The organism is Rhodospirillaceae bacterium (assembly GCA_040219235.1).
GTDB lineage: Bacteria > Pseudomonadota > Alphaproteobacteria > Rhodospirillales > Rhodospirillaceae > WLXB01.
Genome location: JAVJSV010000011.1, coordinates 864,409 through 922,079, shown reverse-complemented (window position 1 = coordinate 922,079; position 57,671 = coordinate 864,409). Strand labels below are relative to the sequence as shown.

Annotated in this window: 54 protein-coding genes and 1 tRNA gene (2 of these 55 only partly in view); 20 read left to right on the top strand and 35 right to left on the bottom strand. The window is 54.3% G+C overall.

Features of this window, described 5'->3' with window-relative positions:
• The 11 genes from RIC29_08300 to RIC29_08250 all read right to left on the bottom strand — a co-directional run.
• A protein-coding gene (locus tag RIC29_08300; GenBank protein ID MEQ8734911.1) for a ribonuclease E/G crosses the window boundary here: on the bottom strand, positions 1–1,094 show its 5' portion. Its footprint begins 46 nt before the window's first position; only the first 1,094 of its 1,140 coding nucleotides appear in the window; it begins with the start codon at positions 1,092–1,094; its stop codon lies beyond the left edge, outside the window.
• A 16-nt stretch (positions 1,095–1,110) separates the two neighbouring features.
• Positions 1,111–1,692, bottom strand: coding sequence for a Maf family protein (locus RIC29_08295; protein ID MEQ8734910.1), 582 nt, complete (start codon positions 1,690–1,692; stop codon positions 1,111–1,113).
• Between the two features lie 46 nt (positions 1,693–1,738).
• The gene (infA, locus tag RIC29_08290; protein MEQ8734909.1) at positions 1,739–1,957 is read right to left on the bottom strand and encodes a translation initiation factor IF-1; all 219 of its coding nucleotides are present in this window, start codon (positions 1,955–1,957) and stop codon (positions 1,739–1,741) included.
• A gap of 127 nt (positions 1,958–2,084) precedes the next feature.
• Positions 2,085–2,528 carry an arsenate reductase ArsC gene (locus RIC29_08285; GenBank protein ID MEQ8734908.1) on the bottom strand — a complete coding sequence of 148 codons (444 nt, stop codon included), beginning with the start codon at positions 2,526–2,528 and terminating at the stop codon, positions 2,085–2,087.
• A 4-nt stretch (positions 2,529–2,532) separates the two neighbouring features.
• Positions 2,533–3,060, bottom strand: a complete 528-nt coding sequence (locus RIC29_08280; GenBank protein MEQ8734907.1) for a UPF0262 family protein — start codon at positions 3,058–3,060, stop codon at positions 2,533–2,535.
• 12 nt (positions 3,061–3,072) lie between these two features.
• Positions 3,073–4,368 (bottom strand): histidinol dehydrogenase, encoded by a 1,296-nt coding sequence (gene hisD, locus RIC29_08275; GenBank protein ID MEQ8734906.1) that lies wholly within the window; start codon positions 4,366–4,368, stop codon positions 3,073–3,075.
• A complete protein-coding gene (gene hisG, locus RIC29_08270) occupies positions 4,352–5,017 on the bottom strand; it encodes an ATP phosphoribosyltransferase (protein ID MEQ8734905.1) in 666 nt (221 codons plus the stop codon). Before hisG ends, hisD begins: the two co-directional genes overlap by 17 nt.
• Positions 5,018–5,119: 102 nt before the next feature.
• A complete protein-coding gene (locus tag RIC29_08265; protein ID MEQ8734904.1) occupies positions 5,120–5,863 on the bottom strand; it encodes an NAD(P)H-dependent oxidoreductase in 744 nt (247 codons plus the stop codon).
• 108 nt (positions 5,864–5,971) lie between these two features.
• Positions 5,972–7,246, bottom strand: a complete 1,275-nt coding sequence (murA, locus tag RIC29_08260) for a UDP-N-acetylglucosamine 1-carboxyvinyltransferase (protein MEQ8734903.1) — start codon at positions 7,244–7,246, stop codon at positions 5,972–5,974.
• 68 nt (positions 7,247–7,314) lie between these two features.
• On the bottom strand, positions 7,315–7,869 hold the full coding sequence (gene dcd, locus RIC29_08255; protein ID MEQ8734902.1) for a dCTP deaminase: 555 nt from the start codon (positions 7,867–7,869) through the stop codon (positions 7,315–7,317).
• A gap of 81 nt (positions 7,870–7,950) precedes the next feature.
• Entirely contained in the window at positions 7,951–8,121 is a 171-nt protein-coding gene (locus RIC29_08250; protein ID MEQ8734901.1) for a hypothetical protein, read from the bottom strand.
• A gap of 197 nt (positions 8,122–8,318) precedes the next feature.
• Here RIC29_08250 and RIC29_08245 point away from each other — a divergent pair.
• Positions 8,319–8,393 (top strand) — tRNA-Thr (locus RIC29_08245).
• A 36-nt stretch (positions 8,394–8,429) separates the two neighbouring features.
• On the opposite strand, the gene RIC29_08240 is transcribed toward RIC29_08245, so the two are convergent.
• Entirely contained in the window at positions 8,430–8,837 is a 408-nt protein-coding gene (locus tag RIC29_08240) for a hypothetical protein (protein ID MEQ8734900.1), read from the bottom strand.
• On the bottom strand, positions 8,837–9,460 hold the full coding sequence (locus RIC29_08235) for a cytochrome b/b6 domain-containing protein (GenBank protein ID MEQ8734899.1): 624 nt from the start codon (positions 9,458–9,460) through the stop codon (positions 8,837–8,839). Before RIC29_08235 ends, RIC29_08240 begins: the two co-directional genes overlap by 1 nt.
• Before the next feature lie 254 nt (positions 9,461–9,714).
• On the opposite strand from RIC29_08235, the gene RIC29_08230 reads away from it, so the two are divergent.
• The 4 genes from RIC29_08230 to RIC29_08215 are packed head-to-tail and all read left to right on the top strand — an operon-like array spanning position 9,715 to position 13,955.
• Positions 9,715–10,377, top strand: a complete 663-nt coding sequence (locus tag RIC29_08230; protein ID MEQ8734898.1) for a (2Fe-2S)-binding protein — start codon at positions 9,715–9,717, stop codon at positions 10,375–10,377.
• A gap of 1 nt (position 10,378) precedes the next feature.
• Positions 10,379–12,784, top strand: coding sequence for a xanthine dehydrogenase family protein molybdopterin-binding subunit (locus tag RIC29_08225; GenBank protein ID MEQ8734897.1), 2,406 nt, complete (start codon positions 10,379–10,381; stop codon positions 12,782–12,784).
• Positions 12,785–12,797: 13 nt separating this feature from the next.
• Positions 12,798–13,790, top strand: a complete 993-nt coding sequence (locus RIC29_08220; protein MEQ8734896.1) for a xanthine dehydrogenase family protein subunit M — start codon at positions 12,798–12,800, stop codon at positions 13,788–13,790.
• Positions 13,791–13,955, top strand: a complete 165-nt coding sequence (locus RIC29_08215) for a hypothetical protein (GenBank protein MEQ8734895.1) — start codon at positions 13,791–13,793, stop codon at positions 13,953–13,955.
• Between the two features lie 56 nt (positions 13,956–14,011).
• Here RIC29_08215 and RIC29_08210 read toward each other — a convergent pair whose 3' ends face one another.
• Genes RIC29_08210 through RIC29_08195 form a run of 4 tightly spaced genes read right to left on the bottom strand, consistent with a single transcriptional unit; the run spans position 14,012 to position 19,565 of the window.
• A complete protein-coding gene (locus RIC29_08210; GenBank protein MEQ8734894.1) occupies positions 14,012–14,917 on the bottom strand; it encodes a hypothetical protein in 906 nt (301 codons plus the stop codon).
• Between the two features lie 30 nt (positions 14,918–14,947).
• Entirely contained in the window at positions 14,948–15,898 is a 951-nt protein-coding gene (locus RIC29_08205) for an alpha/beta hydrolase (GenBank protein ID MEQ8734893.1), read from the bottom strand.
• Positions 15,895–17,439, bottom strand: coding sequence for an ABC transporter substrate-binding protein (locus RIC29_08200; protein MEQ8734892.1), 1,545 nt, complete (start codon positions 17,437–17,439; stop codon positions 15,895–15,897). The genes RIC29_08205 and RIC29_08200 overlap by 4 nt, the downstream gene beginning before the upstream one ends.
• 35 nt (positions 17,440–17,474) lie before the next feature.
• Positions 17,475–19,565 carry a nitrilase-related carbon-nitrogen hydrolase gene (locus tag RIC29_08195; protein ID MEQ8734891.1) on the bottom strand — a complete coding sequence of 697 codons (2,091 nt, stop codon included), beginning with the start codon at positions 19,563–19,565 and terminating at the stop codon, positions 17,475–17,477.
• Between the two features lie 246 nt (positions 19,566–19,811).
• On the opposite strand from RIC29_08195, the gene RIC29_08190 reads away from it, so the two are divergent.
• Both RIC29_08190 and RIC29_08185 read left to right on the top strand, forming a co-directional pair.
• Positions 19,812–20,687: a pirin family protein gene (locus RIC29_08190; GenBank protein ID MEQ8734890.1), complete on the top strand. Its 876-nt coding sequence runs from the start codon at positions 19,812–19,814 to the stop codon at positions 20,685–20,687.
• A gap of 112 nt (positions 20,688–20,799) precedes the next feature.
• Entirely contained in the window at positions 20,800–21,747 is a 948-nt protein-coding gene (locus RIC29_08185) for a TRAP transporter substrate-binding protein (protein MEQ8734889.1), read from the top strand.
• On the opposite strand, the gene RIC29_08180 is transcribed toward RIC29_08185, so the two are convergent.
• The 4 genes from RIC29_08180 to RIC29_08165 form a co-directional block, all read right to left on the bottom strand.
• On the bottom strand, positions 21,733–22,437 hold the full coding sequence (locus tag RIC29_08180) for an SDR family oxidoreductase (protein MEQ8734888.1): 705 nt from the start codon (positions 22,435–22,437) through the stop codon (positions 21,733–21,735). The genes RIC29_08185 and RIC29_08180 overlap by 15 nt on opposite strands.
• A 6-nt stretch (positions 22,438–22,443) precedes the next feature.
• Entirely contained in the window at positions 22,444–24,426 is a 1,983-nt protein-coding gene (locus RIC29_08175) for a nitrilase-related carbon-nitrogen hydrolase (protein ID MEQ8734887.1), read from the bottom strand.
• Positions 24,427–24,459: 33 nt separating this feature from the next.
• Positions 24,460–25,173 carry an NAD(P)H-binding protein gene (locus RIC29_08170; protein MEQ8734886.1) on the bottom strand — a complete coding sequence of 238 codons (714 nt, stop codon included), beginning with the start codon at positions 25,171–25,173 and terminating at the stop codon, positions 24,460–24,462.
• Between the two features lie 86 nt (positions 25,174–25,259).
• Positions 25,260–27,257, bottom strand: coding sequence for a nitrilase-related carbon-nitrogen hydrolase (locus tag RIC29_08165; GenBank protein ID MEQ8734885.1), 1,998 nt, complete (start codon positions 27,255–27,257; stop codon positions 25,260–25,262).
• A gap of 132 nt (positions 27,258–27,389) precedes the next feature.
• On the opposite strand from RIC29_08165, the gene RIC29_08160 reads away from it, so the two are divergent.
• Positions 27,390–28,463 carry a lysine-2,3-aminomutase-like protein gene (locus RIC29_08160; GenBank protein ID MEQ8734884.1) on the top strand — a complete coding sequence of 358 codons (1,074 nt, stop codon included), beginning with the start codon at positions 27,390–27,392 and terminating at the stop codon, positions 28,461–28,463.
• 139 nt (positions 28,464–28,602) lie between these two features.
• Complete coding sequence (locus RIC29_08155; GenBank protein MEQ8734883.1) at positions 28,603–29,982, top strand: sodium:alanine symporter family protein; 1,380 nt, start codon at positions 28,603–28,605, stop codon at positions 29,980–29,982.
• Between the two features lie 4 nt (positions 29,983–29,986).
• On the opposite strand, the gene RIC29_08150 is transcribed toward RIC29_08155, so the two are convergent.
• A complete protein-coding gene (locus RIC29_08150) occupies positions 29,987–30,637 on the bottom strand; it encodes a chromophore lyase CpcT/CpeT (GenBank protein MEQ8734882.1) in 651 nt (216 codons plus the stop codon).
• 125 nt (positions 30,638–30,762) lie between these two features.
• Between RIC29_08150 and RIC29_08145 the strand changes: the two genes are divergently transcribed.
• Positions 30,763–32,022, top strand: coding sequence for an FAD/NAD(P)-binding oxidoreductase (locus tag RIC29_08145; protein ID MEQ8734881.1), 1,260 nt, complete (start codon positions 30,763–30,765; stop codon positions 32,020–32,022).
• On the opposite strand, the gene RIC29_08140 is transcribed toward RIC29_08145, so the two are convergent.
• The gene (locus RIC29_08140; GenBank protein MEQ8734880.1) at positions 32,023–32,472 is read right to left on the bottom strand and encodes a hypothetical protein; all 450 of its coding nucleotides are present in this window, start codon (positions 32,470–32,472) and stop codon (positions 32,023–32,025) included.
• A gap of 93 nt (positions 32,473–32,565) precedes the next feature.
• Here RIC29_08140 and RIC29_08135 point away from each other — a divergent pair, with 93 nt between their 5' ends.
• Entirely contained in the window at positions 32,566–33,411 is an 846-nt protein-coding gene (locus RIC29_08135; GenBank protein ID MEQ8734879.1) for an alpha/beta hydrolase, read from the top strand.
• A gap of 281 nt (positions 33,412–33,692) precedes the next feature.
• Positions 33,693–34,472, top strand: coding sequence for an alpha/beta hydrolase (locus RIC29_08130; GenBank protein ID MEQ8734878.1), 780 nt, complete (start codon positions 33,693–33,695; stop codon positions 34,470–34,472).
• A gap of 62 nt (positions 34,473–34,534) precedes the next feature.
• On the opposite strand, the gene RIC29_08125 is transcribed toward RIC29_08130, so the two are convergent.
• The 5 genes from RIC29_08125 to RIC29_08105 form a co-directional block, all read right to left on the bottom strand.
• Positions 34,535–35,068, bottom strand: coding sequence for a GNAT family N-acetyltransferase (locus tag RIC29_08125; GenBank protein ID MEQ8734877.1), 534 nt, complete (start codon positions 35,066–35,068; stop codon positions 34,535–34,537).
• A gap of 143 nt (positions 35,069–35,211) precedes the next feature.
• On the bottom strand, positions 35,212–35,697 hold the full coding sequence (locus tag RIC29_08120; protein MEQ8734876.1) for a DUF427 domain-containing protein: 486 nt from the start codon (positions 35,695–35,697) through the stop codon (positions 35,212–35,214).
• 363 nt (positions 35,698–36,060) lie between these two features.
• Positions 36,061–36,474 carry a peptide-methionine (R)-S-oxide reductase MsrB gene (msrB, locus tag RIC29_08115; GenBank protein ID MEQ8734875.1) on the bottom strand — a complete coding sequence of 138 codons (414 nt, stop codon included), beginning with the start codon at positions 36,472–36,474 and terminating at the stop codon, positions 36,061–36,063.
• Between the two features lie 96 nt (positions 36,475–36,570).
• Entirely contained in the window at positions 36,571–37,635 is a 1,065-nt protein-coding gene (locus tag RIC29_08110; protein ID MEQ8734874.1) for a DUF2333 family protein, read from the bottom strand.
• A gap of 49 nt (positions 37,636–37,684) precedes the next feature.
• Positions 37,685–38,473, bottom strand: a complete 789-nt coding sequence (locus tag RIC29_08105; protein ID MEQ8734873.1) for a hypothetical protein — start codon at positions 38,471–38,473, stop codon at positions 37,685–37,687.
• Positions 38,474–38,604: 131 nt separating this feature from the next.
• On the opposite strand from RIC29_08105, the gene RIC29_08100 reads away from it, so the two are divergent.
• Complete coding sequence (locus RIC29_08100) at positions 38,605–39,498, top strand: EamA family transporter (protein MEQ8734872.1); 894 nt, start codon at positions 38,605–38,607, stop codon at positions 39,496–39,498.
• On the opposite strand, the gene RIC29_08095 is transcribed toward RIC29_08100, so the two are convergent.
• The gene (locus RIC29_08095; protein ID MEQ8734871.1) at positions 39,481–41,604 is read right to left on the bottom strand and encodes a tetratricopeptide repeat protein; all 2,124 of its coding nucleotides are present in this window, start codon (positions 41,602–41,604) and stop codon (positions 39,481–39,483) included. The genes RIC29_08100 and RIC29_08095 overlap by 18 nt on opposite strands.
• 133 nt (positions 41,605–41,737) lie before the next feature.
• Between RIC29_08095 and RIC29_08090 the strand changes: the two genes are divergently transcribed.
• Positions 41,738–42,592 carry an SDR family oxidoreductase gene (locus RIC29_08090; GenBank protein ID MEQ8734870.1) on the top strand — a complete coding sequence of 285 codons (855 nt, stop codon included), beginning with the start codon at positions 41,738–41,740 and terminating at the stop codon, positions 42,590–42,592.
• A 1-nt stretch (position 42,593) separates the two neighbouring features.
• Here RIC29_08090 and RIC29_08085 read toward each other — a convergent pair whose 3' ends face one another.
• From RIC29_08085 to RIC29_08060, 6 genes are all read right to left on the bottom strand, one after another.
• Complete coding sequence (locus RIC29_08085; GenBank protein ID MEQ8734869.1) at positions 42,594–43,016, bottom strand: DUF1489 domain-containing protein; 423 nt, start codon at positions 43,014–43,016, stop codon at positions 42,594–42,596.
• The gene (locus tag RIC29_08080; GenBank protein MEQ8734868.1) at positions 43,013–45,232 is read right to left on the bottom strand and encodes a SpoIIE family protein phosphatase; all 2,220 of its coding nucleotides are present in this window, start codon (positions 45,230–45,232) and stop codon (positions 43,013–43,015) included. The genes RIC29_08085 and RIC29_08080 overlap by 4 nt, the downstream gene beginning before the upstream one ends.
• Before the next feature lie 86 nt (positions 45,233–45,318).
• Positions 45,319–46,557: a hypothetical protein gene (locus RIC29_08075; protein ID MEQ8734867.1), complete on the bottom strand. Its 1,239-nt coding sequence runs from the start codon at positions 46,555–46,557 to the stop codon at positions 45,319–45,321.
• 200 nt (positions 46,558–46,757) lie between these two features.
• Positions 46,758–47,990, bottom strand: coding sequence for a serine hydrolase (locus tag RIC29_08070; GenBank protein ID MEQ8734866.1), 1,233 nt, complete (start codon positions 47,988–47,990; stop codon positions 46,758–46,760).
• Between the two features lie 46 nt (positions 47,991–48,036).
• Positions 48,037–49,257: a serine hydrolase gene (locus RIC29_08065; protein MEQ8734865.1), complete on the bottom strand. Its 1,221-nt coding sequence runs from the start codon at positions 49,255–49,257 to the stop codon at positions 48,037–48,039.
• 14 nt (positions 49,258–49,271) lie between these two features.
• A complete protein-coding gene (locus tag RIC29_08060) occupies positions 49,272–49,988 on the bottom strand; it encodes an SDR family oxidoreductase (protein MEQ8734864.1) in 717 nt (238 codons plus the stop codon).
• Between the two features lie 103 nt (positions 49,989–50,091).
• Here RIC29_08060 and RIC29_08055 point away from each other — a divergent pair, with 103 nt between their 5' ends.
• From RIC29_08055 to RIC29_08030, 6 genes are all read left to right on the top strand, one after another.
• Positions 50,092–50,400 (top strand): SCP2 sterol-binding domain-containing protein, encoded by a 309-nt coding sequence (locus tag RIC29_08055; protein MEQ8734863.1) that lies wholly within the window; start codon positions 50,092–50,094, stop codon positions 50,398–50,400.
• A gap of 176 nt (positions 50,401–50,576) precedes the next feature.
• Positions 50,577–52,301 (top strand): long-chain fatty acid--CoA ligase, encoded by a 1,725-nt coding sequence (locus RIC29_08050; GenBank protein MEQ8734862.1) that lies wholly within the window; start codon positions 50,577–50,579, stop codon positions 52,299–52,301.
• Positions 52,298–52,786 (top strand): MerR family DNA-binding transcriptional regulator, encoded by a 489-nt coding sequence (locus RIC29_08045; protein ID MEQ8734861.1) that lies wholly within the window; start codon positions 52,298–52,300, stop codon positions 52,784–52,786. Before RIC29_08050 ends, RIC29_08045 begins: the two co-directional genes overlap by 4 nt.
• A complete protein-coding gene (locus RIC29_08040; protein MEQ8734860.1) occupies positions 52,783–53,931 on the top strand; it encodes a thiolase family protein in 1,149 nt (382 codons plus the stop codon). The genes RIC29_08045 and RIC29_08040 overlap by 4 nt, the downstream gene beginning before the upstream one ends.
• Positions 53,931–56,267: a 3-hydroxyacyl-CoA dehydrogenase NAD-binding domain-containing protein gene (locus tag RIC29_08035; protein MEQ8734859.1), complete on the top strand. Its 2,337-nt coding sequence runs from the start codon at positions 53,931–53,933 to the stop codon at positions 56,265–56,267. The genes RIC29_08040 and RIC29_08035 overlap by 1 nt, the downstream gene beginning before the upstream one ends.
• A gap of 10 nt (positions 56,268–56,277) precedes the next feature.
• On the top strand, positions 56,278–57,671 hold the 5' portion of the coding sequence (locus RIC29_08030; GenBank protein MEQ8734858.1) for an acyl-CoA dehydrogenase C-terminal domain-containing protein. 409 nt of this gene lie beyond the right edge of the window; only the first 1,394 of its 1,803 coding nucleotides appear in the window; the start codon lies at positions 56,278–56,280; its stop codon lies off the right edge, out of view.

Below are 57,671 nucleotides of genomic sequence, written 5' to 3'. Positions count from 1 at the left end.
ACTTGCAACACCACCGCGCTCTTTAGATTAAATTCGGCCTCGTCCAGGGCCGGCCTCAGGTCGCCTCGCAATAACTCTATAATAGTGCTATGCGCCGACAACTGAACACGCGCCGCACCCGACGTTAACCCTGTTCGCACACAGTGTCGCAACGCTTTATAGGCAACGGCCTCAACCGAATGACTTTGAATACCTTTAGGGGATAAGAGCGTCTCTGAGAGCGAGGGGCGCGTCCGCCGACGGTTGAGTTCTAAACGACCTTCAGGGGTAAGCCCTGAGATTCGTGTTGGGACAGGGTCAGAGGCAACAGCTTCTTTCATTCTTTGAACAAGTTTTGAGCGCCCTTTGGCAGGAATGAGATCAACTATGACAGGGCCCGCGAGAGCTCTAAATCGCAACTCGTGCGCCAGTTGATCAATCGCCGCCGTATTCGCCGCCATAGGAGTCATTGGCCCGGCGTCAACATCGACTGCAATTAATGCCGCCGTTGGCTCGATATGAAGCCGCCCTCCTCCTTTAATATCTGCGATAGAGTCAAGGGCAGCTTCAATTGCATCCGTCACGCCATAGTCTGCGAAAAGATCTTCAGAGCAAGACTGAAAAATAATGCCTTCTGCGTTTTTAAGAAGAGAGGCTATTTCTCCGCCAGAGTCATTCGGGGAAACCAATACACGCTTGAGGCTTTTTGCATAAAAATTCAGACATGTTGAGACAGGGTGTTCTGAGGGCAATAAGCATACTGGAGAGTTGGGCTCTTTTTGCAGCCTAGAGATTATTTGACCGACGGTATCTGCGTCAGCAATAGAAACCTTCGCTCCTTTGTCATATCGGGGAGGTTGGACCACGCGAACATCAATACTCTGTCCTTCTGGTGGCGGAGTGCCGCCGCATCGCATTAAAGCCGGACGAGACAATCCTATATCAACGAAAACGGAACCAGAGCCAGCAAGCGGCTTTCCGACTCGCCCCCGGTACAAGGCACCCGCATTGGGTTGGTTATGCCGGTGGTAATAAATCTCCACGATTTGATCACCCGCTAAAGCAGCAACACGAGTCTCACCAGGGCCACGATCAACCAGCACTGTATCAATCATTACTTTTGGCACTTCGTCAGACCTCGGGTTTAGGAACAGGCCCTAGAAGGTGCCCCAGCATTGTCTCCGTCGCATGTAAGCAAAGCCCAACAATGTTGGAATATGATCCATTAATCTGCTTAACAAATGCACCTGCTCGCCCCTGAATGGCATAAGCACCAGCTTTGCCTCGCCATTCCTCGGAGGCCAAGTATGTGTTGACGTCCACGTCTGAGAGCCGCTTAAAACTGACTTGGGTCATAATACACTTCGTGAGCGATACACCGTTGCCAACAACGGAAATACCACCGTAGACACGATGGCGGCGGCCAGACAGTAGCGTTAAAAACTGCTTGGCTTCGGTCTCACTCATCGGCTTTGGTAAAATACGACGACCACAAGCAACGACAGTATCAGCACCAAGCACAACATCGCATGGATGATCTTCGGCAACAGCCATCGCTTTGGCTGCGGCCAAGCGCACAACTAAGTCACGAGGGATTTCATTCGGATGAGGTGTCTCGTCAACATCTGCCGGAAGCAAGAGGTTTGGTGACCGACCTATCTGTTGAAGAAGGTCCAGACGACGAGGTGATTCCGATGCGAGGATAAACGCCATAATAAGGCGTATCTTTAAAGGTCAGACGCGTGGGCGTCCAACTCTCTCACTTGAAGCGGAAAGTAATACGTCCTTTGGTCAAGTCGTATGGGGTCATCTCAACGTTGACCTTATCTCCCGCCAGGACGCGAATACGGTTCTTACGCATCTTACCGGACGTGTGCGCAAGTATTTCGTGGTCATTGTCCAATTTAACGCGGAACATTGCATTCGGAAGAATCTCCGAAACCGTTCCGGAAAACTCCATCATTTCTTCTTTAGCCATCAAGCCTCATCACATGTGTATTTGGACCACGCTGTGTGGTCTTGCAGTCTTAGCCGCACAAAAAGTACAGACAGGGGCTGCGGTCAAGGGTTTTCGTTGAAAAAGGCCGGATTCGGCCATTATGTTGCTAAAATGCCCCGCTCTCAAGCTTTGGGAAAATATCCAAAATCCGTTGCTGTAGGCGGTCTCGCACCGCTCGATATGCTGTAAGTCGGCTTTCGCGGGCTCCATCCGCAAGAGTCGGGTCATATGTGTTCCAGAATAGCACCTCACAGGCCATGAAGCGTGTCAGATCGACAGCCTTATGCTGCGCGTGAGGGGAAAGGGAGATCACGTAGTCAAACGAATCATCAGCGAGTTGATCGAACGTCTTCGGCTGGTGTTTACTCATATCCACGCCGATTTCGTGCATCACCTCTACCACAAAAGGATCCAACTCGCCTACATGAACGCCAACGGAGTCGACAAAAACCAGATCACCATGAAAGCGTTTCATTATGCCTTCTGCCATTGGGGATCTAACGGCATTGTAAGTGCAGCAAAACAGAACAGATGAGGGTAGATAATCCATCGACTTACCCTCTCATATGAAGAACACAGAGAAGCGTGAACAAACGCCGGGACGTTGCATAGTCAAGACGCACTTGCTCGCCCAAGCGGTCCTGGAGCATTGTCGCCCCTTCGTTGTGTAAAGCACGCCGACCCATATCGATGGCCTCAATCTGAGTAGGCGACATTGTTTTAATCGCGTCAAAGTAAGATTCGCAGATCAAAAAGTAGTCTTTGATCAGAGAACGAAAAGACCTGACGGGCAGAGAAATATCTTTTATTTGCTTTTCTTCAGGTGTCGCAACTGCGAATACTAAACGGTCTTCTGCAAGCGCTAAATTGATATGATAGGGCCCAGGTGACGCGTCTTCGCCAATCAGTTCAAATTGATTGCACTCAAGCAGATCAAACAATGCAACGGCGCGTTCATGTTCAACCTCAGGGCGCCTTCGTAAAAACGAATTCTCGTCCAGCGTCATTTTAAGAATTGAGTTCTGCGATGCGGCAGCAGAGCCAGGGCTTTCCCCTTCCTGGTCGCCGTTGGACCCGGACATCACAATACCTCCCTACCCCAGATTCAGCCGAATAGAGACCGAACGCGCATGCGCAGATAAGTTCTCAGCTTCCGCCATATCCAGCGCACCCTTTCCAATTTCTCGCAAACCATTAGGTGTGCAACCAATCAGAGAGGTTCTTTTCAAGAAATCCATGACGCTGAGCCCGGATGAAAACCGTGCCGTGCCCGACGTTGGCAAAACATGACTGGGTCCAGCAATATAATCACCCACAGCCTCAGGTGTGTGACGTCCTAAGAAAATAGCACCCGCATGGCGAATGGCCTGGGAAAAACTTTCAGGATCCTCGACGGCGAGCTCCAGGTGCTCAGGCGCAATGCGATCCACTAACGACGGAGCATCATGCAAGTCATCCACCACAATAATCGCGCCATGGCGGTTCCAACTCTCACGGGCGATAGCTTGACGCCCTAGCACTTTCAACTGCACTTCAACTTCATTCGCGACCGCTGTGGCAAAGTCCTCATCATCTGTTATCAAAATAGATTGTGAGGAGGCGTCATGTTCAGCCTGCGCCAAGAGATCTGCCGCAATCCACGCTGGGTCGTTTTGACCATCTGCGACAACCGTGACCTCAGAGGGACCCGCAACCATGTCTATCCCAACATGACCAAACACTTGCTTCTTGGCAGAAGCCACATATGCGTTTCCAGGACCAACAATAACGTCTACGGGTTGAATCGTATTCGTGCCGTACGCCAGTGCCGCGATGGCCTGGGCTCCACCTATACGATAGACCTCTGTCACTCCTGCAATACTGCACGCGGCCAGCATCGTAGGCGTAACAACACCATCAGGTGTCGGCAGTGTGACCACCAGCCTCTCGACACCAGCGACACGCGCTGGAACAGCATTCATGAGCACCGATGAAAATAGCGGCGCCGTGCCGCCAGGAACATATAGGCCGGCAGCCTGCACCGGTGTCCAGCGGTATCCAAGAGAAACGCCCTCACTAGCCTCGTAGCGCAAGTCCTTAGGAAGTTGGCGTTCGTGATATGCGCGGATACGGTGCGCCGCCTCTTTCATGGTGGTAACAAGAGAGCGCTCACAAGCAGATACAGCGTCAGATATCTCATCTGCTGTAAACCGCAATTGATCGGCGGCAAGATCGAGGCGATCAAATCGAGCCGTATAGTCAAGTACAGCGGCATCACCGCGGGTTTTTACGTCCGCTAAAATATCGGCGACCACACCATCAACGTCCGCCTGCTCGTCGCGGCTGGTCGAGAGCAAAGCCTGAAAAGCTTGCTCAAATCCTTGATCAGAAGCGTTAAGCCGCTTTGGCATCAACCGCACTCCGAAATTTTTCGATCCAATCATTGATTTCGTCAGATCGTACTTTTAACGCTGTTCGATTAACCACCAGTCGTGACGAGACATTGGCAATGGTTGCCACCTCAACCAGCCCGTTCTCTTTCAGGGTTCGACCTGTGGAGACCAAATCGACAATACGCGGGGTTAAACCCAGCTTGGGTGCAAGTTCCATGGCGCCATTAAGCTTAACGCATTCTGCCTGAATACCTCGCGCCGCAAAATAACGGCTTGTCGTTTCAGGATATTTGGTCGCTATTCTGGCGTGGGATAGACGAGAAACGTCAAAGGTGTCACCCAATTCTGCTGACTGAGCAATGCACAGTCGACACCCCCCAATACCAAGATCAATCGGGGCATAAATCTCTGGATAATCGAACTCCATCAACACGTCGTTTCCGGCAATACCCAACTGCGCAGCACCGAATGCGACAAATGTCGCAACATCAAAAGAGCGTACCCTGATGATCGAAACGTGCTCCAGGCTTGTGGCAAATTGCAATTGGCGCGACTCATCGTCATCGAATGCGGCTTCCGGCTTTATGCCGACAGCATCTAACAAGGGTCTGGCCTCATGCATGATCCGGCCTTTCGGCAGGGCGATGATAAGCGGGTCTTTCGCCATGGCTTCTTTTACCAACGAGTTACGTTTCAAATATGACCGGCGTTTAGCATGTGAGGCCCACCAGGGCTAGGGGTATGCTAGAGTCTGAGGCCGTTAGAGCGCCTAACGATGCTCTGGATTATCGGAATCAAAGCGACAACCTGCATCCCATAAAGATCTTTGATTCCCGTGAGCAGGGACACCACCAGCATCCTTTAATAGGCGGGCAAAATGGATCAGATTCCAAGTCATGAACGTCGTATTGCGGTTGGTAAAGTCATTCTCTGGCCCGCCAGAACTGTCATCCATATAAGAAGGGCCGGGCCCAGCCTCACCCAGCCACCCAGCGTCTGCCTGAGGTGGAATAGCGTATCCTAGGTGCTGTAGTGAGTAGAGGATATTCATAGAACAATGCTTGGCCCCATCCTCATTGCCGGTAATCAAGCAGCCTCCAACTTTACCGTAGTACGCATACTGGCCCTGTGCGTTGAGGTCACCCGATGATGCGTAGAGCCGCTCTATGACCTGAGTGCAGACAGACGTTTTTTCACCAAGCCAGATTGCGGAGCCAATAATGAGGATGTCCGCCATTTTGACTTTCTCATACAAACTTGGCCAGCCGTCCTTATCCCAGCCATGTTCTGTCATGTCTGGATAAATGCCGGTTGCAATGTCATGATCCACAGGACGGATGATTTCAATCGCGATGTTATTCGACTCAAAAATCGCCTTGGAGATCCCAAAAAGCCCCTCCGTGTGAGACAACTGTGGAGACTTCTTAAGGGTGCAGTTGAGAAAAAGCGCCTTGAGGTCCGAGTAGTCTGCGGGTTTCTCGTCGCACCATTTTCGTTGCAGGGCATTCAGCATTTTAAGCTCCTGTTGCTAAGCAGTTTCTAACAGTAGCCTGAACGCTTTAACCTCACAGTGAAAGGGCATCCAGATCACGATCACGCGGTGATATTAAGCAAAGCGCGCTTAGACGCCTTGAATACGTTCAATCCGGGCACCACAGGCCGCGAGCTTTTCTTCAAGCCGCTCATACCCACGATCCAGATGATAGACCCGATTCACAATCGTCTCTCCTTGAGCTGCCAAGCCTGTCAGCACCAGAGATACAGAGGCGCGCAAGTCCGTCGCCATGACGGGCGCACCAGATAAATCAGCACGACCGCGCACAATTGCTGACGCGCCATGAACATTTACATCCGCACCGAACCGGCCCAATTCGGGCACGTGCATGAAACGATTCTCAAAGATTGTTTCTGTCACCATCGCAGCGCCGTCGGCCGTCGTCATAAGCGCCATCCATTGCGCTTGCATATCTGTGGGAAATCCTGGATACGGCTCAGTCATGACATCCACACCTTTGAGATGCTCAGACGCCGTGACTGTAATTGTATCCCCCTCGACCACAACATCCACACCGGTCTGGCGCATAGTCTCCAGTACAGAATCTAAAATATCTGCCCGCGTGTTCGTCAGTTTGATACGGCCCCGCGTAATCGCGGCTGCAAGCGCATATGTGCCGGTCTCAATCCGGTCTGGAACAACAGAGTGCTCAGCCGCATGCAAGCGATCCACACCTTGAACCGTCAAAGTGCCAGACCCCAAGCCAGATATACGTGCGCCCATGGCGATCAGACATTTTGCCAAGTCTGTGATTTCTGGCTCACGGGCTGCGTTTTCGATCACGGTCGTACCGTCTGCCAAACACGCTGCCATAAGCATGTTCTCTGTGCCACCAACGGTGACCATAGGAAACGTAAACCCTGTCCCCTTCAGTCGTTTTTGACCTGCCGGAAGGCGCGCTTCTACATATCCGCCGGTCAGTTCAATTTTCGCACCCAGCGCTTCTAACGCTTTTAAATGCAAGTCCACAGGACGCGTGCCAATCGCGCACCCCCCGGGCAAAGACACCCGCGCACGCCCTTCACGCGCCACCAACGGACCTAACACCAAAACCGACGCTCTCATTTTACGGACAAGATCATAGGGTGCTTCCGTGCTGATAATTGATGACACATGCAACGTCACAGTATGATCATCATCCGCACGTTCAATCGACGCACCATGCTGCTTAAGCAGGTCAGCCATGGTCTTGATATCTGCCAAGGCTGGAACATTCGATAGAACCAGAGGCTCGTCGCTCAGCAGACAGGCCGCCATCAAAGGCAGCGCCGCGTTTTTAGCTCCTGAGATGGCAATTTCCCCGTTCAGCGGAACACCGCCGTATATGCGAATAGCGTCCATGAACTAGACCTTAGCCTCAGTGAGTGTCAGCCGTGTGGCATAACCGCGGCAAAATGCGATCATGCAGCTTATAGTTTTGGCAGGGTCACGCCCTGCTGACCCTGATACTTGCCTTTGCGATCTGCGTAGGACACATCGCATTCTTTTTCAGCTTTCAAAAAGATGAACTGGCATGCCCCTTCATTGGCATAAATGCGGGCTGGTAATGGGGTCGTGTTGGAAAACTCCAGCGTGACATGCCCCTCCCACTCGGGTTCCAAAGGAGTCACGTTAACGATAATCCCGCAGCGGGCGTAGGTGGACTTACCCAAACAAATCACCAGCACGTCACGTGGAATGCGAAACATCTCGACAGTCCGCGCCAATGCAAAACTGTTTGGAGGAATGACACACACATCTGTTTTGCGATCCACAAAACTCTGTGTCGAGAAATCTTTGGGATCTACGAGAGCATTATCAACATTGGTGAAAATTTTAAATTCGTCAGACACCCGGGCGTCATAGCCATAAGAAGACAGTCCGTAAGAAATAACGTCCTCACGATTCAACTGATCTGTAAACGGCTCAATCATGCGCCGCTCGGTGGCCATTTCACGGATCCAGCTGTCAGGCAGTACGGACATGACAGAATTTCCCCCAGGAGTTTTACTTAATGAGTGGCATATCTTGTAGCCTACGGGATAGCCAGCCTCAACCTCTTGCGACTAGTCCGTTTCGGAAAGAGCCGCGTCAATGTTTCCAGTAGTCTCATCAGCCTCGGCTTTCGCCCGGGCCTGCATTTTGCGCCGCTTCAAGTTATCTCTAAGCGCTTGTGCTGAGCGAGCTTTCGCATCGTCAGACCTGCTGGGAGGCTTTTGCTGTTTTGAATCTGCCATCTCACTACCATTACGGGGAACCGTTCAGAAATCAAGGCAGCTGACACTGGCGCTTTTCATAGACTTTTTCGTCATAATACAGCTGATGAAGAACACCAAAGGTTACCGCGACCACGCCAAATCCTTGCCTTGCGCCACATAGGGGCTTGTGGCATGTTCCGCGCCGCTTTGAGAGAGACATAATAAATTAAGTTTGTGCTGCCGTAGCTCAGGGGTAGAGCACTCCCTTGGTAAGGGAGAGGTCCAGGGTTCAATTCCCTGCGGCAGCACCATTTTCATCTAAAGGCGAGCGCTAAGATCAGCGCCTCCTAAGGCGCTTTAGATAGCCTCAATGCCTCATCCATCAAAAACATTGATGTCAAACACGCCCGCAAATGGATGGACGCGTTTAAATTATCCACCAGTTGTGACGTAATAACCGGCACAGACAGGACCAGGTCAACAGCCGCTTTAGCGCGGTCTGCATCCTGCCCAAGAACATCATTATAAGCGCCCAGTTGGGCTGCATTATCCGCATTCGTGGCGTCGAACTGAATTTTGGCTGCACCGGTGACTTCGCCCAAAGCAGCGCTCATCCCCTTTAGGAAATTGCGGATTGAAGGACCATCCCCCCCGACGCCCTCCTTATCCCGGCCCTGGGCGGCATAGGCCAACATAAACTCATAGGCAGACTCGATGCTTTCGACGCAGCCTGCAAAACCAATATCTTCGCTCATTATGGCTTGTCTCCGGCGTCTGTCCACAATGCGGGATCGTGATTTTGTTCAAGTTCACTGCGGGTAATCCAGCCCAGAATCATAGACCGTGTGTAAAACAGCTTCTCTGGCCGGAGACCAAAATAAATGTGCAGCATAATCACTGTGACAAAAACCAACGCAGAAAAACCATGAAGAACGTAGACCCACCCCCAGGTGGCCTGAGACAACAGATACGGGTCTCGCTCCCAAAACGGCGTGTCGATGCGAACCAGCATCAACAACCCAGTAGCGAGCGCTGTTAAACAAAACACAGTGACGGTGCTGTGCATCAGGCGTTGCGCGATGGAGTATTTTCCTGGTTTGGTAAACTGACCGTTTCGTGCGGCCGCAACCGCCTTGAGCAGTTCAACGGGACCGATCCAGATTGACAATAGATTATGCCTCTGAATGGCGCGGTAAATGTGCCAGACAATCGTAATCGTGAGAACAACCCCTGCAACCCAATGGATGAACACCCAGTCAAACTCAATACCGAGAATGGGGCATAACCCGGTTGCCATAAGGGTCAACATGCTGGCCGCCATGGCCCAGTGAAAAAGACGATCTGGCAGACGGTGGCGGATGATGCGGTCAGACGACATGGTATTTAAGAAACCCTAAGTTCAATGGTGAAGAGACCCTAATCGTTATTGTGACAGGGAAAAAGGGGCAAGATGGGTGCCAAGAGCAAGGCATCACCGGCCCAATGGTCGCTGAGTGACGCTAAACACGCTTAAAGCCCTGCGTTGACTTGAAATTTACTACATTTACCGATGACTCTGAGGTATTCAGGACCCTCGTTAAATTGTACATTAATTCTTTGACTTCACGCTTACGACAGACAGGAATGATAGACATGGTGGACACTCCACAGCCAGCTGCAAACGCCGCAGAAAATCAGCCCCTTCACTTCGAAGATGCCCGCGATCCAGTCTCACGCCGCGCTTTTATCAAAAGCGTTATCGCAACGGGCGCTGTTGCCTCAGCTGGCGGCTTCATGATGGTTGGGCTGAGCGGCTGTTCTGATGATACTACGCCAGCTGCTGGATCTGTCGAGCGTTTGGTAACGTTGAATGTAAACGGCAAAAGTCGCCCAGTCGATGTGCTGCCGAATGAAACCCTTGCCATGACCTTGCGCTACAAGCTCGGACTCACCGGCACCAAGCTAGCCTGTGACCGTGGTGAGTGTGGGGCCTGCACCGTGCTGATTGACGATGTCACACACAACTCATGCTCCACGCTGACCCACAGTGTCCGTGGACGCGAAGTTACAACAATTGAAGGACTTGAGGCAGAAGACGGAACGCTTCATCCGGTTCAGCAAGCCATGATTGATGAATTAGGTCCGCAGTGCGGCTTCTGCACCCCCGGCCAGATCATGTCTGGGGTTGCTCTGCTGAAAACAAATTCCAATCCGACACGGGAAGATGCGCGGCAGGCGTTGGCAGGCAATCTCTGCCGGTGCGGAGCGTACGACCATTATCTTAACTCAGTGATGCGCGCAGCGAAGGTGAGCTAACATGGCCTTTAAACACATTGGTAAAGACTTCACGCCTCCCGATCTTCACGCAAAGGTCACAGGCAAGGCAAAATACGCGGAAGACTTTCGGGCCGAAGGGATGCTCTTTGTTAAGCTGCTCGTCAGTCCAATGCCGCATGCGCGGGTCCTTAACATTGACTCCTCAGAGGCGCTTAAAATGGAAGGTGTCATCGATATTCTAACGGCCGATGACGTGACCAACCCGCCAACACCGCAAAGCCCGATTTTGACCAATCACCCAAAATACGTCGGTGATCCGATTTTGGCCATTGCGGCAGTTGATGAAACAACGGCGTCCAATGCCTTAGAAAAGATCAAGATTGAGTATGAACCGCTGCCATTCTCGATTGATCCGCTTCAGAGCCTGTTCCCTGGCGGACCAGACGCGCACGACGAAGGCAATATCACAGCCCGCAACGAACCTTTTATTGAGCGCATCAAGTGGACGGCCCGCGATTTTGCAGCCGCTGGCGAAGATGAGTTGCCTAAAGGCAAAGCGCGCGACGAATGGGAATATGGCGACGTCGACAGCAACTTTGAAAAAGCGGATCTGGTCCTAGAAGAAACCTTTGTCATTGCTGGCCACCCTCACCAGAGCATGGAACCACGCAGTGCCTTCGCCTATTGGCAGAACGGCAAGTGCTACCTCCACGCCTCGACACAAAGTCATACCTTTACGGTCCCCGGATATGCCAACTACCTTGGCATTGATCCGAAAGACTTGGTGCTGATTGCTGAATATTGCGGCGGGGGCTTCGGCTCTAAGGGTACCGCTTATCCAATCGCGACAATTCCGGCGCATATGTCTAAAAAAACCGGTCGCCCTTGCATGATGCGGATCTCACGCGCCGAGGAATACTACCTTGGCCAACGCAGAAACGGGTTCCAGGGCAGCGTCAAACTTGGCTTCCGCGAAGATGGACGTTTGATCGCAGCAGACATGTATATCGTTCAGCAGAGCGGTGCCAATGATGGCTTCCCGGACTACATGAACGCGGGCGGCGCCTTATCCTTGGTTTACACGCCTGAAGCCATGCGTTGGAAAGGCATTCCGGTTTCCACCAACACGCCGGGCACGACAGCCCAACGTGGCCCTGGACAAAACCAGCTTGCTTGCATCATGGAACCTTTGATGGATAAAGCCGCCAAAGCCATGGGCGTGGACCGGCTTGCTATCCGTGAAATCAACGCCACCACAAATGAAACCACATACGCCAACCAACCACGTAAGGTCTCCAGCGCTTACCTGAGAGAGGCGATCGCCATGGGTGCTGAGCAGTTTGGCTGGGAAGAAAAGAAGGCCGAAAGTGGAAAGCGCAACGGCACTAAGGTTATTGGCATCGGGATCGGACAAGCTTTCCATCCGGCCGGCGCCAGCGGTTTCGATGGACTCATCCGTTTAGCCCCCGATGGCAAAATCCATATTCATACAGGCGTCGGCAATCTCGGCACGTTCTCTTATGCCAGCACAGCACGCGTCGCGGCTGAAGTTCTTGGATGTTCTTGGGACAATTGTGTCATCGAGCGTGGCGACAGCCGCCGTAACTTGCCCTGGAACCTGGGCCAGTTTGGAAGTAACACGTCGTTCACCATGTCACGCACCAATTATGCTGGTGCTATGGATGCGAAGCAAAAGCTTCTGGAAATCGCCGCAAACGACTTCGGTGGTGCTCCTGAAGACTATGATGTGGGTGACGACAAAGTATTCTCCATCGCCAATCCAGAAACACATTTAACATTCGCGCAAGCCGCGCAACGCGCCATCGACCTTGGTGGCAAATTCAGCGGTCAGGAAATGGCTGACGATATCCACCAAATCACTAAAGACTCCGTGATGGCGATGGCTGGCACTGGCTTGATTGGTGTTGCGAAAGATAAAATTCCGTTTGAGCAACTCCCTCCCGCCTTAGCGGTCGGCTTCATGAAAATTGAGCTCGATGTCGAGACCGGCAAATACGAAATCCTCGAATATTCTGGTACTGCTGACTGCGGCACCGTGATTCACCCGAAAGGGCTGTCGCACCAAATCCGCAGCGGGGCGGTGATGGGTATTGGCATGGCTGGACTGGAGCGGATTGTCTACGATCCTCAAAATGGTCTACCCGCTAACGTCGGTTTCTATCAGAATAAGCCACCATCTTATCTTGATGTACCACCAGAGATGGACACTGGGTTTGTTGATAAACCAGACCCCATGAATCCAGTTGGGGCTCGTGGCATCGGCGAACCACTTATGGGCTGTGCCGCTGCAGCATTGCTGAGCGCAATTTCTGATGCTTTGGGCGGTGTATATTTTAACCGCACGCCGATTGTGCCAGATATGATCATCAATGCTTTGGCTGACCGGCCTCAGTCATACAAAAAACTTCAAATCAGCAACCAGTAAGGAGGGCGTAAACATGACCAAAGATATGATGCCGCAGTTTGCGCTGTTCCAACCCACAGACATTGAGAACGCGCTGGAGCTTCTAGAGAAGTATGGCGAAAAAGGCTGGAAGATTGCCGGTGGCCAGGACAGTTACGATTGGTTTAAGGACCGCGCAAAACGCCCTGAAGCGCTGATTGATCTTGGCGGCATTGCCGAGTTGAACGGTATCCGCGAAACCGCAGATGGTATCGAAATTGGAGCCATGACGACGCTCACCGAGATCGAAAACAATCCAATCACTTCAGGGTCTTATAGCCTTCTAGCACACGCTGCTGGTCGCGTGGCCAGCCCTCAAATCCGCAACGCCGGCACCCTAGGCGGCAACCTCTGTCAGGATGCCCGCTGCTGGTACTACCGCGCAGGACTGGATTGCTATCGTGCAGGCGGCAACACCTGTTATGCAGATACGCCAGAAGGTATGAATCGCGAACACTGCTTGTTTGGGGCTTCCCGCTGCGTTGCTGTGACCCCCTCGGATACGGCGGCGGCTGTCGTCGCCCTTGATGCACAAATGGTTATACGTGGACCTGAAGGCGAGCGGGTGGTTCCAGCAGAAGAATTTTTTATCGGCCCAGCCATCAACATTATGCGTATGACGGTGGTACAACCCAATGAAATTCTGACCGCTATTCGTATTCCTGCAAAATGGGCAAGTGCCGCGTTTTATTTTGAAAAAGTGGCCGACAGAAACACGTGGGATTTCCCTCTGGTCAACGTCGCGTCTGCCATCATCATGTCTGGCGGCGTTGTCGAAGATATTCGTATCGTTTGCGCCGGAGTAGAATGTGTCCCGAAACGCATTCGCAGTGCAGAAGAAATCGTGCGCGGCAGTACACCAGATGCAGAAACAGCTGATCTTGCAGGCGGGACCGCCTCAAGAGGCGCGACCCCACTCAACTATAACCACTTCAAAATTCCGTTGATGGAAAACTTAGTGAAGCGTGCCATTCGGAGTGCTGCCTAAATGGAATTGCTACGTTACAGCCGTGATGCTTGGGGACAAACTACTCTTGAAGGCATGTCTTGGGATCTTTTCTGGGTGTTCCTCGGCATCGGTGTAGCCATTATCGTCGGCCACCTGATCTACAAAGCTGTCACAGGCAAGAAAACCACATCTCCATCCTCATAGCGCGTAACGAAACCGAGCTTGAATTAAGGGGGTGTCCGCGGCGCGCAGACACCCCCTTAGTTTTTGAGATATCCGAGCTTCGCTAAATTCTGCGCCAGCTTAGAGGGCACCGTGTCGTTTATGGGGTTCACGTCAAAATCTTCGCCATGCTCGGCAAGCGCCTTGGTCAGATAATCTGACGGCAGATCATCCCAAGATCTGATCTTATAGAATTCAACGTGCCAAATGACTTGTCCAATATCCGGCGTATCCATGCCGATGTTTGGCATAGACGGCATCAAAATCTGACCAGCCCCATGGGCAGGAATCCAGGATTGTTCTGGATCTTGCAGGTCAACCAGTTTGGTAAAGAACGTATTGTCTTGATTATAAGGATTCCGCACCAAAGGCTCCGGCCAGCGCATCTTGGCATGGAAGGACACCGTGTCATCAATCCGGTTTATTTCAACATCATTAATTGAACTGTTGGCGTAAAAGTCGGGAAACGCTTTATCGACAATGTTTAACGTCACGCCATTCACGGCGATCTTCTGACCTTCAGGAACACGGCTCCAGTTAGGCTTGAACGTCACCTCATTGCCCGTCATCGGATTCACAAACCCGTCGATGATATCGTCCGTCTGAAAATCGCTGTAATAGGTCAGCAGCGAATTGTACTTGATAAATTCAGCATCCGAGACTTTCTTCACCCATTGTTGCTCGCAGCCTTTGAAGCGGACCAGTGGAATTGGCGACTCAGGAGCCCTGAAGCCGTAGATAACGCCGCGGGTGCGCCACATCGCCTTTCCATCATCGACCCGGCCTTGTTGCTTCGCGAGCGCGTACACACGCTGCTCAGGTGTCCAGGCGGCAACATCGTCTGGCAACATCGAACCCGGCGCAGCTTGCACCTGTCCCCCAGCGACTCCTAACGCCCCGGCGCCGACAACAGCAGCCCGGCGTGACAGTCCAAATTCAACCATGTTCGCCTCCATCCCTAAAGTGATGATAAGTTAATCTGCGTTCGCCTTCAAAACGAACGTGCGCAGCTCAGCATTAAACCGGTCAGGTAGCTCAACAAAAGGTGAATGCCCTACACCCGGATATATGTTCACATCAGCATGAGGCAAAGCCTTGCTGTAATTTGCGGCCATTTCGACTGAGTCACGAAATGGATCTAGCTCCCCCAGCACGACCAAGAACGGCAATGACAACTGAGACTGAAGGCCCTCGTATGTTGTTATTTCCGCGCCGTCCGGATCTAAGACAGGACCGCTCATCGCTTGCCGTGCATAAGGTGGAGCCATCATGTTCATAACTTCAAAAGCATCAGCCAGCGGACCAGTCATTGGCTTTGCCGTCATCAATCCTGAAAATACCTCCGCCCCAGCGAGATTCTGCTCTATGTCCAAGCTTTGCAACTGGCGCTGACTGGAGCGTGCGGGCGTTTCCTGAGTGGGCAATCCGGCCTCAACCAAACGTCCACGCGCGGCTACCATTGCAATTCCTGCTAAGTCTTGAATACCTAAACAGCGCACATAGTGCATAACCATCAAACCGCCGCGAGACCAGCCCACAAGGACAGGCTTCTGGAGTCCAGTCTCTCGGATCACAGCGGCGATATCCTCGGCCCAGATGCAGGCGCGATTGTAGGAGTCTGCATCCCATGGTTTCCCCGAATTGCCGTGACCGCGTTGATCGAAAGCCACCACATGAAAGTCTTGAGACAGATCGGACTCTAACTGGTGCTTCCAACTTAAGTATCCCTGGCCGTTACCATGAACAAAAAGGATACCTGGGCTTCCAGGCTTGCCCGTTTCCGCGACATTCAGAGGAACACCGTCATAACCATCAATGAGCCGTAAGCGGGGCGCCTCCTTTGCCCAAGGAGAGGAACCGTATGCCAGTAAACTGGACGCAAAAAATGCACCCGCCATCATCTGTCTGAACCATGAGTGTGTCATGGGCTGCGCCTTCTGATTTGCTCGAGATTCACGCGCTGCCCAGTGATCGGTAGATCATCAAGTTTCGAGCTGTAGGCCAACGTGTCAAAATAGGGAAATAAATATAAAGCAGGCGGATTATGATGCAGCGCCGTCACTAACTCTTGCAGCTTCCGCTCCCGCGCAGCGATATCAAATTCAGCGTTGCTCGCCTCAATCAAAGGCAGCATCGCTTCGTCGCAAAAGAAAGCCCCCGCCTTTAAACAAGACGCGGTCTCAATACTACGGATCGCATCACCGTGGATGGAGTTGTTAAAGCTGGTGTCCAGAATATCTGACCCTTGCCAGTCTCCAGAAAAGTACATGCCGAGCCACCGTGTACCGGGAATTGGACTCAATTCAACATCCACGCCAATCGCCGACAAATTTTGCGCCACGACCTGATAAATCAAAGCGGACTCTGGCACCGAGGGATCGCTCCGGACAGTGGCTTTTAACTTCAGGCCATTGCCATATCCAGCTTCCTTGAGAAGCGCACGCGCCGCCACGGGGTCATAAGGGAAATTTGGGAGTCCCGGAACATAGCCAAACACCTCTGATGTCGCCACTTGAGAGACCGGCGCTGTGACTCCGGATAACACGGACTTGGCAATCGCATCGCGGTCCACAGCCATATTCAAAGCCCTCCGAACCCGGATATCAGAAATCGGAGATGTCTTATCAACCTGATGGAAAGCCCACGCCCCAATCGAATACGTTTCACGTGCTAAAGTTTTAAACCCGGCTGCATTTAAGTCCGTCAACAAATCAAGGCTGAGCTTAAACGAGAGATCAATTTGGTCGCTGAGCATGGATTGCGCCCGGCTAACAACATCGCCAACAGCCGTAAAACTAATCTCGTCAAAATCAGCGGCTTTACGCCAGGAGAGGTTATTACGTTCAAAAACAAACCGCCCCGTCGTTTGCCCCCAATCCTTGAGCTTGAATGGGCCTGAGCCAACGGGCTCTAAGGAAAACCCATCTGAACCAACCTCGTTCCAATAGGTCATCGGGATCATGAAAACGAAACTCATGCGTTTCGGTAGAATGGCATCGGGGCGATTCGTATTTATGCGGACTGTGAGATCGTCCACCACCTCAGCGGACTCAATCATTTGTGTCTCGCCAGAAACCAAATACCCCCCTGCCTCAGGGCTTCTTAAAAACGTGAGGACATCAACGACGGATTGAGCCGTCAGAGGCTCGCCATTGGAAAAAACAACATCAGGGCGTAACTCAAACAGCCACGCAGACTCTCCCTCCGACCGCCAGGATAAAGCCAACGCCGGTAAGACAGCGCCCTTATCTCCGATCAACGTCAGGGCATCAAAAAGCACATAGTTTGAGTTGATGGCCCCGACCGGTAGCGAAGAATATGGGTTTCCAAGACCCGGTGGGCGCGCGGGAACGGCAACACGCAGAACATTCGTAGAGTCTTCAGCTGCAACCAGCGCCGCTCCCAATGGGACAACCAAGACGGCCAAGCCTAGGCTTACCAAAAACGTTCTGAAGGCACGTTTCATTTAAAGATTTCTCCGCCTACTGGATGGTGTTGTCGCTAGACCTGAATGTACTCGCCATCCATTTTTTCTTCGTCGGCCAGGGTTTTAGGTTTCGACGACTCTTTATTAAAATCAGGCTGGGCTTTTCCGGGTACAGATAAGGAGCGCGACGAAGCTTCAACAGGTGCGTGAAAAATTCCACGCTCATAATAACTGGACAGTACTTTGCGCAGTGGCTTCATCCCGCGGTACGGATTATCAAGCGGATCGCCTGTGCCAAGGTTATTTTTCAACCCGACTTCCGCGGCGTAGTTGTCGACGTAGACCTCTGGATCATCCCAGATTGGTAGATTGATATGCGGATTAGCCCGGGCGCGACGCAGCGCCAACAGGTCAACTGTACCAGCCAATGTCGCAGCACCCGGCGTATCAAGTTCACCTTGAATCGAGCCGTCAAAGTTCACCATCTTGGTATAGCCGCGCATTTGATTGGTGTGCTCGTACTTCGAGTCCGGGTTGAAATGCTCGCCGCCGGGCAACGGCGACAAAATATAGGCAACGTTTTCAAACGCCCGCGTTTGCCGGGCAATATCCCAGCCGCGCCGACCAGATCCATGGCCCTCGGATGACGGATGGATAATCACTTCGGCACCATTCTTAACTAGCATGCGGGCGATTTCTGGGTGAGCCTGATCGAAGCAAACCATCGTCCCAAGTTTCCCAATGGGCGTATCGACCACAGGAAACAAAAAATCGTATCCATAGGTTTCTAGATATTTGTCATAGATCGTACTTGGAGTGGTGTCCGGCAGAGATCCCCAGACATCTGCACACTGAATTTTGCGATACCGGTGAATCAAATCACCAGAGTCATTAAGAATGAAAGCAGAGTTAAAGACATACCCAGGCAATTTATCATCGATTTCAAATGTCGAGCCAGCCAAATACACTTTATGCTTAAGCGCAAATTCCGAGAGCAACTCCATCTCAGGGCCGGGATACCGGATGGCCAAACGTTGCAACGTTATAGGCGAACGGTAGCCATGCCCCCCTTGGCCGGTCATGAAAAATTCAGACAACGCGACAAGCCGAATATTTGGATTAGACGCTGTTCGCGAGGGCAACTCCAAAGCGCGTTGCACATTTTCCGTGCTCATAGCCCGTACGTCTGATGTTTTTTGAATCATCGTCTTTACAGATTGAACGAGCAATACGTCGTATTCAGTTTCAGCCCCCGTGCCTTGCAGTTTCTTTGCTGTGTTCAGCCGGCTGCGTGCGTCTGCAATCCACGATTCAGCACCTTTCGGCTCTGCCGGTTTTGTATCTTTTTTATTGATGAGTTTTTTATATCCATCCGCAAAAAGGTTCGCGCGTAGATGTAGAGGCGCAATACCAAAGATCGCGGCGCGCTTGCGACGCAGCTTGTCGACATAAACATCAACTCTGATAAAATCCTCGTCGGCCTTCGCAGTAATTTGTTTACCATTCCAATCCGATAATCCGCTGACCCCAGGATAGGACACAGACGCACCATTGATGCCTCGCGTAAGGGCCGATGACGCCGCCACAAAGGCTGCATTCTCAAAAGCACGGGCAGCTCTTGCCAATTGACGTGCCTCGAACAAATCATCGCCAAGCTCTGCTGTTGGATTCAGAATGATCTCTGCGCCCTGCCAGACGAGACTGCGGGCATAATGTGGAAACAAAATATCCTCTCCAGGAAGGATGCCAACCTGGCCAATGGGTGTTGCCGCAGACGCAAACGTTTTCGGCTTACCAACCGCACTAGTCTGTTCTGCCGCGAGGCCATTGACCAATTCCGGCGATACTTTCTCTGTCTCTAACAAGACCTCACCAGAGGCGCTGATTAAGAAGCCAATCGTTATCGGGCCGCCAGCAACGCTGCACGCAAGCGTCGCTGAGCCAGCCAGGAAAACGCCTTTTTCAGCCGCCAAATCTGCAAGAGCCTTTAAAGCATGGACACGGTCAGCGGCGCCTGCACTTGCTGGGGCATGAGGCAGCAGCACAACTGGCTCGCTCGGTCCAGTCACTTCGAAACGCTGCGCAGTCGCCCGAATCGTTTCAATATGCTCTGCTAGGGTGCTTATGCTGTCTGGAGACCATGATTTCTGGGAGATATAGAGCATCGCAGTTCACTTTCGAAATTATCGGGCTTATCGCCTGAGTGGCTGGAATCTATCCAGAATATTACCACCTACATCATAGGAGCGTTATGATGAGGACGATGCCACTGAGCGCAAACGAAGATCGAAACTTGATCGCCAACCGAGCGCAAACTTGTTCAGTAAAGGACTCGTATTTTGCCGTCAGCCCCCTTTTTTGCTACCAACGGGCAACTCAAAAGCTGATTTTTTCCACGAAAGCGACCGTTTATGACCAACGCCATTGATCTCATCATAGCGCCCCGTAAGAAGGATATTGGCAGTTTTGAAGTGCGCCGGGCCCTGCCCTACGCAAAGCGTCGCTTGGTCGGCCCATTTATCTTTTTTGACCATATGGGGCCTGCCACTTTTGCACCTGGCAAAGGCATCGACGTGCGACCTCACCCCCATATCGGACTGGCGACTGTAACGTTCTTATTTGAGGGCGAAATTCACCACCGCGACAGTCTCGGATTCCACCAACCGATCCGCCCCGGTGATGTGAACTGGATGACCGCAGGCCGCGGCATTGTTCATTCGGAACGCACAGGACCTGAAACACGCGCGGCAGGCCACACGTTGCATGGCATACAAACCTGGATCGCCCTTCCAATAGCGCATGAAGAGACAGCCCCTGCTTTTTATCATCACCCCAAAGACACATTGCCTGTGATCACCCGCGAAGGGGCATCCTTAAGCCTTATCGCAGGAACTGCTTACGGCGAAGAGTCGCCGGTGAAGACGTTCTCCCCGATGTGCTACCTGGGCGGCAGCTTAGAAAGCGGTGCGGACTTAGAAATCCCCGACGCGCATGAAGAACGTGCTGTCTATATTGTTGATGGCGCGGCCTCACTCAACGGCCATGAACTCAGTGAGGGCGAGATGGCCGTTTTGGTTCCGGGCGTATCCTGCCGGATTAAATCAGACGCTGGCGCACGAATCATGCTGGTCGGCGGCGCACCTATGGATGGTGACCGCTTGATTTGGTGGAATCTTGTAGCCAGCGACCAAGCCCTGATCGACCGTGCAAAGGCGGAATGGAAAAATGGCGAATTTGCAAAAGTTGTCGATGATGATGAAGAGTACATTCCACTGCCAGAGAATTAGACCGATCATGATGCGATTCATGCACCTCTCTGTGATCTCAGTCATAATCACCATTAGCATACTACTGGCAATAACTCCCAGTTCAGCGCAAGAAACTAACCAAGAACCAATCGTGCGTTTCATCGGCGGCACCACCGGTATCCCAGAAGGCACGGCCGGTTACAAAAAATGGATGATGTATCGCGACCGCGTGGCAGAATTGTCAGGTGGCGAAGTTCAACTGACCCCAATGGTCAGTGGGGAACTCGGATCAGAGGAGAACATCCTCAACGGTCTACGGCGCGGCCGCATACAGGTGGCGAACCTCTCGGGTTTGGTGATTGGCTCCCTTTTGCCAGAGGCCGCATTATTGCAAGCGCCTTACCTATTCGACAGTACTGCCCAGGCGGATTACGTATACGATACGGTTCTGTCTGATATTTTTTCTGATCTCCTTGCCCCTTATGGATTATCGTTTTTATCTTGGGATGAGGTCGGGTTCCATCATGTTTACGCCAAAGCCCCTGTCATCACGCCTATGGATATGAAAGGCGTTAGATTCCGGGTTTCTTCAGGCATCGCCGCACGGCTCTTTGCCGAGGCCATTTCAGCGGATGTTATTCCGTTATCGTTTAATGAGAATATCATTGGATTGCAGACGGGCTTGGTTGATGCCGGTGCAAATGCAACGATTCTTTACGCTGGAACGGGCATAGCGGAAGAAGCGCCGTACCTGACCCTCACCGGCCATATGCTGGCGATCAATTTCATGGTCACGAGCACGTCTTGGCTCGAAAGCCTGTCACCAGAACATCAGGCTGTGGTACTTGAAGGCTGGCTCCCGATAGACCAGGCCCGCGCGATGTCGCGAGCCGAAGAAGCAGATTTTATGGTCCGTACAGATCAGATAGGATTTACAGTCCAGACGCTAAGCCCAAAACAGCTTGAGTCTTGGGTGAGAACCGCCCAACCAGTCATGCAAACACTGATCAAGTCTATTGGTGGTGAGTCTCAGACCATTTTTGATGCGATCCAGGCCGCAAAAATAAAATTTGCGGCTGAATCTTCAGTCGAAAGATGAGAATGAGCCCATCATATCTGCATCCACAGCATGGTAGATTTTCCCAACCGTCGCTGGATCATCGAGGCACTTCACAATAAGAGCGGCCAACTCACTGCGACTGATACGGCCCATTGTAGTGTGATCTTCTGAAAGAAGTCCGTTGCCGGTTGCAGGACCATCAGGTAATTGACCAGGGCGCAAGATGGTCCACTCTAAACCACTCACTTTCAGAGCATTCTCCGCAATCGTTTTTGCGTCCAAAGATGGTTTTAAGAAGTTGCGGGCGCCTTCCTGAAGCACATTTTCGGTGCCCCCTGCTCCAATGGCAGTGACCATCACCAAGCGTTTGACGCCGGCTTTTTCAGCCGCCGCAAAAACATTGCCATTGCCGATGCTATCCACCTCGGTGTTACGGACGCCTCCACCAAGAGTCGTCACAACCGCGTCAAACGCCTGCCCGGCAAAAGCGGCCTTCACAGAGTCTGCATCCAGAGCATCGCCATAAACCAACGGCACGCCCAAGGCTTGCAGCGCGTCTAAATCTGAATTCTCTCTTACGAAAGCCGTGACATTATCCCCGCGCGCAACCAGAATTTTTGCCGTTTCCAATCCGGTGTTACGGGTTGCGCCAAAAATCAATATGTCTTTTGCAAACGCATCGCTGGTAAATATGACCAAAGACAAAAACACCAAGGTGAGGACTCTCATCGACTTTTACTCCCTTACGCCTACAGCCGTATCATTCGTGTCTGTCGGCGCGACAAATATACCCTGCTCAATATAAGTCTGGATAACCTTCTTAACCTCAACACCCCCCAAATAGGGATTTCCCAGCGGGTCATCGGGCCACAAGTTATTTGGGAGGCCGCGCGAAGCTTTGCCATATTCCGCGGCATAAACAACGGCATCATCCCAGAGCGCCACATTGGCCTGAAGATCGGCGCGGGCCGCGCGCAAAGCGCCAAGATTAATGACTCCCCCGAGCGGCACTTGACCGGCGGTGTCAGCCACCGCTTGCACTGAACCATCAAAATTAATGATCTTCGAATAGCCGCGCGCGCGCGCACTTGGAACGCTGCAACCTGGCAGGAAATATTCGCCGCCATGCCCACACGACAACACATAGGCGACGTTCTCAAACGCGCGCATACGACGGGCAGCATCCCAACCTTTGCGATGTGCGCCATGGGGTTCTGAGGTCGGATGTAGAATGACTTCCGCACCACGCCTGGCTAACGCTCGATAGGTCTCTGGAAAATTATTGTCAAAACAGATGGCTGTGCCAAGCCGCCCGATCGGCGTTTTGGCCACAGGAAAAAGATACTCGTAGCCGTACTTATCGACATACTGGTCAAATACGCTACCGGGTGTTGTATCCGGCAGAAACCCCATGGCATCGCCACAATGTATTTTGCGATACCGGTGAATCAGGTTGCCTGCTGGATCATAAATGAATGCCGTGTTGAAGAAACGGTCTGGCCACTCCGGGTCGTACTCAAACACACCGCCTGAGACGTAAGTACCTGTTTCCTGCGCAAAGGCCGCGATTTGATCCATTTCCGGCCCTGGAAACGTCACACCAATTTTATCTGCTATGTGACCGAGCTTCTGCCCAAGCGGACTGACAGGGCCCGTCAGAAAGAACTCAGGGAACACCACCAGCTTCAAGTTTGGCGCACGTGCACCATAATTTCGCACCAGATCAAACGCATCATCCAAATTAAGTTGGCGTCGCTCAACCAACTCGTCCGGCGTATTTGACTGATACACAACATGCTGGCCCAACAAGGCACCATACGTCGTTGTCTCTTCTGTGAGACAAGACCTGACTTGAGCTGCAGCGCGCGTTTGACCTTGCTCAATCCAAGCCTTTCGAGTACTTGGAGAAAGCTTAGGGTCTGAGGCTTCAGCTTTATATCCCGGCGCATACAAGTTCATGCGAACGATAGCCGCGAAGTTGAGCGGTGGTGCCGCCCGTTTGCGGCGAAGCCCACCAATATCAATGTCGGCGCGCACATAGGATTCTTCGCCCTGCACAGCCAACGGATCACCTTGGGGGGCATAAAGAGCTGTTGCGGGAGGCAACCGCACCGATGCCCCATCTCGTGTGACTGAAGTTGGCGAGGCTGAGGCCAAGTACAATACGTTCTCATAAGCCCGCGCCACACGCGCCACCGTCCGGCTTTCAAATTGCGGGTCTGAGCGCTCGCGCCAAGGATTTAAAATGATCTCCGCGCCCTGCACCATCATCGACCGCACGACATGGGGCGCGAGAACATCTTCGCCACACAGCATTCCCATTTGACCCAAAGATGTCTTAGCAATCTGGAAAACTGCCGGTTGAAAGGTATCTGCAGTGGTGTCCGTAAAGCCTTCAACGATATCGGGTAAAACTTTGGGCGCTCTGATGAGGACTTGGCCCTCTGGGTCAATCAGAAAGCCAACGGTGCGCGTCACAACTTCTCCAGTAGCGACGACATAACTGGATGCGCCCAGATAGACTTGGTGTGCCTTTGCGAGTTCGCTTAAAGCCGCGATCACATCAGCTTCACTCGGCGCCTCATGCTCCCCACCATCGCCATGCGGCAATAACGCCAGATGTGGCCCGGCCTTGGTCTGGGCCCGTATCGCCTGACGGAGCGCCGCGTCTGCTCCGTCTAAGGTGCCAACCGACCAAGGGGTTTGTAGCAAAAACATCCGATCCCGTCGCCGAGCTATCGAAACTCAGATCTATTCTTCTTCAGGCATAGGAAGTGCCGGGTCGATCGCATACAGCACTTTACCAATGGTCGAATCATCGTTGAGCATCTCGACAACCAACCGCCCGAGTTCTTGGCGGTCAATCGACCCCATGCGCTCTTCTTCTTGGTAAATCCCCGTGCCGGTCGCTTCGCCACGACGTAAGCCACCAGGACGGACAATGGTGTAATCAAGACCGCTGTTCATCAGATCATCTTCCGCCAAGGTTTTAAGATAAAACACTTCAGCCATGAAATTTGCGCCTGGACCAGGAGGCTCACGGGTGTCACCGACTCCGATAGAGCTGATTTGAACCACTCGTTTTGCACCGGCAGCTTTTGCGGCAGCTGTGATGTTCTTGTTGCCATCAAGGTCCGGACGCGGTTCGCCGCGCCGCCCACCCAAAGAACTGATGACGGTCTTATAGGACCCTGTTGCGAAGGCTGCAGCCACATCATCAGCAACCAGCGCATCACCGACGACGGTGGTGACACCAAGTGGCTCAAGCGCGGACGTATCAGATGTCGGCCGAATGAACACGGTCACTGGCACGTCCTGCGCCCGCAAAACCTGGACAGCGGCAAGACCTGTGCCGCTTGTGCCTCCAAAAACGAGAACCGGGCCTTCGACGGCGAAAGCCACTGTGCTTGCAACTAAAGAACTGAGCGCCGCAACGAAGGCCAAGCTTAGTTTTCTAACAATCATGTGTCGTCTCCAATATGGCATTGATCTAACGTTAAGTATGACACGTTCGACGCAGGAACAGAGTCTCAATTATTCCTCAGCTTCCGTTAAACAACGGCTTGCATAGACTGGTCTATGGCCACCGTATTGGCGGAATTCTCGGATGGAATGTAAACCTTGTCGCGTTGATAAATGTTGATCATCCGTTTGATTTCGGCTGCATCTTCGTAAGGGTTTACATTGGGATCCCCAGTCCAAACATCATTGGCGATACCTCGTTCAGCGGCATATTTGTGGGCATAAACGATGGGGTTATCCCACGCTGCCAGATTGGATTTGATGTCCGCCCGCGCCCGGCGCAGTGCCAGCATATCGATGGACCCCACCAGAGGAACGGCCCCAGGACCATCAGCAATGCATTGCAATGATCCATCATAGTTAACGACCTTCGAGTAGCCACGCTGCATAGCGCCCGGGAAGGACAACCCGCCCCCGCGGAACTCGCCGCCATGTCCCGCGGTCAGAAGATAAGCTGTGTTTTCGAAGGCTCGGACGTGGCGCGCAATATCCCAGCCACGTCGCCGCACGTTGTGGGGTTCCGATGTGGGATGAATAATCACCTCGGCACCCCGCTTGACCATGGCGCGATGGGTCTCACCAAAGTTCATATCGAAGCAAATGACCGTGCAAAGTTTCCCAAGCGGCGTGTCGGCCACGGGGAACAGATGATCGTAGCCGTAGCGATCTACATATTCGCTATACACACTGCCCGGTGTTGTATCGGGCAAACGTCCAAACACATCGGCACAATGGATTTTGCGATAGAGGTGAACCAGGTTGCCGTTGTCATCGAAAATGAAAGCGGAGTTAAAGAACCGCTCCGGCCATTTTGGATCGTATTCAAATACGCCACCAGAAACGTAGGTGTTGTTATCCTGGGCAAACTTGGCCAGTTGATCGGCTTCTGGCCCCGGGAAGGAGATACCAATCTTGTCGGCAATATGCCCGGACCGGCTGCCCAACTGGCTGACGGCCCCGGTCAGAAAGAATTCCGGGAAGACAACCAGCTTCACTCCTGGGGATTTGGCAAACGGCCCTGCGACATAAAGTGCATTGTCTAGGTTACGCTGGCGGTACTCGATCAAGTTGGATGGATTGGTCGTAACATGCGTGACAGTCTGCCCAAGAAGGACGTCATAGCGATCCATGCGGTCTTTAGCATCTCGGGCAGGATTAGCGGCAGGGGCCACTTTTTCCTGACCTGTGCTGATCCATTCGTTGCGAGACTGAGGTGATGGCGGCGCATTGGAACCCTCTTGCGCATACCCATGTGCATACAAGCGCATGCGAACAATGGCCGGCATGTTGCCCATGGGCTCTTCGCGGCGGCGGCGCAGACTCTGAATATCGATATCTCCTAGGAGGAAGGACTCATCCGAAGTTGCTCGTATCTCTGTGCCCCACATTTCCGCCAACGCCGTAGCGGTCGGCAATTTGGTCGTGGCACCGTCAATCGCAACCGCACTTGGCGAGGCGACGGCGACATAGGCGAGGTTTTCATAGGAGCGCGCTTGCCGGGCTTTCTGCCGAATCTCGAAATGCTTGTCTGTCCGTTCGCGGCTTGGATTGAGGATCACTTCCGCGCCACTTGTGACCAGCGACCGCACAATATGCGGAGAGAGAATATCTTCTCCACAGAGAATGCCAACCTGGCCTTCCGCTGTCATCGCGACAGGAAAGTCTGCCGGATGTGAGGTACCCGCGGTTGTATCCGTAAAACCTTCAACGAGATCAGGCATGATCTTTGGCATACGCAACAGCAACTCGCCGTCAGGGCCTGCCAAATAGCCAATCGTTTGCACGAGGCCCGAATCTGTTTTGACATAGGCCGATCCGCACAGGGAAACACCATGCGCCTTGGCAAGACTAATAAGCGCTGTTTTCACGTCGTCTTCGGCGCAAGCCTCAGCGGCACTGCCATCGGCATGGGGCAGCAGAACCAAGGCGCCCTCTGGTTCAACGAGGGTGGCGAGCGCTTGAGTAATAACCGCAGCCACAGCTTGGTCGAGGGTCGTTGGTGTCCAAGGGGTTTGCACTAAAATCATACTAAAATCGTCCTGCTGCTAGGGGGAACTGCGCGTTGATTGAATATGCTGCAGCCTTGCCGAGGGGCTCTGTAAGAGCCTAGAACAGACCGCGAGTCCATTCCACATGCTAAAAAGTTCCGTCTGCTGACCATGACACATCACACAACAGGCTATCGGCTGCAAACCGCCACTACGATTGATGCCCTTGTCACACAAGGACTTGTAAGCGAGTCGGACCGCACGGACCTGGAGGCTATAGCGGAACGCTATGCCGTCGCCGTGCCTGCCGCTATGGCCGCCTTGATTGAAAGCGCGGCAGAGACGGACCCCATTGCCCTGCAGATCGTCCCATCCAAAAAAGAGTTAACGACAACGCCCGAGGAGCGTGCTGACCCGATTGGCGACTTTGCGCACAATCCAGTGCCCGGCGTCGTTCATCGGTACCCCGACCGCGTGTTGTTGAAGGTGCACAGCGCCTGCGCTGTGTATTGCCGCTTCTGCTTTCGGCGCGAGATGGTCGGGCCGGGTGGCGATTATATGTCAGACACCGACATTAATGCTGCGCTGAGCTACATCCGCGAGCATACGGAAATCTGGGAAGTTATTCTGACCGGCGGCGACCCGCTGGTGTTATCACCCAAGCGACTGGCAAAAATTCTGCATGCCTTGGACGCGATTGACCACGTGCAGATTGTGCGCCTGCATACACGCCTGCCTGTCGCAGCCCCGGAACGCATCACGGATCAACTGGTGAACGTCTTCACGCAGCGCAGGGCAACGGTTTATGTAGCGGTGCACACCAACCATGCCACAGAACTCTCAGCTGCGGCTGTTGCAGCCTGCGAGCGCCTTACAAAGGCCGGTATTCCGCTCGTCGGCCAATCGGTGTTGCTCAGGGGTGTTAATGATAACGCAGACACGTTGGAGGCACTATTTCGGGCGATGGTCAAAGCTCGGATCAAACCCTATTACCTGAACCATCCAGACTTGGCCCCAGGCACGAGCCATTTCCGGGTTTCATTGGAAACAGGCCAGAGACTAATGAAAGACCTGCGTGGCCGGATCTCCGGTCTGTGCCTCCCCACTTACATTCTCGACATCCCAGGCGGGTATGGAAAAGTCCCCGTTGGCCCCACTTACTTGCAGCTCGCAGGCGATGGAACAGCCATGGTGGAAGACATCAACAGCACCCGCCATGCGTATCCACCAGAAAACTCAATCTAAACTCAATCTAAACCCGCGCCAGACCTAAGGTATTATAGACCTTTGTGCCGAAGCGCAGACGTCGCTATGATTGGGTCTGCCCGCTTAGATGTTGGGGAACATGCGGGTGACATGTTGGAAGCACAGGGGACGAGAACACATGGATAATTTTACCGGTGTCTTAGACGTAATCAGCGGATGGGTTTGGTTGATCATGATGTTTCCGCTGCTGGGCATCGGGCTCATGTTAACCATCGGTCTCAAAGGCATGACCTTACGGCGCTTGCCAGAAGCGCTTGGCGTTCTGCTCAGCAAAGATGCCGGTGATAAAGCCGACGGTGACGGCGAAATCTCCCCCTTTAAAGCACTGATGACCGCACTGTCTGCAACAGTCGGAACGGGGAACCTGGCCGGTGTTGCGACTGCGATTTTCCTTGGCGGCCCCGGTGCGATTTTCTGGATGTGGATGACCGCCTTTGTTGGCATGGCGACAAAATATGGCGAAGCGGTCATGGCCGTGCATTTTCGCGAGATCGACGAAGACGGTCGCTATGTCGGCGGACCGATGTATTACATCAAGAACGGCCTCGGCCCGAAATGGACCTGGCTGGGCACGACCTTTGCCCTATTGGCGATTGCCGCTGGTCTGGGGGCCGGCAACACGGTGCAGGCAAATTCCATTGCCGATGTTGTGGAATCGAATCTGGGTATTCCGAACTGGGTCACCGCCCTCGTAATCTTAACTTTGACAGCCCTGGTTTTGATCGGCGGCATCCAGCGCATCGCACAAGTGGCTGGACGCTTGGTGCCTGCCATGGTGGCTTTTTATGTCACCGCCAGCCTAATCATTCTGGCCATCAATATTACAGAGATTCCAGCCGCCTTGGCAATGATCGTCACCGATGCCTTTACCGGCACAGCAGCCACGGGTGGTTTTGCTGGTGCAGCGGTGATGGCGGCCATCCGCTTTGGTGTGGCACGGGGCATTTTCTCTAACGAAGCAGGTTTGGGTTCAGCCCCTATTGCCCATGCCGCCGCGCGTACCAACGACCCGGTTCGTCAGGGCGCGATTGGCATGCTGGGCACATTCATCGATACCATTATCGTTTGCACAATGACGGCCTTGGTCATCATCACAACCGGCGCGTGGACCAGCGGCGAAAATGGCGCAACCATGACAGCCCTGGCGTTTGAATCCGCTCTGCCCTTTGGCAACTACATTGTCATGATTTCCCTGATGATCTTCGCCTTCACGACCATTCTCGGTTGGAGCTATTACGGCGAGCGGTGTGCTGAATTTCTCTTTGGACCAAAAGCCATTACGCCGTTTCGGGTGCTATGGTGCGCAGCAATTCCCGTTGGCGCACTGACCGGACTGCAAGTGATCTGGCTGATGGCCGATATCATGAACGCGCTGATGGCCGTGCCGAATTTGTTGGCGCTGCTGTTGCTCAGCCCGATCATCTTCAAGATCACCAACGAACGCCTCAAGGGTGGCCGTAAGCTGGTTGAGCCGAAAGCAGATCAGCCCGCCGAGTAATCATCTACTTGCGGTCAAAAATGGCCCAATCGTCGGCAAGCACCACATAGACACTGCCGTCTGGATTGAACCAGCCGTCTAGATACTCGAAGGTGTTGGCCGTCAAACGCATTTGCGACCAGGAGTAAATGTCAGCTGTGGTGCCCGGTGCTTGAAAGGCGCAAGCGCCTTTGTCCATGGCCCCAGCGAAGTGATCGCCCTGCCAGGTGAAGTACACATCGCAGCCCGGAAGCGGAATCATATCTGCAGGCTTCAGCCCCGCGACCTTGGAGGGGTCTTCATACGCGCCTTTGGTCTTTGCGACAAAGTCCGGCGCAGGGGGAAAGATGTGCAAATTAAGCCGCAGCGCCTGGCGATCATGATCAATCTCGAAGCCATAAAAGCGTTGCCGCACAATCTTTGACGGGTCGTTAGCGTCCTGCCATTCGCCATAGACCACCTCAGGCCCAAACGCAGGCAGATCGACGGGCTGAAGATACAGATTTACAGGCAACATGGGCGAAGACGATGCGTCAACCTGCGCCCGATTGTCGTACGTCCCAGGCCACCAGGACAGAAAGCGTTCAAACTGCGACTCGAGGTCTTCGGCCTGTGATGTTTGAGAAAAACACGTCGCCAAGAGGGCAGTAACAAAGGACATTTTTCTATGTTTCACGCGCTTTTTACTCCCAAGGGCCTTTTCCACTCATAGCAGAGTGATTTTACAGACTGACCCCTTGTCCGCCTGTCTGAAGCGTTTAAAGATAGGGCATATTGTTAGAGTAACGCAGGAGCCAGATCATGGCCAAGCATCATCAAATTCTCATCATCGGCGGCGGCAGCGCGGGCATTACAGTTGCAGCGTCCCTGACCCAGCATGATCACGACCACAGCCTTGATATCGCGATCATTGAGCCCTCTTCCGATCATTACTATCAACCGGCGTTCACCCTAGTCGGCGCTGGCAGCTACAGCCTGAAAGACACCCGCCGGGATGAAGCGAAACTCATCCCAGACGGTGTGCAGTGGATTAAAGATACCGCAGCCAGCATCGACCCCGAGGCCAAAAAAGTAAGTTTGGCGAAAGGCGGCGAGGTCACCTACGACTTTCTGGTCGTCTGCCCTGGCTTGGTGTGTAACTGGAGCGGCATTGAGGGCCTGGAAGAAAACCTGGGCCGCAACGGGGTCTGCTCGAACTATGCGCCCCAGCATGTGGAATACACCTGGGAGGTATTGCAAAGCTTCCCACGGGGTGGCACAGCCCTGTTTTCGCAACCGGCGATGCCGATCAAATGCCCGGGGGCACCGCAGAAGATCGCCTATCTGGCCGCAGATTACTTGCGCCGGGGTGGTGTTCTGCAGGACTGCCACCTGCACTTCCTGCCCCAGGGCCCATCGATGTTTGGGGTGCCGTTCTTTGCCCGTGAACTGGCAAAAATCGCCGATGGGTACGGCATTCAAAAACACTTCCACCACGACTTGGTAAAGATCGACGGTGCGAACAAGACGGCGACGTTCAAAGTGGTCGGCGGGGACAGCGAAGGCCAGACGGTTGAGATGAGTTTTGACATGCTGCACGCGGTGCCACCACAGGGCGCACCAGAGGTGGTGAAGTCCTCACCCTTGGCCAACGAAGGCGGCTGGGTGGATGTTCATCAGCACACGATGCAATCGACCAACTACCCGAACGTGTTTGGTCTGGGCGATGCGTGCTCCACACCCAATTCCAAAACCGCCGCCGCAATCCGCAAGCAGGCCCCGGTGGTGGTGCGCAACCTGATGGCGCTGATTAACGGCGGCAGCCTGGAAGAAGGTTACGACGGCTACGGCTCCTGCCCGCTGACCACAGGCTACGGCAAGGTTTTGATGGCCGAGTTCACCTATGGCGGCAAAGTCACGCCAACGTTTCCGCTCGATCCGCGTGAAGAGCGGAGGTTGTACTGGTGGATCAAAAAGACCGGTCTGCCGCTGATGTACTGGCACTACATGCTGAAAGGCCGCGAAGCCTTCCCAGGGCACAATACCAATTACAAAGCACCGGAAGCCGCCCTGCGCCAGTAGTCAGTTGCACGTGCTGTTGGCAGCAAGTGTAAGGGCCTTGGCTTCTGGATAATGCCGTAAAGCCATGGCCTTTAAGAGCGCGTATGTGTTTGGTTTTTTTGGGCTGAACGCAACGGCATGACCTTCGTTTAGAGCCTCTTTTGAGCTGTGTGTTTCAGCACCGCACGGGGCGTAAATCTGACCGCTCCACACCGTTGGCAGACGCAGATCGACCGCGCGGCCGTTCAGCGTTCCCATGACATGACAGTGGGTGGGCAGACCGTTGCTGGCCCCGTTCCATTTTGCTGATTGAAGCACCACAGGCGCGCCAATTTCAGCGGTGTAATCCGTCATGACATGGGCGGTACAGGCGGCGCTTTCCAATGCCAGCCAGGGATTGGCCTCGTCTGAGATGGCCAACACCGGCGTGGAGATGAAACATAAAATGAGGCCCAGTATTTTAGCTTTCATGAGGTTCAGTCTAACCACAGACTCTCTGACTGCACAGCACTGGACTCACGCGCCTGCCCCTGCTTTGCTGCGGTCCTGGCAAAAGGGGGACTCATGACGAATACAACTGCTCAGATTCGCCGCCGGTATGTGGATGGCCGTACGGGTCAAATTCACCTGCGAATCGCGGGCGACCCCAACAGCGATAAGCGCCCGCTGCTGTGTTTTCACCTCAGTCCGTCATCGGGCATTGTGTATGAAACCTGGTTGGGCGAAATGGGTAAAGACCGCCTGGTTGTCGCCCCGGATACACCGGGGTATGGCATGTCGGACTTCCCGCCCGACCAGCCGACAATTGCCACCTTCGCCGAGGCCATGACAGATGTGATGGACGCGCTGGACCTCCCCGAAGCTGACATTATGGGCTATCACACGGGCTCTAAAATCTGCGTCGAACTGGCGCTGCAACAGCCCGGTCGGATCAAACATCTGGTGCTGATTTCTACCCCGATTTATACCGCCGCCGATCTGGCAAAACAGAACGAAGAGATGGGTTCTCCGGACACCCCGGTGCCCGATGGCTCGCACCTGCTGCACAGCTGGAAGGGCCTATGGCGCTGGCGCGGCCCGGAGCAAACCCCGGCAGATATTATGCACGCTTACCCGGATCATATTCGCGGCGGGGCGCGCAAACACTGGGGACATGCGGCGGCGTTTTCCTACACCTACCCGGAGAACATTCCCAAGGTGAGTGCGCCAATTTTAGTGCTGAACACCAACGATGATCTGGTTGAGTACACGCGGCGCATTCACCCGCACCTGAACAACGGCAAAGTGCTGGAACTGCCCGACTGGGGGCATGGCTTTTTAGACTATCATCCGGAAGACACAGCGGCTTTTGTGCGGCCCTTTCTCGAGTCGGATCTATGGCCCGAAAAAGCAGAGAAAAATGCTGAATGAGCAGTTTAATGAGGGATTGAGATTCTTATTTGCGACCCGCCCTCGGGTCGAGCCCATGCACGACTGGTTTCGTTCAAACGAGCCTAGGCACGTATGATGGGAGGAACGAGCCCATGGACCCGCTTCGGCCCACCCCCTTGGAACGAGCCCTTGCACGCAAAAAGCACACCGAATGAGCTAAGATAGCCCTTGAGAATTAACAAATTTTCTTGTATTATTCCAACTCATCGCAGGTCAGCTTGCGGCGTGCTGGACACCAAACCCAAGCTGGGAGACTGAGGATGAAACGTGGTTATGTCGATACGGACCTGGGGCAACTGCACTACTGGACCACCGGTAACGGACCCAACCTTGTGCTGCTGCATCAGTCCACCCAGAACGCCGACGAGTACCTGAGCTTTGCCCCACTGCTGGCCGACCGCTACACCCTGACAGCTATTGAATGGCTGGGCCACGGCCGGTCGGCCGATCCGGTGCAGATGCCGACCATGGCCGACTACACCCGCACGCTCATCCAGGCCCTGGATGGATTGGGAATCGACCACACCGCGCTGCTTGGTCATCACGGCGGCGCAGCCATCGCCATTGATGTGGCGGCGACGATCCCTGAACGGGTCACCAAAGTGGTGGCCTCGGGCACCGGCTATCGCAGCCCCGAAGAGGTGGCCGAGATGCTGGCCCATCGCACCGCCACGGAACAACCGCTCACGGAAGACGGTGCGTTTCTAAACAAGATGTGGGGCGTGTATGCCAAGCTGGGCAGCCCCGGCACGCCCATGGCCACGCTGCACAAGATTTTCCTCAACAACATGCAAGAGCGCCTGAAACCCTTTGATGCCCACGACCCCATTTTGGCCTGGGACAAAAGCGAGGCTTGCGCCAAGGTGTGCTGCCCTGTGCTGTTGCTGCAAGGCGAACTGGATACGTTTGTGACGGGCCAGGAAAAGCTGTTGGACATCTTCGCCAACGCCACACGCACGGTGATGCCCGATGCGGGGGCCTTTTGTTTTTACGACCGGCCCGAGGACATGGCGGCGGTGGTGAAGCAGTTTTTAGATTAACCCAAGAATTCTATAACCGCAGCCCCCTACGCGACGATATGCGCGTAATGGCCTATCAAGCGCTAATGGAATAGGGAGGCCCGCGCTACTTTATAAACGCTCATGCGATACCGTCGTGCACCATCAGAATATGTGTCAGTAGCAGATAAACCGAGGCGCGTGGCCAAAGCGACAGACGCGGCATTGTCCGGTTCGATAAAGGCGTCTACCTCTGACGCGCCCTGTTCATGCACCCAGCCGATGGCCGCGTGGCACGCCTCTGTCATGAATCCCTTGCCGCTAAGGGCGGGTAATTGGTGATAGGCAATCTCGGCACAAGGTTTAAGAGTGTTAAACCCGACAATGCCGGTGAAGGCGCAATCAGGTTCACACGTGAGCACAGCCCAGCGGAAACCCCAGCCATCCTTTGCGGCTTTAATCCAGAAGTCGATGATGCGGTCACTGTTCGCCGATGTGGTGACCGGCATATGAATGGGTGCGCCGGCATAATCTTTCACGGGGCCAACGTATTTGCACACGTCCGCATCGGACCATAACTGAAACATGCCGTGCGAATGAGCGAAGGAGAGCGGCTCCAAAGTAAGGCGCGACGTCATAAGCGTTCTGGCCCCTTGCTCCAACATGATCTATTCCTGGTAATGAGGTGCTCAAAAGTGAGTTCAGTGGTAGAGCCTATACCCCTGGATGCTCGGGATAAACCCGAGCATGACGGTGATGTTTTGTTGCTTCACCAACCCCCTCACCACCCCCAGGTGCCGGCGCCGCCTTTGAACGGGCCTTTGATCTCTGAGGTGATCCAGCCGCCGTAGAAGTCGCCCTCTTGGGCCTGAACCTGTTCATCGCCGACAAAACAAGCGTGCATTTTGCTGGGGTAGAACGCCACGAAATCTTTAATGGCGGCGAAGCGTTTGCTGGGTTTGGGGTAACTCCAGGCCGCGCTGTCGGCCACCTGCAGGCCAACCTTGACGGTCCAGTATTCGGCCATGCCTTTCCATTCACAGAAAGACTGTTTGCCGGGTTTGCTGATGACGAAGGTGAAGTTGACGTCATCGGTCGGAATATAAAACGTCGGCGGGTGACTGGTTTCCAGCACGCGGTAGGCACCGGTGCTGTTGGCGATCACTTCACCGGCGAATTCCACCCGCACATGACGGCTGTCGGCCTGCAACGCGGGCGGGCGTGGGTAATCCCAGACGGATTCTTCAGAATGTGTTCCAGAATTCACGCCGTGTGCCTTTTTTGAGAATCCATAATATTCTTATTCTTACTTACGTAGTCATCCTCGGATTTATTCCGAGGATCCAGGGTTACTGGCACCATAGAATTTAGCTGCTCTGGATGCTCGGAATAAATCCGAGCATGACGCATAAATATAGTGAACCAATAGCGGCGATTTGCCCCGAACATCCAGGATTATGAACTCTGCCAGACCTTGCAGCCCTGGACCCTTCCCCGGGCTCGCATGAGGCGACCCGAGGACAGGCTCAGTCAAGTCCAAGGGTGACAGAGGGAGGGTGTTACTTATCGTGCTTCAGCACGCACTATTTGTCGTGCTTCAGCACGCACTATTTGTCGTGCTCAGCACGCACTACTTATCGCCCTCATGCACGATGGAGATGGAATTGATGCAATAGCGCTGGCCGGTAGGTTTGGGGCCATCGGGAAATACATGGCCCAGGTGACCATCGCATTTGGCGCACACAACCTCGGTACGGATCATGCCGTGGCTGACATCGCGGATTTCTTTAACGGCGGTGGGATCTATCATGTCGTAGAAGCTGGGCCAGCCGGAGCCGGAGTCAAATTTGGTGGCCGCATCAAACAAGGCAGCCCCGCAGCCGGCGCAGTGAAACGTGCCGTTGCCTTTGAAATCGTTGTACACACCGGTCCACGCGCGCTCGGTGCCCTTCTGGCGCAGAATGGTATATTGCTCGGGTGTCAGCTCGGCTTTCCAGTCGGCTTCTGATTTTTCGATTTTTTCTATGTTGTCATTATCAGACATGACGGCTCCTTCTGCTTGATCAGACTGTATACGACCGGCTGAGCTAAATAGATGAAATCGTATTCAGCGTGGTGTTCCGTGCGACATCCGCTGACTCTACTTCGTGAGGGCGTCGCTGAGTTCTTTCAACTGGGTGCGGGCGCGCAGCAGGTAAAACCCCTGAGCCGACAAGTGCGACGGCACAAATAAACCATCCTGCTTGCCGTTGGCAACGACCAACGGGTCCATCTCGGCAGCGGTGCGCAAGCTGGCGAGCATTTGCTCCCACAAGGCGGTGGACTGCTTCTCGGCGATGACCGAGCCGAAGTCGGCCCCGACATCCCGCAGAATGAGAGCATAGCCATAGATGCGGCCTTTGGTGTTGTAGAAAATGTCATCGGCGCGGGTGTCGAAGTATCCGGCGTTGGACTGTAAGGTGCGTTCGTCCAACACGGACGATTGCGAACCGAGATCGGACGACACCCGGTTGAGCAGATCAATCAGGTTGTCGGCGCGACGCTCGTAGTTGGCATCGCCCGCCGCCAAACGGCGGTTGTAGGCCACCAACGCATCGACGCCTTCGTGGTATTGCGAATCCGCCGTGGCGGTGGGAATGATGTTAAAACCGCCGGAGCCCCAGTACCAAATGGTGCCATCGTATTTCAGCAGGCCAGCGGCGCGATCCAAATCCGGATCAATCGCCGAGGAACCACGGTTGCGGCCCAAAGAATCCCCCAGTTCGACGGCAAAGCGTGAAGCCGCGTAGAGAATACCAAGCTGATAGTTGGGCATGTTGTCGAGCCCGGCAGCCGGGTGCAGCCAGGGCTTGTTGGGCGACCAGCGGTCGGCCTCGCGGTCCACCAGAGCGGCGGCGGTGGCCACAGCCTTGGAGCCGCCTTGAATGGCAAACGTCTCGCTAGGTTGGAAGCCGAGATCATCATCAATGGTGTTGTAGAAGGCCATGCCAACGCCATAGTAAATAAAGAAGACGGCGATGACCGCCGCCCCGATGCGCAACGGCAAGGGCGATGGAGTATCTGCGGCGTCGCGGGCAATCAGGCGCTTGATCCAGCCGAAAACTGAACCAAAGGCTGAACCGAACAGCTTTTTAAGGGTGTCTGTAAATGCTTTCATAATGCGTTGAACATGGGGCCACAGGGGCCACAGGTCAACGTCAACCATGTGAAATTACTGAAATCAGCCCCAACTTACCGTTTGCCCCCGCCCTGTTTTAACGGCACCTGATCTGGCTGCGGGAGCGTTCGGGTGTATTGCTGGTAAACTGGCGGTTGCCGCAGGCGTAAGACACTTCGAGCACCTTGAGGCGGCCACGATCCGGATCGCCACAGATGGAGTTGGACGCCTTGACCGTGCAGGACTGATTGCCATCACATTTTCTATGGGCATAGGAATAGGCGTTACAGGCCCGGCCATCAATGGAGCGATAAGTCGCGCCCAGAATGGTGAGACGCGGACCACGATGCGGGTTGCCGGGCGCGGCATGGCGGGGATTGCCGGGCGCGGCATGGCGGGGATTGCCGTAGGGGGCGTAACCGTAATTTGGTCCATGGTTAGGATTGTGATTAGGATTGCCATACAGATACGGCTGCGGATGACGCTCGCGGCGGGGATAAACGTGATGGCGCGGCGCGGGCCGTCCGTAATAATAGGGACGCGGCGGCGGACGATGACCATATCTGTTGCCGTGGCCCTTACCATAGCCATTACCGTAGCCATATCGGCGGGGCGGCGGCTGGCCATAGATGGTCACACTGCCGCTGAGGCCGTAGCCCGACACGGTGCGACCGTAGCCCGACACGGTGCGACCGTAGCCCGATACGGTGCGACCGTGGTCCGATAAGGTGCGGCCATAGCCATCCTGAACAATCACCACATTCGGTCCGGCATACAGGGGGGCACCCAGTTGAATATTATGACGCACATCAATCGCCTGTGCGCTGTCTGACGATGCAAGACTGGCAAAGGCAACAACAGAAAACCCTAATGTGGCTAGCTTCATCTCGACCTCCTTTAGGTATGGTGCGATAAAGCTATGAAACCCCGTTGTGGGGGCGACAATGTGGCAATAGCCGCCCAAATGCTTCACAAGACTGTGAGGATGGGCGTTTCAATCAACACCATAGGATACGGATGCTTGCGGTTTCTCTTCCGGCGCTCGCGTTAACACTGGTCTGCGCCATTGGCTTCGCGGCCAGTGATTACTTCCGCAAAGCCGCCTCCGACCATATGCCCGCGACCCTGCTGCTGACGGTGTTCGTCACCGGGCAAATTCCGGTCATCGGCGGCTGGGTGCTGGTGACCGGCAGCTTCACCCTGCAAGAGGGCTATTGGACGCTCGGCGTGATTACGGCGCTGGCCGGTTTGTTTGCCAATCTTTTGTTTTTGATGGCGCTGCGGGTCAGTTCCCTCAGCCTGACCGTGCCGGTGTTGGGATTGGTGCCAGTCTTTACCACCGTGTTTGGAGCACTGGCGTTGAATGAAATTCCAACCGGCCAGCAAACCCTCGGCATCGTGCTGGCGGTGCTGGGGCTGTTGACGCTTTACCTGCCCGAAGATGACCTGAACCCCGTGCATGTGATCACGCGCTTCGCCACCGATAAAGGCGCGCGCTATATGCTGGGCGTTGCGGTGTTGTGGTCCGCCACTGCGCCCTTAGACAAAGCCAGCATGGCGCTCTCGTCGCCTGCCACCCATGCGCTTGTGCAGGTGTGTCTGATTTCGGTCGCGCTGATGGTGTACATCGCGGTGACGGGGCGAACACGGGCGATGGCGATTTCGCGGCAGGCGCTGACCCCGGCGGCGTTGTCGTCGCTGACGGCGGGTATTGCCTATGGCAGCCAGCTGGTGGCCTATCAACTGACCTTGGTGGGCGTGGTGGAATCCCTGAAGCGAGTGATTGGCTTACTCTCGGCGCTGCTGCTGGGGGCGATTTTGCTGCACGAACCGCTGACCAAACCCAAGCTGGTGGGCATCGCGTTGATGATCATCGGCGTGCCGCTGATTATTCTACCGCCGCTCCTTTAGCGCTTCTTCCGTAATCGGCGTCGGCGCTTCGCCGGCACAATGGCGCTGCCACATCAGGCGATAAGCTTTTTCCAGCGCCCGGGTGAACGCCGCGCCAGCGCAGGCCGGAGAGGTGCGCATGGTTTCGCGCAAGGTTGATCGGAGATGTTCGCGGCGGGCGGCATCGTCAGCCAGCGCGATAGCCCGGGTAGCATAATCCTCAGCGTTTTCAGCGATACATTCGATCAAGCCAACCGCGGTGAGGTGCGTCACGCTGTGACGCGCGGCGAAGCGGTCACCATCGCGTTTGGTGATCACGGGCACGCCCATCCACAGCGCTTCGAGCGTTGTCAGTCCGCCGGAATAGGGAAAGGGATCGAGGGCAATGTCGAGGGTGTTGTAAGCTTCAAGCAACTCCATGCGCGGAATTTTGCCCTGGAGGTCGAGGCGGTCTGGTGACACGCCATGCTGTTCAAATAAACCGGCGATGCGGTGGCGGACAGACGCATCGCCCAGATCAAAGGTGATCAGGCGCATGCGGCTCTTCGGCACGGCTATCATGATTTTTGCCCAGAGTGCGATGACGGCTTCGTTGATTTTATCCAGCGTGTTGAAGCATCCGAAGGTCACGTAACCAGTGCCAGAACTGGGGCTTGGGCCAATATTAGGCGCGTCGGCGAAGGGCATGACCGTGACGTAATTGCCCGGCATGTAAACCGGCTGCTCGGTCATGACGGCAAGATCAGCCGCAACGGTTTGGCGGGTGTCGGTGATGAGGTAGTCCATCGCATCCAAACCCGTGGTGCCAACGTATCCCGCCCAGGTCACTTGAACCGGCGCGGCGCGGCCCGCAAACACCGGCAAACGATTGGGACCGGTATGACCATCGAGATCAATCAGGATATCGATTTCATCCCGGCGCAAGCGTTCAATGAGCGCGGCATGGCTGAGATCGTGAACGTGATGCCATGCCACGCCCGTGGCCTTCAGCCGTGCGGTGATGGCATCTGTAAAAGCCTCCCCTGTGGCCATGTCGGCATAGCAAACGGCTTCAATGTTACCGCTGTTATGATGGGTTAGAACCGGCTCAACAAAAAACCCAACCGGATGGCGCTTCAGATGAGGAGACAGATACGCCACCTTAAGCCGCTTGTTGGGATCTAAATTGGTCGGCTGTGGCACTGTGGTTCCGTAACGCGTGCCATGTTGTGTATTCCAATCGCGGACCTCGGCGAACAGGGTCGCGGGTGTTTGACCGGGGTCGTACTGCAGCTTGAAAACGATGTTGCTGTGCACCGCTGCATAGGCGGGTTTAATGGCGAGGACGCGGCGCAGCGCCTGAATGGACTCTGAGGGTCGCCCCAAACTCCATAAAGCGCGCGACTGGTTGTTTTCGGCTTCCGTATGCTGAGGGTTTAACTTCAAGGCGTGGTCAAACTGTTGCAGCGCCTGTTCAAAATCAGGAATTTTATTATAGGCATTGCCCAGATTGTAATGCGCTTCCGCAGAGTCCGGGTCGAGGGCAACAGCCTTCAAACCGGCCGCGAGGGCCCCATCGACATCACCCAGGTCTGACAGGGTGGCGGCAAGATTGATGTGCGCCTCGGCCAGGTTGGGGTTCAACTTAAGAGCCTGGGTTAACGCCCGCACGGCGTCTTCCAGCCGCCCCGTTTTGCGCAAAGCAACGCCGAGGTTTGAATGGGCCTGCGCGTAGTTGGGATTCAGACTGATAGATTTCTCTAACGCCGGAATGGCCGCTGCAAACGCCTGGTTCGCCGCCGCCAGCAAGGCCCAGTTGTACAGAACGCCCGGATGATCAGGGGCCAGGGTTTTGGCCTGGTCAAGCACCGGCGCGGCCTCAACCAAGCGGTCTTGCTCGACCAGAAGCGCGCCGAGGTTGCTGAGCGCACCGACCTGTTGCGGATCGTGTTTGAGGGCTTCGCGAAAGTGGTGTTCCGCCTCATCTACGTTGCCGAGGTGGCGTTGGACCATGGCCAGATTGTTATGCACGGCGACCCAATCGGTGCGCTCGGACAAAGCAGCTATATACAGATCGCGCGCCGTTTCAAACTGCCCCGAGCGGGTGGCCTGGTCTGCCTGTTGTTTCATCCGATCCGGGTCGTTCATGGCTGGTCAGTTGTCCTGTTCACAGTGTGACCCATCCAAATATCACCCGACGCAGAGAGGTGACACAAAGTTTGCGGACCGCCACAGTACCCCACTCACCCAATAGGAAAAGCCCCAACAGGAGCATACTTTGATGTCTGAGTTGTTGCACGAGTCTCTGAAAGATCGCGTTGTTCTGATCACCGGCGGCGGGCGGGGATTTGGTTGGTATATGGCCGAGAAACTGCTCCACGGCGGCGCGAAAGTCGCCCTCACCGCCAGCCGTCAACCGGAAGAACTTGAAGCCGTGCGCGCCAAGGCGGACGCCATCGCCGGACCGGGACATTGCATCACCATCCAGGCCGATGTGCGCAACTGGGACGATTGCCAGCGGACGGTGCAAGAAACCCTCGATGCCTATGGCCAGATCGATGTGCTGATTAACAACGCCGGTCGGGGCAGCCGGGAATATAAGATTAATCTGAACAGCGGCGACACAACCAAGTTCTGGGAGGTCGATGTGGACTCCTGGCGGACCGTGATCGACACCAATCTGACCGGCGTGTTTCAGATGACCAAAGCGGTAGTGCCGCACATGATTGCGCGCAAATTTGGGAAAATCTTTAGCATCTCAACCAGCCTGACAACCATGATCGGCACCAGCCTGTCACCCTACGGGGCCTCGAAAGCCGGTTTGGAAACGGCGCATATTGTGTGGGCGCGGGAACTGGCCGAGCACCATGTGGACGTCAATATTTTACTGCCCGGCGGTGCGTCCGATACGGATTTTATTCCGCAAACCATGGTGGCCGGAGACGTGGGCACACGGGGCGATAAAATTCTACCGGGGGATGTGATTGTTCCGCCCGCCGTTTGGATGTGTACGGACGCCACCAATGGGCTTACAGGACGGCGTGTGATTGCCAAATTCTGGGATCATGATGCTGCGCCGAAGAAGGCGTTTGAAGGCTGCCTGCAGCCCAAGCATGATCACCCGGAGATTATGTAAATTAGATAAGACCGATCCGGCTGAGTTCGGCGCGCATGTCGGCGGGCATATCGGGATCGATATAGCCGTCCCGGGAACTGAGATCGGGCGGCGCGTCTTCAGGTTTCAGGTATCGCCAGCCCTGAAAGGGGCGCTTACGTTGGGGTGCCACTAAAACGTACTCTGGCGAGAGTTCGATCAGGCAATATCCCCGGCCGGCATCGTCCTTTTCGCGATGGAGCGCGATGATTTTCTGGCGCACGCTGACGAGCCGCTTGATCACCCAGTACATAGACCCGCCGTCGAGCAGGGCATCTTCGCGTTTGGGAAACATACGCGTGGTGTGCTGATAGTTCCCCGCCCTGTTCACAAACCGGGACTGGCGTGCTTTGAGGTCGTCGAGATGTTCGATCCCGACGGCAAGTTTTAGAAGATGAAGCGTCACGCGGGCTGGGAGTCCGAATCTAAAAGCTGTGCGTCTTCATTGTCCACAAACTTGACAACGACAAGCGTGACATCATCCCGATAGGGCATTTCTCCGCGAAAAGCATCCAAAGCTTGAGAGACGGCGTCACAAATGGTTGCCGCTGACCGGTGGGCGTGACGACGGACCACCTCCTGCAAAGCTTTTTTACCGAACATCTCTCCAGCGGCATTGCGCGCTTCCCAGACACCATCAGTGCCGATGACCATAATAGCGCCGGCACTCCAGGACTCACGTTGCCCTTCGCGGAAATGCCAGTTGCCCTCCACACCCAGCGGAATGTCCTCACCTGCAAGCTCGGAAAAGGCATCTTCCGCCGGCTCATACACGATGACTGGATCATGCCCCGCACTGACCCACTTAACGGTGCGGGTTTGCGGCTCGATCACCAGGTAGATCAGCGTCACAAACCGGCCGCCCGTGGCGTCTTCTGTCATGTGAACATTGACGTCATCAATCACCGGGGCCAGGGATTTATGCTCATGGGCCTTGGCACGCAACAGCGCCCGGACGGTTGTCATGGTCAGGGCTGACGCAACACCATGCCCGGTGACATCGCCAACCGCGATCCCAATGCGTGGTCCAAAGCCCGCGTGCGGCAGATGCAGATAATCAAAGTAGTCGCCACCGGTGTCATCGCAGTAGAGGCTTCCGCCCGCAATATCTAAGCCTTCAATATCGGGAGCGTGAGCAGGGAGCAGTTTTTGCTGCACTTCGGAAGCCAACATCATGGATTGACGGACACTGATGTTCTCGCGCAATTTTGGCACCATGGCATTAAAAGCCTGAGCCACATCGCCGATCTCGTCGCGGCTATACACAGGCACCTGGCTATCCATATTACCGCGCGCCAGAGACGATGCCATCTTGGCAAGCTCCCGTAGTGGCCCGGTCACAGAACGGGACGCTGTGATGGCCAGTACGCCAACCAGAATAATCAAAATAACTGACGCAACACCAGCGACTTGAATTTGGTCATCTGTCGCCTGGCCAATAAACGCCTGCGCCTGTTCGGCCATTTGCTCGACATCAGAGTAGGGTACAATATAGAGCAAGGTTGCGCCCAGACGTTGCAGACGCCCATACACCCATAAAGAATCGCGCCCCTGGTAAGCCATGCGCCGGATACCATCGCGCTCGGTGGCAAGGTCGTTAATCAGCATATATAAGGATTCCGGGCTACCGCCCATCAGCATCTCGGGGGCAATGTTGGTATCCCAATTCACGCCCTGGGTCTGATACCCACGGTAAGCGACAATGAACAGATCAGGCTGATAACTGGGCGTATCGAAATCAAACTGATCTGGCGAGAACACATCGCCATCCGGTTCAGCCAACCGGACGATGAACCCTTCTGCCGGCTCTTCGATCTGTAACTGCTCTTGTATGCGGTCCATGACAGATAAAATCTGAACGTCTATGGCAGTGACCCCTGCAAAAGAGCCGTCCGTTTTATACACCGGCATCGCGGCGGTCAGGACCAACACACCTGTGGTCGCGTCAATCATGGGGGTGGTCCACACCAGACCCCCGCTGTTTTTAGCTTGCGTGTACCAAAGACGTTTCCGGGGGTCATAGGTTTCCGGATACCCGCCGTGTCCGGGATAAACGGAATGGATCCCGCTTGCTAACGCCGTATGCTGCCAGAAAATAAGGCTTTGGTTTTCAGCCGCCAAACGACGGTACTGTTCGCTCATGGTTGCCAGCCGCAACAGCTCCGGTGCAACAGTATTTTGGTTGATGCCTGCCGGGATAAAAAACGACTGGTGATCGGGAGAAATAGCCGCAGGCGCCCAGGTGCCATCGTCCGCCAGACGCTGATGAGTGCTGGACAGCACAGTGCCAGCTGGCCACTTCGACCGGTCATCAAAATCAGAGCTGAAATAAATGGCCCCGGGGTTGCGGGGACGGCGGTTGGCTAAGCGCCGCTCAACTTCAGCCGCCTGGACGCGCAGGGTCAACTCGACCAGCCGTTGCTCTTGAAACAGGATCGTTGTTCCCAGCCTCACGGCCTGATGCAACTGGGATTCAAACTGGTCCGCAACGGCAGTCCGGCCGCGTTCCGCGATGGCCATACCCAACCGCTCGGTGGCAACTTGCGATCGCCAGCTTAAGGCCACCAAGGGCAACACCGCGATGATCACAAGAAGAAAAAAGAGTTTGGCTTGAATGCGCATGACGTTCCTAGGTAGCCATTAAGGCAAGCGCAGGGTCAACAGCAAGTGTTGTGGGGAAAGCCCTCACAAAACTGACGGCCTTAAACTCAGGCGTCGCCTTTAAGCATGTCATCAATCAGGAAGCCCTGATACATGGTGATTCCCATGCCATTGCCAACTTCCAGAGCGCGCTCCTGATCGACCCGAATGAGAACCGGTAAAACACCAGCCGCGATGAGATTGGTGATCGCCTTTTCCCGTTCGTGCAGCACTTCCTCAGCCCCATTGCGCCAGTGAATTTTGGCAATGCTGGCCCCCAAGAAGTCGAGATCTACCAAACCCACCGTCTGCGGAAAAATCTGGTCAACGGCAATGTGAGCCCCTTTGGCACGAATTAAACCACGCGCCACCTGAAACTCATCAAAGTTTTCAACGATGTTGGATTGACGGAACTCAAACACGACCTGTTGCAAGGTCGATTCCGGCGTCCGCTCGATAAAGTTTTCAAACGCCTCGGTGAAAACGCTTTCCACATTGAGGTTAAGAGACACACGAAGCTCACCAAGCTTCAGACTGTCAAAAGCCTGGAGGAGGATTTGATCGAGGACGAGCGTAAACTCGTTAAACAGACGTCCACTGCCACGCATTTCCACATCGACGAAGAGCGGTTTTCTGAGCAGGTCCATGCTGATGAAGTATTCGGTCATGACCGGTTCAGGCGGACGGCCATCAACCGCCAAACAAACTTCCTGACTGCGCACAAACGTCTTAATGAATTTCTCGGAGCCAAATTTCTCGTAGGCCCGCATCACGTTCTTGATATCTGCGGGCGTCAGGGGGCGTAATTTTTTGTCACCGGCAGACTTCGCACTTTCCTGGTTGGCCAACTCAGCATACTTGGCAATGCGGTCGGCGGCGGAGCGATAGTTGCCTTGCAGTTCATAACTCAGCACCAAACGGGTTTGATCAATGGTGCCGAAGCTGCCTGGGAAATGCCGCTCAAAGGTGCGCAGCATTTCAACCTTAAGGTCACGCACCGTTCCAATCATGGCGGTTTCGGGGAGTTTTGCCAAAATCGCAAAATCGCACGTCGAGAGCGTGAAGGCTTTGCCACCACGCAGGGCCGCCTGCGCCGCCACGCCATCTTTGATTTGTTCGACCAACGGAGGGGTGCGCTTGCTTTCGGGCAGTGCGCTCGAAACGCTGATCACAACAAACACTATGTTGGCGACGGGGGACTCTCGCCACCGGCCCATTTCACGTACGAGGTCAGATAGCGTTCCGACCGTTGGGCCGCCGCCATGTCCGCCTTGCGTTGGTGTCGTTTGAGCCACCGCTTCCGACATGCAGATTTTTTCCCGTATCGGCTTTATAACAACGTTCACGTCCCGCGAACAAAAACGCGCTGTTAAGTCCGAGGCTAAGTTACGCCGGAAAGTATCAGTGTTTTCGCCTAATGGTCAATTAAAGCCATGAAATATCACGACAAAACTGGGTTAAGGTAAAGCCCGGGCATAGAACCCTAATACCTAAATCAACCAAAAGTTTAGGGCGTGAGCGCCGCTGACTCACTGCTGCGAATGGCTCTTATCACCAAATTCGGCAATTCTGGCTCATCCCACAGAAAGGCTCCTGTCTGGAAATCCAGGCCCCCTTCGCCCGTTCTCACAATCACGAGAGATTCTGATGGAATAACGTAGACCCGCTGCCCATTGGCACCATCAAAGTAGACCACGTCCCGGGCCTCAAACGGCTCGGAATGCGGTACATGCGCGCCAACCCCTTTGCCATAGCTGCGTTTTTCAACAAATTCCGTGCCCAACCACGTCTGATAGCCATAATTCGGGTTGTTTGGAGAGGGCGTGATCACCTCTGTCATCCACTCCTCGGGCACCACTTGCTCGCCCTCAAAACGGCCTTTGTTCAGATGCAGAAGCCCCAGCCGCAGCCAGTTGCGCGCCGGCGTCAGGAGTGTTCCGGACGTTTTGGCCAAGCCCCCGGGACGGTCCAACCACACCCAGGCAGGGCTTTCGGCAATTTTGGACCACAGGTTTTGTTCGAGATACGCCGCGTAGGGCATCCCCACAGCCCGCTCCAGAACCAAGCCAAGCAACTGAGAGTTGAGATTGCTGTAGGCAAAGACCGAGTTGGGCGGATCCTCGGCAGGTGCTTTGAGGGCGATGCTAGCCCAATCCGTGCCCATGCCCAGTTTCATGTTGTCGCCCAGGGGGCTGAACCCGCCCGGCGCACGGCTTAGACCATGGGCCATTTGCAGCATGTTGCGGATGGTGATCTTTGAGCGGTCGTCATCCCGCCATTCCGTCAAATAGGTTGCCGCCGGTTCATCGACAGAGGGAATGAAGCCCTGGTCAATCGCGATGCCGAACAGCAGCGCCATGACGGACTTATGCATGGAGGCAGATTCCATATAGGACGTTTCATCAAACCCCTGGCCATGCCATTCCAGTTGGACCGCGCCCTTATGCCAAATCAGAAGCGACATGGTGCCATTGCCTTCAGCGTAGGCTTTGAAGCTTTCAAGCGCATCCTCTGAGAAGGTTTGCGTGTCGGCTGTCGCACGAGGAAGCGGCTCTGGCGTGCCCGGCTTCACTTCCACCACAGGATCATACCAGGCCATATCGGTCATGACGGTTGCCATATCTCGCGTAGCCAGGCGCTTGTAGTAGCGCCAATCTGACGCCAGAAAGACAACCCCAGCCAACACCACGACCCCAAGGCTGATCGCCGTCCATTTCAGAATTTTCTTAGCTAGGTTCATTTCGAACTCTCCTTAAGACCGGACTTCGTGGCTTCGCATAATCGCGTTACGGAATTACGCCGCTCATCAAAATATTTGGGATGCGAGAGTCTTCCCAGAGGAATGATCCCGCAGCGAAATCAATGCCGCCCGTGCCTGTGCGGACAATCACCATATCATAGGACGGAATGATATAGACCCGCTGGCCACCAGCGCCATCAAAGTAGATCACATCATCAGCAAGGTAAGGCTCATCGTGCTGAACGTAGGCATCGACATAGGGCCCATAATCGCGTTGCTCACGGTAGGGGGACCCCAGCCAAGTCAGATATCCGTAATTTGGCCCCGCATCTGAACCGGTGACCACATCCTGCATCCAAGACTCTGACAAGACCCGGGTTTCACCAACCCTACCCTTGTTAAGATGGAGCAGACCAACGCGCAGCCAATCCTCTGCCGTCGCCTGGAGGCAACAATACGTGCGGGGCATACCGCCCTCGCGATCCAGCCAGAGATAAGCGTCTCCCGTTCCCAATTTGGACCAGAGTTTTTCAGACAAGACTTCGGCATACCGTTGGCCCGTCGCACGCTCCAACAGAATGCCAAGGGCTTGGGGATTGAAGTTATTGTAATCGAACTCTTCACCGGGCGTTTTGCGCGCGGGCTGTGCGAGAGTCAGGGCTGTCAGGTCGGTCCCGAAGTTCAGTTTCATGGTCGTGCCAAACGGGCTTGGACTGAACGGGTCGCGATACATGCCGCTGGTCATCTGCAGCAAATGGCGAAGGGTTACCTGCGCCCGGTCATCCTTGGCCCATTCTGTTAAATAGGTGGCTGCGGGTTCATCAACGGAGGACAGGGTGCCGTCCTCAATCGCGGCACCGATGAGTAATGCAACGACGGACTTGTGCATTGAGGCCGGGTCCGTGCGGGACGTGCGATCAAATCCTTCCCCATAATGTTCATATTGGATCGCACCGCGATGCCACACCACTAGGGCAACCGACCCGGTTTCTTCAGCGTAAGCCTTGGCCTTTGACCAGGCGTCCTCGGAGATGGTTTTCAGGGCTGCGTCATTACGTGGCAGCGGCGCGCCTTGTTGTCCTGGCACCCGCTCAAGAGGTTCATACCACTCAACGTCTTTCACCGGATCAATTGTAACGACGGTGGCGATCCGTCCGTAGTAGGTAGCATCGGTCAGGTACAAAACAGCAAAGCCAAGCACAGGCACTGCGATGAGTAGGCCAAGACCAATCCCGCACCACTTCAGAAACGTTTTCAAGATCGCCATTAAATTTAAACCGCCTACCAGGGCAACTCACTGCCATCGTATGCCATAAAGCGACCCGCATCGGCTGGCGTTAAACCATCGATCACCTTCTTCATGCCCTTGACGCTTTCATCAGCATCGATGTCAGCTTGAGGCCCCCCCATGGCGGTGCGCACCCAACCGGGATGGAGCGCAATGGCAGTAATGCCCTTGTCCTTCAAATCTATAGACATGGAGCGCATGATGGCATTTACCGCAGCTTTACTCGCGCGGTAGGGATACATATTCCCCACATCATTGCCGCCGATCGAGCCAAGGATACTTGACAGGGTAACGAGCTTTTTATGCTCACTGGCCGCGACATTCTCAATCAAGGCTTCTGACATCTTCATAGGACTGTATGTGTTGATGCGGAAAATCTTATCCCATTCGTCGTAGTCGGACGTTCCAAACTCTTGCAGACCACCCGGCTCGGTGACAATTTTCTTGCCATAGTAGCCGGCAACATTGAGCAATACATCAATGGGCTGACCTTTGAGGCTGGCGGCCAATGCATCAATCGACGCGTGATCAGCAACATCAACCTGATGAATACTGACTTTGCCTTGAGAAGAGTCACGCAAAGCTTTGAGATCTGTTGCTGACTCTGGACTACGGCAGCAGGCCAATACGGTCCAGCCATCCGCCGCATAAACGTCCACCAAGCCAAACCCCAAACCACGATTGGCCCCAGTGATTAATACTGTCGACATATCAAGCATCCTTTCTCTCGTATTTCGTATTGCGTGTTATGCCCCTGCATACCACCATGGGCCACAGAACGACCACAAAGAACAGTACAGGGAGTAAGACTGAATGGAATTCGACCAAATCGTGGACGAAGTGCGCCGCCGGGCGGCTGACCTCTCGGAACTCAATCACACCGTGCTGTTCGACCTTGAAGACACTGGAAAAATCCTCATTGATGCCACCGGCGATGAGGTGGTGGTCACACCTAACCCAGAGCATGAAGAGGCGGAAACCACACTCGTGCTGTCGCCCGAAAATCTGCAGAAACTGATGAAGGGCGATCTGAATCCAACGGTCGCCTTCACAATGGGCAAACTCAAGATCTTTGGCTCAAAGGGCATTGCCCTGAAACTCAGCAGCCTGTTAGACGCATAAGACGCAGGAAACTAAGCATCAAGCCATTGATATTGCTTATGAATAACTCCTAAGAGCTGGTTTTTTATAAAAATGTGACGTTAACGTCACTATTTTTACTTGAACGGCGTTTCAGAGTTCCTATCTTGATCAGATCATTCACAGAATGATCTCTCTAATCTTGATACGGAGCATGAATGACTGCCCTTAAGGACCCGAGCACCACACACCCCTGGATCAAAAGCTATCCCGCCTTCGCTGATTGGGACATGGAGATTAAGGCTGAGCCAGCCTATGCGGCGTTTGACCGCAGTGTTGCCGCTTACCCGCAACGCATGTGTATGGAGTTTCTGGGCCGCACCTGGACCTACCGTGAAACGGGCGCAATGGTGCGCGCCGCAGCAAAGGGCCTTCAAAAAATGGGCATCAAAAAGGGAGATCGAGTCGCCCTGATGCTGCCCAACACGCCCTACTACATTGTGCTGTTCCACGCAGCGCTGCTGATTGGCGGCGTGGTGGTCAACATCAACCCGCTCTATGCCCAGCGCGAACTGGATGACCTGATAAAAGACTCGCGCCCACACTTGCTGGTCACGATGGACCTGGAAGCGATGTACCCAAAGGCGCGGGCCACAGTGGATGCGAACAATATTGAAAAACTTCTGCTCTGTTCCATGACCGACGTTCTGCCCTGGCGCAAGGCTGTGTTGTTTAACATCTTCCGCCGCAAAACTTTGGCCCGTGTGGACGACGATGATCGTCAAACGTGGTTTGAAGATCTCATTGAAAACGATGGCGCTTATACGCCAGCCGAGATCGACTGCGACAACGACCTCGCCGTACTGCAATACACAGGCGGAACAACAGGTATTCCAAAAGCAGCCATGCTGACCCATGCCAATGTCAGTGCAAACGCAACCCAGGTTGCTGCATGGTATGACAACAGCGATATCGACGAAGAAATCTTTTTAGCGGCCCTGCCCTTTTTTCATGTCTTCGCCATGACGGTCGTCATGATGACAGCCATACGCTATGGCGCTGGCATCGTTATGCTGCCCCGTTTCGATTTAAAAGATTGCTTGCGCGCCATTTCAAATAAAAAGCCAACCTTCTTTCCGGCTGTGCCAACCATTTTCACAGCCATCAATACATTCCCCGAACTTGAAAAATACGATTTATCTTCCATTAAACTGTGCATCTCTGGTGGTGCGCCATTGCCCGTAGAAGTCAAAAAAGAGTTTGAGCGCATTTCAGGCTGTGTCGTCGTGGAAGGTTATGGCCTCAGCGAAACCAGCCCCGTGGCAACGACCAACCCGACAAAAGGCATCAACAAAGCGGGTTCAGTCGGCATTCCGATGCCTGGAACAGAGATTGAAATTTGGTCCGTCGATGAGCCCTCCACCTTAAGGTCCATCGGCGAACGCGGTGAAGTTTGTATTCGTGGGCCGCAAGTCATGAAGGGCTATTGGGAAAACCCCGAAGAAACCGAAAAAGTTTTTCATAAGGGTGCTTTTCGGACCGGTGACGTGGGATACATCGACAAAGACGGCTACGTCTTTCTCGTTGACCGCCTCAAAGACATTATCATCGCAGGGGGCTATAAAATTTACCCTCGCATAGTGGAAGAGGCTATTCACGAGCATCCAGCCGTGGCTGAAGTCATCGTCATTGGGGTCGATGATAAGTATCGTGGGCAGGCACCAAAAGCGTTCATTCGATTGAAAGAGGGCGAGACAGTTACCGAGGCTGAGTTAAAAACCTTCTTGAAAGAAAAGCTGTCAGCCATTGAACGTCCTGATTATTACGAATTTAGAGACGAGCTTCCAAAAACGATGATCGGTAAGCTGTCTAAAAAAGAGCTGAAGGCAGAAACAGAGACCCAAAACGAAGTGGAACCCAATGGAGAAAAGGGCGTGACATGAACAACGTTGTTTCCCTCCATCGCAGTGACAAGACCGGGCGCTTGTATAGCACCACTCAGTTGGCCGACGACTGTGGTGTAACGGCACGCACCATACGGTTTTATGAAAGCCGGGGCTTGTTGCAACCACAATTGGCCGGAGCAACACGGGTTTACACTCACAGTGACCGGGCTCGTCTTAAGATCATCCTACGCGGCAAGCGTTTAGGATTTTCACTCGATGAAATTCAAGAATACCTGGATTTGTATGACGCTGACACACAACATATCAGTCAGGTTTTACATATCCGCCATAAAGCCCGTGAACGCGCTAAAGAGATGCGCGCTAAGTTGAAAGACATCGAAGACGCGCTGCGCGAATTGGAACAAATCGAGCAAGAAGCCGTTCATCAATTAAAGAGTATGGGCGTTGATCCTAACGCACCTGCACCACCGCGGCGAACACCGCACCAAAACAAATCACCGCTAGAAGGGATAGACCCATGACTGGACCCACAATCAGAGCTGTTATTGTAGGCTATGCCCGCTCACCACTAACGCTGGCGAACAAAGGCGCACTTATCAGAACCCGGCCCGATGATCTAACGGCGGCTGTTGTCAAAGCTCTTGTGGAGCGCACAGGCATTGACCCAAACACCTTGGAAGACTTGATGCTGGGTTGTGCCTTCCCAGAAGGTGAACAAGGGTTAAACGTCGCCCGCAACATCGTCTTTCTGGCCGGACTGCCGGACAGCGTTGCCGGGACAACAATCAACCGCTTCTGCGGATCGTCTATGCAGGCCATTCATTCCGCCGCAGGATCGATTGCGCTGGGCGCGGGCGAAGCCTTTATCTGTGCCGGGATCGAAAGCATGACCCGTATTCCCATGCCCGGCTTTAATCCCATGCTAAATCCTAAATTGGTCAACGCCGGGCACGCCGCTTATATGGGCATGGGCGAGACCGCTGAAAACTTGGCAAAGAAATATGACATTCCGCGGGACAAACAGGATGCGTTTGCGGTCGAGAGTCATAAGCGGGCCGCTGCCGCTCAAGCCGACGGTAAATTCGATGACGAAATCGTGCCCATTGAGACAAAAGAGGGCGTTGTCGATAAAGATGGCTGTATTCGTCCAGACACTACCATGGAGATTCTCGGTGATCTGAAACCTGCGTTCGATCAAAACGGATCAGTCACGGCTGGCACGTCCTCACCTTTGACCGACGGCTCATCTGCTGTGCTGGTGACCAGCGAAGCCTATGCGGAGAAACATGGCCTCAAACCACTGGCGCGCATTAAATCTATCGCTGTCGCCGGCTGTGCGCCTGAGATTATGGGCATCGGCCCGGTGAGCGCCACCAACAAAGCATTGCAGCGCGCCGGCTTGAGTTTGTCAGACATTGACGTCATTGAATTGAATGAAGCCTTCGCGGCGCAGTCTTTGGCTGTCGTGCACGACCTCGGTCTGGATCTCTCCAAGACGAACATTGACGGCGGTGCGATTGCCCTGGGTCATCCCCTTGGCGCAACCGGTGCACGGATCACCGGCAAAGCCGCTCAAATCATGCAGCGCGAGGGCAAGAAATATGCCCTGGCGACACAATGTATTGGTGGCGGCCAGGGCATCGCCACGGTTCTGGAGGCTGTGTGATGACAGAGATCCGCAAAGCTGCGGTGATCGGCGCGGGCGTTATGGGGGCTGGCATCGCCGCTCACATTGCCAACGCTGGTATCCCCGTCGTCCTTCTTGATATTCTGCCGAAAGAGGGCAGCAACCGGAACGCCATTGCTGAAAAGGCGATCCAGAAAATGCTTAAGACTGAACCCGCACCGTTCATGTCGAAACGTACGGCTAAGCTGGTCACGCCGGGCAACATTGAAGATCACATGGAGTGGCTCTCTGACTGTGATTGGATTGTCGAAGCGGTGATTGAACGCTTAGACATCAAGCAAGAGCTGTACGCAAAAATTGCCACGGTTAAAAAAGACGGCGCTGTGCTGTCATCCAACACTTCAACCATTCCCTTGAAAGACCTGACCGGCGGCATGGATGAGGCGCTGGTGCCGGATTTCATGATCACGCACTTCTTTAATCCACCGCGTTATATGCGTTTGTTGGAATTGGTGACGTCAGAGAAGACCCGTCCTGAAGCGGTGAAAACCATCCATGATTTCGGTGATGTGAAACTGGGGAAAGGCGTGATCCACGCCAAGGATACTCCCGGATTTGTCGCCAACCGGATTGGCACATACTGGTTTCAATTGGGGCTCATGGGGGCGCTGGAGTTTGACCTAAGCGTCGACGAAGCTGATGCCATTGGCGGACGGCCCTTTGGTGTGCCTAAGTCCGGTTTCTTCGGAACATTAGATTTGGTGGGCCTCGATCTGATGCCGCATGTGGCGGCCTCCATGCTGGAACGCCTGCCGGAAGATGATTCCTATCGCAGCATTCATTCAGAACCTGAAGTGGTGAAGATGATGCTTGAGAAAGGCTGGGTGGGTCGTAAAGGACCCGGCGGTTTCTATCGCTTAAACCATGACAGTGGTCAGCGTATTAAGGAGAGTATTAACCTCACTTCCGGCGACTACGCACCCTCACAGAAGGCGATGCTTGAAAGTTTGAAAGCTTCCAAAGCTGGCGGCTTGCGCGCTCTGGTTGAACACGACGACAAAGGCGGACAGTTCGCCTGGTATCTGGTTGCCAACGCCCTGCCTTATGCGGCGTCTTTGGTGCCAGAAATTGCCGATACGGTTGTGGATGTTGATGCAGGCATGCGGGACGGCTACGGCTGGAAGCAAGGTCCGTTTCAACTGATTGACGCCATGGGTGCAGACTGGCTGGCTGAGAAGTTGACACGCAACGGACATTCCGTTCCGCCGATGCTGAAGCTCGCGGCCGAAAAAGGCGGGTTCTATCGCGTTGAAAACGGCGTCTTGCAGTTCCTCAAGGTGGACGGTTCATACGATACCGTGCCGCGCCCCGAGGGTGTGCTGCATTTGTCTGACGTCAAACTCAAATCCAAGCCTGTTCTGAAAAATGGCTCCGCCTCGGTGTGGGATATCGGCGACGGTGTTCTGTGTTTTGAGTTCACCTCAAAAATGAACAGTCTCGATCCTGAGATTATGGCGCTGTACAAAAAAACCATTAAGCAGATCAAAGACGACGACGCTCTGAAAGCATTGGTGATCTATAATGAGGGTACCAATTTCTCTGTCGGCGCGAACCTCGGCCTGTTTCTTTTTGCCGCAAATATTGCCTTGTGGGGTGAGATCGAAAGCCAGATTGAAGATGGCCAACGCACCTACATGGCGCTGAAGCAAGCGCCCTTCCCTGTTGTCGCCGCGCCCTCTGGCATGGCCCTGGGCGGTGGGTGCGAAATTCTACTGCATGCCGACGCAGTGCAAGCCCACGCAGAAACGTACACCGGATTGGTGGAAGTCGGCGTGGGTATCATCCCGGGCTGGGGCGGCTGCAAGGAAGTGCTGCTGCGATTGCAAAACCATCCACGCCTGCCGCGCGGCCCGATGCCAGCCGTTGCCAAAGCCTTTGAATTGATTGGCACGGCGCAAGTGGCAAAATCTGCCGCCGAAGCGAAGGAGATGAGCCTGTTGCGCGATAGCGACGCCATCACCATGAACCGTGACCGGTTGCTGGCCGATGCCAAAGCCAAAGCACTCAAGCTGGCGAAAGATTATACACCGCCGGAAGAGCAAGAATTGGTTCTCCCCGGCCCGACAGGCCGAGCCGCGTTGCAATTGGCGTTACACGACCTGGCTCTGAAAGGCATGGCCACACCGCATGACCAGGTTGTCGCTGGCGCTTTGGCCACGGCGCTAACGGGTGGGGACACGGATATGACCGAAACCATGACCGAAAAAGAGTTCCTGAAGCTGGAGCGGAGTACGTTTATGACGCTGGCCCGCACTGAAGGCACACTGGCCCGGATGGAGCACATGCTCGACACCGGCAAGCCCTTACGGAATTAGGAGACAGACCATGGCGACTTACTCAGCTCCATTAAGAGATATGCGTTTCGTCTACCACGAGCTCCTTGAGGGCGACGCACTGGCAAACATGCCCGCCTACGCAGACTTTACGTCCGATGTGGTGGATGCCGTGCTGGAAGAAGCGGGTAAATTTACATCCGAAGTGTTGTTTCCTCTTAACCTGAGCGGTGACACCGAAGGGTGCACCCTGGAAAATGGTGTGGTGCGCACACCTAAAGGATTCAAAGATGCCTATGATCAGTTCGCGCAAGGCGGTTGGACCGGCATTGCGGCCGACCCAGACTTTGGTGGCCAAGGTGCGCCTGCGGCTCTGCACTTTCTGATTCAGGAAATGATCTGCTCGAGCAACATGGCCTTCGGCATGTATCCTGGCCTGACAGAAGGGGCCTATAACGCCATCAAGTTGCACGGGTCCGACGCGCAAAAGGCGCTTTATCTGCCGAAGTTTGTAGAAGGCACCTGGGCCGGCACCATGTGTTTAACGGAACCACAATGCGGCACCGACCTGGGCTTGATTCGCACTAAAGCCGATACGCAGGACGACGGCAGCTACAAAATCACCGGTACGAAAATATTCATCTCAGCCGGGGAACATGATCTGACCGAAAACATCGTGCATCTGGTATTGGCCCGTCTGCCTGATGCTCCCGAAGGGACCAAAGGCATCAGTCTTTTTGTCGTACCCAAGTTTTTGCCCAAAGACGACGGCAGCGTCGGCCCGCGGAATGGCGTGACCTGTGGAGCCATCGAACACAAAATGGGCATTAAAGCCTCAGCCACCTGTGTGATTAATTTCGATGACGCGACAGGGTGGCTGGTCGGTCAGCCACACAAAGGCATGCGCGCTATGTTTACGATGATGAACGCGGCACGCTTGGGCGTGGGCATCCAAGGCCTTGGTTTAGGGGAAGTCGCCTATCAGGGCGCCCTAGAATACGCCAAAGAACGGCTGCAAGGGCGCTCGCTGAAGGGCGCTGCGTCACCGGAAAAACCCGCTGATTCCATTTTGGTCCATCCGGATGTCCGCAAAAATCTGCTGACCATGAAGGCGCTGAACGAAGGCATTCGCGCGCTGGCCATATGGACTGGGATTAATCTCGATATTGCCGAGAAATCAGAAGATGCGGCGGACCGGCAACGGGCCGATGATCTGGTGCAGGTGCTGACTCCGATCATCAAGTCTTTCGGCACCGACAAAGGGTTTCTATCGGCCAACCTGGGCGTCCAGATTTATGGTGGCCATGGCTACATCCACGAACATGGCATGGAGCAGTTTGTCCGCGATGCTAGAATCACCCAGCTATATGAAGGCACCAACGGCATACAAGCGCTTGACTTGGTTGGCCGAAAAATGGGCACTCATTACGGACGCTACCTGCGCGC

Excerpts from the sequence above, each read along its gene's own strand:
- RIC29_08100 (MEQ8734872.1), top strand. The coding sequence starts at position 38,605 with ATGCTTGCGGTTTCTCTTCCGGCGCTCGCGTTAACACTGGTCTGCGCC.
- RIC29_08145 (MEQ8734881.1), top strand. The coding sequence starts at position 30,763 with ATGGCCAAGCATCATCAAATTCTCATCATCGGCGGCGGCAGCGCGGGC.
- murA (MEQ8734903.1), bottom strand. The coding sequence starts at position 7,246 with ATGGACGCTATTCGCATATACGGCGGTGTTCCGCTGAACGGGGAAATT.
- RIC29_08140 (MEQ8734880.1), bottom strand. The coding sequence starts at position 32,472 with ATGAAAGCTAAAATACTGGGCCTCATTTTATGTTTCATCTCCACGCCG.
- RIC29_08205 (MEQ8734893.1), bottom strand. The coding sequence starts at position 15,898 with ATGACACACTCATGGTTCAGACAGATGATGGCGGGTGCATTTTTTGCG.
- RIC29_08055 (MEQ8734863.1), top strand. The coding sequence starts at position 50,092 with ATGGAATTCGACCAAATCGTGGACGAAGTGCGCCGCCGGGCGGCTGAC.
- RIC29_08135 (MEQ8734879.1), top strand. The coding sequence starts at position 32,566 with ATGACGAATACAACTGCTCAGATTCGCCGCCGGTATGTGGATGGCCGT.
- RIC29_08110 (MEQ8734874.1), bottom strand. The coding sequence starts at position 37,635 with ATGGTTGACGTTGACCTGTGGCCCCTGTGGCCCCATGTTCAACGCATT.
- RIC29_08080 (MEQ8734868.1), bottom strand. The coding sequence starts at position 45,232 with ATGCGCATTCAAGCCAAACTCTTTTTTCTTCTTGTGATCATCGCGGTG.
- RIC29_08200 (MEQ8734892.1), bottom strand. The coding sequence starts at position 17,439 with ATGAAACGTGCCTTCAGAACGTTTTTGGTAAGCCTAGGCTTGGCCGTC.
- RIC29_08065 (MEQ8734865.1), bottom strand. The coding sequence starts at position 49,257 with ATGGCGATCTTGAAAACGTTTCTGAAGTGGTGCGGGATTGGTCTTGGC.
- RIC29_08280 (MEQ8734907.1), bottom strand. The coding sequence starts at position 3,060 with ATGTCCGGGTCCAACGGCGACCAGGAAGGGGAAAGCCCTGGCTCTGCT.
- dcd (MEQ8734902.1), bottom strand. The coding sequence starts at position 7,869 with ATGTCCGTACTGCCTGACAGCTGGATCCGTGAAATGGCCACCGAGCGG.
- RIC29_08235 (MEQ8734899.1), bottom strand. The coding sequence starts at position 9,460 with ATGTCGTCTGACCGCATCATCCGCCACCGTCTGCCAGATCGTCTTTTT.
- hisD (MEQ8734906.1), bottom strand. The coding sequence starts at position 4,368 with ATGCCAAAGCGGCTTAACGCTTCTGATCAAGGATTTGAGCAAGCTTTT.
- RIC29_08295 (MEQ8734910.1), bottom strand. The coding sequence starts at position 1,692 with ATGGCGTTTATCCTCGCATCGGAATCACCTCGTCGTCTGGACCTTCTT.
- RIC29_08040 (MEQ8734860.1), top strand. The coding sequence starts at position 52,783 with ATGACTGGACCCACAATCAGAGCTGTTATTGTAGGCTATGCCCGCTCA.
- RIC29_08220 (MEQ8734896.1), top strand. The coding sequence starts at position 12,798 with ATGACCAAAGATATGATGCCGCAGTTTGCGCTGTTCCAACCCACAGAC.
- RIC29_08250 (MEQ8734901.1), bottom strand. The coding sequence starts at position 8,121 with ATGGCAGATTCAAAACAGCAAAAGCCTCCCAGCAGGTCTGACGATGCG.
- RIC29_08130 (MEQ8734878.1), top strand. The coding sequence starts at position 33,693 with ATGAAACGTGGTTATGTCGATACGGACCTGGGGCAACTGCACTACTGG.
- RIC29_08125 (MEQ8734877.1), bottom strand. The coding sequence starts at position 35,068 with ATGACGTCGCGCCTTACTTTGGAGCCGCTCTCCTTCGCTCATTCGCAC.
- RIC29_08165 (MEQ8734885.1), bottom strand. The coding sequence starts at position 27,257 with ATGATTTTAGTGCAAACCCCTTGGACACCAACGACCCTCGACCAAGCT.
- RIC29_08265 (MEQ8734904.1), bottom strand. The coding sequence starts at position 5,863 with ATGCTGAATGCCCTGCAACGAAAATGGTGCGACGAGAAACCCGCAGAC.
- RIC29_08075 (MEQ8734867.1), bottom strand. The coding sequence starts at position 46,557 with ATGTCGGAAGCGGTGGCTCAAACGACACCAACGCAAGGCGGACATGGC.
- RIC29_08105 (MEQ8734873.1), bottom strand. The coding sequence starts at position 38,473 with ATGAAGCTAGCCACATTAGGGTTTTCTGTTGTTGCCTTTGCCAGTCTT.
- RIC29_08180 (MEQ8734888.1), bottom strand. The coding sequence starts at position 22,437 with ATGAGAGTCCTCACCTTGGTGTTTTTGTCTTTGGTCATATTTACCAGC.
- RIC29_08195 (MEQ8734891.1), bottom strand. The coding sequence starts at position 19,565 with ATGCTCTATATCTCCCAGAAATCATGGTCTCCAGACAGCATAAGCACC.
- RIC29_08175 (MEQ8734887.1), bottom strand. The coding sequence starts at position 24,426 with ATGTTTTTGCTACAAACCCCTTGGTCGGTTGGCACCTTAGACGGAGCA.
- RIC29_08045 (MEQ8734861.1), top strand. The coding sequence starts at position 52,298 with ATGAACAACGTTGTTTCCCTCCATCGCAGTGACAAGACCGGGCGCTTG.
- RIC29_08285 (MEQ8734908.1), bottom strand. The coding sequence starts at position 2,528 with ATGGATTATCTACCCTCATCTGTTCTGTTTTGCTGCACTTACAATGCC.
- RIC29_08160 (MEQ8734884.1), top strand. The coding sequence starts at position 27,390 with ATGACACATCACACAACAGGCTATCGGCTGCAAACCGCCACTACGATT.
- RIC29_08240 (MEQ8734900.1), bottom strand. The coding sequence starts at position 8,837 with ATGAGCGAAGATATTGGTTTTGCAGGCTGCGTCGAAAGCATCGAGTCT.
- RIC29_08170 (MEQ8734886.1), bottom strand. The coding sequence starts at position 25,173 with ATGATTGTTAGAAAACTAAGCTTGGCCTTCGTTGCGGCGCTCAGTTCT.
- RIC29_08070 (MEQ8734866.1), bottom strand. The coding sequence starts at position 47,990 with ATGAACCTAGCTAAGAAAATTCTGAAATGGACGGCGATCAGCCTTGGG.
- RIC29_08225 (MEQ8734897.1), top strand. The coding sequence starts at position 10,379 with ATGGCCTTTAAACACATTGGTAAAGACTTCACGCCTCCCGATCTTCAC.
- hisG (MEQ8734905.1), bottom strand. The coding sequence starts at position 5,017 with ATGGCGAAAGACCCGCTTATCATCGCCCTGCCGAAAGGCCGGATCATG.
- RIC29_08210 (MEQ8734894.1), bottom strand. The coding sequence starts at position 14,917 with ATGGTTGAATTTGGACTGTCACGCCGGGCTGCTGTTGTCGGCGCCGGG.
- RIC29_08035 (MEQ8734859.1), top strand. The coding sequence starts at position 53,931 with ATGACAGAGATCCGCAAAGCTGCGGTGATCGGCGCGGGCGTTATGGGG.
- RIC29_08155 (MEQ8734883.1), top strand. The coding sequence starts at position 28,603 with ATGGATAATTTTACCGGTGTCTTAGACGTAATCAGCGGATGGGTTTGG.
- RIC29_08095 (MEQ8734871.1), bottom strand. The coding sequence starts at position 41,604 with ATGAACGACCCGGATCGGATGAAACAACAGGCAGACCAGGCCACCCGC.
- RIC29_08215 (MEQ8734895.1), top strand. The coding sequence starts at position 13,791 with ATGGAATTGCTACGTTACAGCCGTGATGCTTGGGGACAAACTACTCTT.
- RIC29_08050 (MEQ8734862.1), top strand. The coding sequence starts at position 50,577 with ATGACTGCCCTTAAGGACCCGAGCACCACACACCCCTGGATCAAAAGC.
- msrB (MEQ8734875.1), bottom strand. The coding sequence starts at position 36,474 with ATGTCTGATAATGACAACATAGAAAAAATCGAAAAATCAGAAGCCGAC.
- RIC29_08230 (MEQ8734898.1), top strand. The coding sequence starts at position 9,715 with ATGGTGGACACTCCACAGCCAGCTGCAAACGCCGCAGAAAATCAGCCC.
- RIC29_08190 (MEQ8734890.1), top strand. The coding sequence starts at position 19,812 with ATGACCAACGCCATTGATCTCATCATAGCGCCCCGTAAGAAGGATATT.
- RIC29_08060 (MEQ8734864.1), bottom strand. The coding sequence starts at position 49,988 with ATGTCGACAGTATTAATCACTGGGGCCAATCGTGGTTTGGGGTTTGGC.
- infA (MEQ8734909.1), bottom strand. The coding sequence starts at position 1,957 with ATGGCTAAAGAAGAAATGATGGAGTTTTCCGGAACGGTTTCGGAGATT.
- RIC29_08090 (MEQ8734870.1), top strand. The coding sequence starts at position 41,738 with ATGTCTGAGTTGTTGCACGAGTCTCTGAAAGATCGCGTTGTTCTGATC.